The sequence below is a fragment of the Rhodobacter capsulatus SB 1003 genome (assembly GCF_000021865.1).
Lineage (GTDB): Bacteria > Pseudomonadota > Alphaproteobacteria > Rhodobacterales > Rhodobacteraceae > Rhodobacter > Rhodobacter capsulatus_B.
In genome coordinates, this window is the sequence record NC_014034.1 from 2,132,781 (window position 1) to 2,187,797 (window position 55,017).

Annotated in this window: 59 protein-coding genes, 1 tRNA gene and 1 pseudogene (1 of these 61 cut by a window edge); 42 read left to right on the plus strand and 19 right to left on the minus strand. The window is 66.7% G+C overall.

The window, feature by feature from the left end:
- The first annotated feature begins 40 nt into the window (after positions 1-40).
- Positions 41-124: transfer RNA gene (locus RCAP_RS09780), tRNA-Leu, on the plus strand.
- 77 nt (positions 125-201) lie between these two features.
- Here the strand turns inward: RCAP_RS09780 and RCAP_RS09785 are convergent.
- The 7 genes from RCAP_RS09785 to RCAP_RS09815 form a co-directional block, all read right to left on the minus strand.
- Positions 202-408 carry a helix-turn-helix domain-containing protein gene (locus RCAP_RS09785; RefSeq protein WP_013067692.1) on the minus strand — a complete coding sequence of 69 codons (207 nt, stop codon included), beginning with the start codon at positions 406-408 and terminating at the stop codon, positions 202-204.
- Positions 409-495: 87 nt separating this feature from the next.
- Positions 496-1,089: a hypothetical protein gene (locus tag RCAP_RS09790; RefSeq protein ID WP_013067693.1), complete on the minus strand. Its 594-nt coding sequence runs from the start codon at positions 1,087-1,089 to the stop codon at positions 496-498.
- Positions 1,090-1,155: 66 nt separating this feature from the next.
- Positions 1,156-1,353 (minus strand): hypothetical protein, encoded by a 198-nt coding sequence (locus RCAP_RS09795; RefSeq protein WP_013067694.1) that lies wholly within the window; start codon positions 1,351-1,353, stop codon positions 1,156-1,158.
- On the minus strand, positions 1,350-1,559 hold the full coding sequence (locus RCAP_RS09800; protein WP_013067695.1) for a hypothetical protein: 210 nt from the start codon (positions 1,557-1,559) through the stop codon (positions 1,350-1,352). The genes RCAP_RS09795 and RCAP_RS09800 overlap by 4 nt, the downstream gene beginning before the upstream one ends.
- Before the next feature lie 85 nt (positions 1,560-1,644).
- On the minus strand, positions 1,645-1,938 hold the full coding sequence (locus tag RCAP_RS09805; RefSeq protein WP_013067696.1) for a DUF2312 domain-containing protein: 294 nt from the start codon (positions 1,936-1,938) through the stop codon (positions 1,645-1,647).
- Positions 1,939-2,007: 69 nt separating this feature from the next.
- On the minus strand, positions 2,008-2,226 hold the full coding sequence (locus RCAP_RS09810; protein WP_013067697.1) for a hypothetical protein: 219 nt from the start codon (positions 2,224-2,226) through the stop codon (positions 2,008-2,010).
- A gap of 210 nt (positions 2,227-2,436) precedes the next feature.
- Complete coding sequence (locus tag RCAP_RS09815; protein WP_013067698.1) at positions 2,437-3,051, minus strand: BRCT domain-containing protein; 615 nt, start codon at positions 3,049-3,051, stop codon at positions 2,437-2,439.
- Between the two features lie 466 nt (positions 3,052-3,517).
- Between RCAP_RS09815 and RCAP_RS18495 the strand changes: the two genes are divergently transcribed.
- From RCAP_RS18495 to RCAP_RS09955, 28 genes and pseudogenes are all read left to right on the plus strand, one after another.
- Positions 3,518-4,000: a hypothetical protein gene (locus RCAP_RS18495; protein WP_148214849.1), complete on the plus strand. Its 483-nt coding sequence runs from the start codon at positions 3,518-3,520 to the stop codon at positions 3,998-4,000.
- Positions 3,997-4,443, plus strand: coding sequence for a hypothetical protein (locus RCAP_RS09825; RefSeq protein ID WP_013067700.1), 447 nt, complete (start codon positions 3,997-3,999; stop codon positions 4,441-4,443). Before RCAP_RS18495 ends, RCAP_RS09825 begins: the two co-directional genes overlap by 4 nt.
- Complete coding sequence (locus RCAP_RS09830) at positions 4,440-4,769, plus strand: hypothetical protein (protein WP_013067701.1); 330 nt, start codon at positions 4,440-4,442, stop codon at positions 4,767-4,769. Before RCAP_RS09825 ends, RCAP_RS09830 begins: the two co-directional genes overlap by 4 nt.
- Positions 4,770-4,879: 110 nt before the next feature.
- Complete coding sequence (locus RCAP_RS09835) at positions 4,880-5,545, plus strand: hypothetical protein (RefSeq protein ID WP_013067702.1); 666 nt, start codon at positions 4,880-4,882, stop codon at positions 5,543-5,545.
- Positions 5,546-5,718: 173 nt separating this feature from the next.
- Positions 5,719-6,300, plus strand: coding sequence for a hypothetical protein (locus RCAP_RS09840; protein WP_013067703.1), 582 nt, complete (start codon positions 5,719-5,721; stop codon positions 6,298-6,300).
- Entirely contained in the window at positions 6,297-7,208 is a 912-nt protein-coding gene (locus tag RCAP_RS09845; protein ID WP_013067704.1) for a hypothetical protein, read from the plus strand. The genes RCAP_RS09840 and RCAP_RS09845 overlap by 4 nt, the downstream gene beginning before the upstream one ends.
- A gap of 122 nt (positions 7,209-7,330) precedes the next feature.
- The gene (locus tag RCAP_RS09850; RefSeq protein ID WP_013067705.1) at positions 7,331-7,705 is read left to right on the plus strand and encodes an HNH endonuclease; all 375 of its coding nucleotides are present in this window, start codon (positions 7,331-7,333) and stop codon (positions 7,703-7,705) included.
- A 122-nt stretch (positions 7,706-7,827) separates the two neighbouring features.
- On the plus strand, positions 7,828-8,268 hold the full coding sequence (locus RCAP_RS09855; RefSeq protein ID WP_013067706.1) for a P27 family phage terminase small subunit: 441 nt from the start codon (positions 7,828-7,830) through the stop codon (positions 8,266-8,268).
- Entirely contained in the window at positions 8,252-9,925 is a 1,674-nt protein-coding gene (locus tag RCAP_RS09860) for a terminase large subunit (RefSeq protein ID WP_013067707.1), read from the plus strand. Before RCAP_RS09855 ends, RCAP_RS09860 begins: the two co-directional genes overlap by 17 nt.
- Positions 9,922-11,202, plus strand: coding sequence for a phage portal protein (locus tag RCAP_RS09865; RefSeq protein ID WP_013067708.1), 1,281 nt, complete (start codon positions 9,922-9,924; stop codon positions 11,200-11,202). Before RCAP_RS09860 ends, RCAP_RS09865 begins: the two co-directional genes overlap by 4 nt.
- 3 nt (positions 11,203-11,205) lie before the next feature.
- Positions 11,206-12,117, plus strand: coding sequence for a S49 family peptidase (locus RCAP_RS09870; RefSeq protein ID WP_013067709.1), 912 nt, complete (start codon positions 11,206-11,208; stop codon positions 12,115-12,117).
- A gap of 132 nt (positions 12,118-12,249) precedes the next feature.
- Entirely contained in the window at positions 12,250-13,596 is a 1,347-nt protein-coding gene (locus tag RCAP_RS09875; protein WP_023911500.1) for a phage major capsid protein, read from the plus strand.
- A 54-nt stretch (positions 13,597-13,650) separates the two neighbouring features.
- Complete coding sequence (locus RCAP_RS18500) at positions 13,651-14,211, plus strand: hypothetical protein (protein ID WP_013067711.1); 561 nt, start codon at positions 13,651-13,653, stop codon at positions 14,209-14,211.
- A complete protein-coding gene (locus RCAP_RS18505; protein ID WP_013067712.1) occupies positions 14,211-15,143 on the plus strand; it encodes a head-tail connector protein in 933 nt (310 codons plus the stop codon). Before RCAP_RS18500 ends, RCAP_RS18505 begins: the two co-directional genes overlap by 1 nt.
- Positions 15,140-15,643 (plus strand): HK97-gp10 family putative phage morphogenesis protein, encoded by a 504-nt coding sequence (locus tag RCAP_RS09895; RefSeq protein WP_013067713.1) that lies wholly within the window; start codon positions 15,140-15,142, stop codon positions 15,641-15,643. Before RCAP_RS18505 ends, RCAP_RS09895 begins: the two co-directional genes overlap by 4 nt.
- Positions 15,643-15,792, plus strand: a complete 150-nt coding sequence (locus tag RCAP_RS19610) for a hypothetical protein (RefSeq protein WP_013067714.1) — start codon at positions 15,643-15,645, stop codon at positions 15,790-15,792. Before RCAP_RS09895 ends, RCAP_RS19610 begins: the two co-directional genes overlap by 1 nt.
- A gap of 3 nt (positions 15,793-15,795) precedes the next feature.
- Positions 15,796-16,164, plus strand: coding sequence for a DUF3168 domain-containing protein (locus RCAP_RS09900; protein WP_013067715.1), 369 nt, complete (start codon positions 15,796-15,798; stop codon positions 16,162-16,164).
- A gap of 10 nt (positions 16,165-16,174) precedes the next feature.
- Positions 16,175-16,615: a phage tail protein gene (locus RCAP_RS09905; protein ID WP_013067716.1), complete on the plus strand. Its 441-nt coding sequence runs from the start codon at positions 16,175-16,177 to the stop codon at positions 16,613-16,615.
- A 5-nt stretch (positions 16,616-16,620) separates the two neighbouring features.
- Complete coding sequence (locus tag RCAP_RS09910) at positions 16,621-16,977, plus strand: hypothetical protein (RefSeq protein WP_013067717.1); 357 nt, start codon at positions 16,621-16,623, stop codon at positions 16,975-16,977.
- Positions 16,978-17,054: 77 nt separating this feature from the next.
- Positions 17,055-17,291 (plus strand): hypothetical protein, encoded by a 237-nt coding sequence (locus RCAP_RS09915; protein ID WP_013067718.1) that lies wholly within the window; start codon positions 17,055-17,057, stop codon positions 17,289-17,291.
- Between the two features lie 50 nt (positions 17,292-17,341).
- On the plus strand, positions 17,342-20,221 hold the full coding sequence (locus RCAP_RS09920; RefSeq protein ID WP_013067719.1) for a phage membrane protein: 2,880 nt from the start codon (positions 17,342-17,344) through the stop codon (positions 20,219-20,221).
- Positions 20,218-21,156: a hypothetical protein gene (locus RCAP_RS09925; protein WP_013067720.1), complete on the plus strand. Its 939-nt coding sequence runs from the start codon at positions 20,218-20,220 to the stop codon at positions 21,154-21,156. Before RCAP_RS09920 ends, RCAP_RS09925 begins: the two co-directional genes overlap by 4 nt.
- Positions 21,156-22,100: a pyocin knob domain-containing protein gene (locus RCAP_RS09930; protein WP_013067721.1), complete on the plus strand. Its 945-nt coding sequence runs from the start codon at positions 21,156-21,158 to the stop codon at positions 22,098-22,100. The genes RCAP_RS09925 and RCAP_RS09930 overlap by 1 nt, the downstream gene beginning before the upstream one ends.
- Complete coding sequence (locus RCAP_RS18510; protein ID WP_013067722.1) at positions 22,100-22,594, plus strand: DUF4376 domain-containing protein; 495 nt, start codon at positions 22,100-22,102, stop codon at positions 22,592-22,594. Before RCAP_RS09930 ends, RCAP_RS18510 begins: the two co-directional genes overlap by 1 nt.
- Positions 22,595-22,655: 61 nt before the next feature.
- Positions 22,656-22,976, plus strand: coding sequence for a phage holin family protein (locus tag RCAP_RS09940; RefSeq protein WP_013067723.1), 321 nt, complete (start codon positions 22,656-22,658; stop codon positions 22,974-22,976).
- 1 nt (position 22,977) lies between these two features.
- Positions 22,978-23,652: an NlpC/P60 family protein gene (locus RCAP_RS09945; protein ID WP_013067724.1), complete on the plus strand. Its 675-nt coding sequence runs from the start codon at positions 22,978-22,980 to the stop codon at positions 23,650-23,652.
- An 18-nt stretch (positions 23,653-23,670) separates the two neighbouring features.
- Entirely contained in the window at positions 23,671-24,018 is a 348-nt protein-coding gene (locus tag RCAP_RS09950; RefSeq protein ID WP_013067725.1) for a hypothetical protein, read from the plus strand.
- Positions 24,019-24,198: 180 nt separating this feature from the next.
- Positions 24,199-24,528, plus strand: a pseudogene (locus tag RCAP_RS09955) (DNA adenine methylase); the annotation flags it as partial.
- A 44-nt stretch (positions 24,529-24,572) separates the two neighbouring features.
- On the opposite strand, the gene RCAP_RS09960 reads toward RCAP_RS09955, so the two are convergent.
- Positions 24,573-24,848 carry a hypothetical protein gene (locus tag RCAP_RS09960; protein ID WP_013067727.1) on the minus strand — a complete coding sequence of 92 codons (276 nt, stop codon included), beginning with the start codon at positions 24,846-24,848 and terminating at the stop codon, positions 24,573-24,575.
- A 781-nt stretch (positions 24,849-25,629) separates the two neighbouring features.
- Here RCAP_RS09960 and cas13a point away from each other — a divergent pair.
- Complete coding sequence (gene cas13a / locus RCAP_RS09965) at positions 25,630-29,487, plus strand: type VI-A CRISPR-associated RNA-guided ribonuclease Cas13a (protein WP_013067728.1); 3,858 nt, start codon at positions 25,630-25,632, stop codon at positions 29,485-29,487.
- Positions 29,488-29,943: 456 nt separating this feature from the next.
- Positions 29,944-31,494 (plus strand): hypothetical protein, encoded by a 1,551-nt coding sequence (locus RCAP_RS09970; RefSeq protein ID WP_013067729.1) that lies wholly within the window; start codon positions 29,944-29,946, stop codon positions 31,492-31,494.
- 212 nt (positions 31,495-31,706) lie between these two features.
- Here RCAP_RS09970 and RCAP_RS09975 read toward each other — a convergent pair whose 3' ends face one another.
- Positions 31,707-32,915, minus strand: a complete 1,209-nt coding sequence (locus RCAP_RS09975; RefSeq protein WP_013067730.1) for a tyrosine-type recombinase/integrase — start codon at positions 32,913-32,915, stop codon at positions 31,707-31,709.
- 383 nt (positions 32,916-33,298) lie between these two features.
- Between RCAP_RS09975 and tig the strand changes: the two genes are divergently transcribed.
- The gene (tig, locus tag RCAP_RS09980) at positions 33,299-34,633 is read left to right on the plus strand and encodes a trigger factor (RefSeq protein WP_013067731.1); all 1,335 of its coding nucleotides are present in this window, start codon (positions 33,299-33,301) and stop codon (positions 34,631-34,633) included.
- Positions 34,634-35,168: 535 nt separating this feature from the next.
- On the opposite strand, the gene rplI is transcribed toward tig, so the two are convergent.
- The 10 genes from rplI to RCAP_RS10030 all read right to left on the minus strand — a co-directional run bounded on the left by rplI (position 35,169) and on the right by RCAP_RS10030 (position 44,479).
- Complete coding sequence (gene rplI / locus RCAP_RS09985) at positions 35,169-35,741, minus strand: 50S ribosomal protein L9 (RefSeq protein ID WP_013067732.1); 573 nt, start codon at positions 35,739-35,741, stop codon at positions 35,169-35,171.
- A gap of 12 nt (positions 35,742-35,753) precedes the next feature.
- Positions 35,754-35,981, minus strand: a complete 228-nt coding sequence (rpsR, locus tag RCAP_RS09990) for a 30S ribosomal protein S18 (RefSeq protein ID WP_013067733.1) — start codon at positions 35,979-35,981, stop codon at positions 35,754-35,756.
- 17 nt (positions 35,982-35,998) lie between these two features.
- On the minus strand, positions 35,999-36,433 hold the full coding sequence (rpsF, locus tag RCAP_RS09995) for a 30S ribosomal protein S6 (protein ID WP_013067734.1): 435 nt from the start codon (positions 36,431-36,433) through the stop codon (positions 35,999-36,001).
- Positions 36,434-36,812: 379 nt separating this feature from the next.
- Positions 36,813-37,703, minus strand: a complete 891-nt coding sequence (locus RCAP_RS10000) for a DMT family transporter (RefSeq protein ID WP_013067736.1) — start codon at positions 37,701-37,703, stop codon at positions 36,813-36,815.
- A gap of 73 nt (positions 37,704-37,776) precedes the next feature.
- Positions 37,777-39,162: a hypothetical protein gene (locus tag RCAP_RS19615; RefSeq protein ID WP_013067737.1), complete on the minus strand. Its 1,386-nt coding sequence runs from the start codon at positions 39,160-39,162 to the stop codon at positions 37,777-37,779.
- A 138-nt stretch (positions 39,163-39,300) separates the two neighbouring features.
- Entirely contained in the window at positions 39,301-40,698 is a 1,398-nt protein-coding gene (locus RCAP_RS10010) for an aldehyde dehydrogenase family protein (protein WP_013067738.1), read from the minus strand.
- Complete coding sequence (locus RCAP_RS10015; protein ID WP_013067739.1) at positions 40,695-41,537, minus strand: fumarylacetoacetate hydrolase family protein; 843 nt, start codon at positions 41,535-41,537, stop codon at positions 40,695-40,697. Before RCAP_RS10015 ends, RCAP_RS10010 begins: the two co-directional genes overlap by 4 nt.
- A gap of 134 nt (positions 41,538-41,671) precedes the next feature.
- Entirely contained in the window at positions 41,672-42,451 is a 780-nt protein-coding gene (locus tag RCAP_RS10020; protein WP_013067740.1) for an ATP-binding cassette domain-containing protein, read from the minus strand.
- Positions 42,448-43,521, minus strand: a complete 1,074-nt coding sequence (locus RCAP_RS10025; RefSeq protein WP_013067741.1) for an ABC transporter permease — start codon at positions 43,519-43,521, stop codon at positions 42,448-42,450. The genes RCAP_RS10020 and RCAP_RS10025 overlap by 4 nt, the downstream gene beginning before the upstream one ends.
- A gap of 85 nt (positions 43,522-43,606) precedes the next feature.
- The gene (locus RCAP_RS10030) at positions 43,607-44,479 is read right to left on the minus strand and encodes a substrate-binding domain-containing protein (RefSeq protein ID WP_394296314.1); all 873 of its coding nucleotides are present in this window, start codon (positions 44,477-44,479) and stop codon (positions 43,607-43,609) included.
- 297 nt (positions 44,480-44,776) lie between these two features.
- Between RCAP_RS10030 and RCAP_RS10035 the strand changes: the two genes are divergently transcribed.
- From RCAP_RS10035 to feoB, 10 genes are all read left to right on the plus strand, one after another.
- On the plus strand, positions 44,777-45,454 hold the full coding sequence (locus RCAP_RS10035; protein ID WP_013067743.1) for an HAD family hydrolase: 678 nt from the start codon (positions 44,777-44,779) through the stop codon (positions 45,452-45,454).
- A complete protein-coding gene (locus RCAP_RS10040) occupies positions 45,451-46,395 on the plus strand; it encodes a sugar-binding transcriptional regulator (RefSeq protein WP_013067744.1) in 945 nt (314 codons plus the stop codon). The genes RCAP_RS10035 and RCAP_RS10040 overlap by 4 nt, the downstream gene beginning before the upstream one ends.
- A gap of 136 nt (positions 46,396-46,531) precedes the next feature.
- Entirely contained in the window at positions 46,532-47,845 is a 1,314-nt protein-coding gene (locus RCAP_RS10045) for an ABC transporter substrate-binding protein (protein ID WP_013067745.1), read from the plus strand.
- A 159-nt stretch (positions 47,846-48,004) separates the two neighbouring features.
- Positions 48,005-48,877, plus strand: a complete 873-nt coding sequence (locus RCAP_RS10050; RefSeq protein WP_013067746.1) for a carbohydrate ABC transporter permease — start codon at positions 48,005-48,007, stop codon at positions 48,875-48,877.
- 3 nt (positions 48,878-48,880) lie between these two features.
- Positions 48,881-49,711: a carbohydrate ABC transporter permease gene (locus RCAP_RS10055; protein ID WP_013067747.1), complete on the plus strand. Its 831-nt coding sequence runs from the start codon at positions 48,881-48,883 to the stop codon at positions 49,709-49,711.
- 9 nt (positions 49,712-49,720) lie between these two features.
- A complete protein-coding gene (locus tag RCAP_RS10060) occupies positions 49,721-50,719 on the plus strand; it encodes an ABC transporter ATP-binding protein (RefSeq protein ID WP_013067748.1) in 999 nt (332 codons plus the stop codon).
- Positions 50,716-51,477: an L-iditol 2-dehydrogenase gene (locus RCAP_RS10065; RefSeq protein WP_013067749.1), complete on the plus strand. Its 762-nt coding sequence runs from the start codon at positions 50,716-50,718 to the stop codon at positions 51,475-51,477. Before RCAP_RS10060 ends, RCAP_RS10065 begins: the two co-directional genes overlap by 4 nt.
- 3 nt (positions 51,478-51,480) lie before the next feature.
- Complete coding sequence (locus RCAP_RS10070) at positions 51,481-52,947, plus strand: mannitol dehydrogenase family protein (RefSeq protein ID WP_023911517.1); 1,467 nt, start codon at positions 51,481-51,483, stop codon at positions 52,945-52,947.
- 381 nt (positions 52,948-53,328) lie between these two features.
- Positions 53,329-53,682: a FeoA family protein gene (locus RCAP_RS10075; protein WP_202944285.1), complete on the plus strand. Its 354-nt coding sequence runs from the start codon at positions 53,329-53,331 to the stop codon at positions 53,680-53,682.
- A gap of 5 nt (positions 53,683-53,687) precedes the next feature.
- A protein-coding gene (gene feoB / locus RCAP_RS10080) for a ferrous iron transporter B (protein WP_013067752.1) crosses the window boundary here: on the plus strand, positions 53,688-55,017 show its 5' portion. Its footprint extends 542 nt past the window's final position; the window shows 1,330 of its 1,872 coding nt (coding positions 1-1,330); it begins with the start codon at positions 53,688-53,690; its stop codon lies off the right edge, out of view.

Sequence of the window (55,017 nt, forward strand, 5' to 3'; positions counted from 1 at the left end):
CCGGCCTCGACCCGGCTCTACCTTGCAGGCGGCGCAATGTGCGGGTGTGGCGGAATGGTAGACGCGACAGACTCAAACTCTGTTTCCGCAAGGAGTGTCGGTTCGAGTCCGACCACCCGCACCACAAAACCAAGCCATCATATTGATTTCGACTAGGTTTTTGATTTCGCGAATTTCCCGGCCCCACATGCGGCCCCACAGTCAGGCGACGGTGGAGCCCCCCCCTCCCCGCAGCCATCTGTCCATTTCGTCGGCATGCACGCGGCTCCCGCGCTGCCGGTGGATGGTGATTTCACCACGCGCCGCGGCGCGATAGACGGTCGCGCGGGACACACCGAACCAGAGCGCGACATCGGACACGCGCACCCAGATCGGACGAACGGGAATCTTCGGGTCATGCTTGGTCATTTCGACACCTCGTCAAAGCAGCGTTTGGGCTGCGGTCGTGTTTGAAACAAAACGGCGAATCGCCGGGCAACCTGCGCCTCGATCGGCTCAGCCATTGCGGGCCTCCTGCTGCTGATCGACGAAGCCGCCCCATTGATCGGCGCAGGCCTCGGCGAGGCCCTGGAAGGTGCGGCTGCGGATCTTCCAGCGATCCGGCCCGGGGCTGGCGCGATGGATCGCGGACCATTCCGCGTGGCGCTCCGGCTCTTCGGCTTTGCGCGGCGGCACCAGCCGGTTTGTCGGCACAAGCGCGGGCAACCCGCGCAGATACCAGCCGGTCGCCTTGAAGGCCGGATCGCCGAACCACCACGGCTGGACGATCTGCGGGCGCGGCAGATCCGCGGGCAGGCGCGCGCGGGCGTGTTTGTGCATCACCGGATTCTCGATCGCCACCCGCGCGATCGGCGCCCGCCAGCAGGCCGAGAACAGCGCCGCGCCTTCGTCCAGCTCCGCCCACATCTCGGCCAGGCTGCGCCCCGGCGGCGGAACATGCAGCCAGCGCACGCCGCTGTTGCACAGCCGCGTGCAGGGCGGATGGCAGACGGCCAGAAAATCCCAGCCCTCGTCCAGATAGTCGCGCAGATCGCCGCGGATGTGCCGGTTGCTGCCGTCCTCGGCGGGCAGAAGATCCACCGACCACATGTCATGTCCGCGCGGCAAAGGCCCGGCGCATCACGCCCGATGTCTCGCAGCCGATCAGCCCGCGCATCACCGCAGCCCCTGCAGGATCAGCCCTGCCCCGGCCGACAGAAGCCCGGCCGAGCTGTGAAGCAGGATGCCAAGCCGGGCGCTGCGGCCGGGCTCTTCGGCGCGCTCCGCCTCGCGCGCGGTGGCGAGGGCCAGATGGAAGCCCGCGGCCGCGGCGCAAAGCGTGGCGATGCCAAGGGCAAGGAACAACGGATTCATCGGCGCGCTCCGGTCTTCGGATCGGGCTGCGGGCGGGCCAGCGGCGTGATTTTCAGCGCAAGGCCGCTCAGCAGGCGGGACATGATCTGCCCCTGCAGCCAGCCGCGACCGGCGGGGCTGTGATAGTCGATCTCGCACCGGCCGGTGTCGCGGATCACTTCGTCAAGCTCTGGGTCGATGACTTCGACACGGACAGGAAAGGTCATGGGGGGCTCGCGTGTTGGGGGCTGCGGCGCGTGGAGGGGGGATGACGCGCCGCAGCCATGCCCGTGCGGGTGGGCGCACGGGATCTCAGATCATGCCGAGGGCGGTTTTGTAGAGATCGAGGATCGCCTCTTCCTCGGCGACATCATTCTTGTCGCGCTTGCGCAGGGCGATGATCTTCCGGATCACCTTGGTGTCATAGCCGCGCCCCCTGGCCTCGGCCATGATGTCCTTCTGCTGCGCGGTGATGTCCTTCTTTTCGGCGTCAAGCTGCTCGTATTGTTCGATAAACTGGCGCAGCTCGTCGGCGGCGACGGCATAGGCGCGATCGCGCACCGCGCGATCGGCGGCAGTCTCTTTCATCGGGGTCTGGTCCAGCATCCTGTGTCCTGGAAAAAGGGCCCGGGCGCGGCGTCGCTTGAGCGCCCGGGCCAGGTGCCCGGCCGGGAGTCAACGGCACTCGGGATAGAGAGGCGCCGTCGCAAAGGCCGGGTGGCAGATGTGCGGTTCGAGCGCGAGGGTGAGGTTCAGCGCGGTGCGCAGGCCAAGATGGCCGAAGAGCAGCGTGGCCGCGAGGATCGCCGCATAGGCGGAAAGCGAAAGCGAGGGGTGATGCGACACGGCAAGCCCGTCGCGCAGTCGCAAAAATCTGGGTTCGTCGCGCCGCATCACTGCCTCCTGTGTGGTGGTTGGTGCGGCAATGTTGCGATAAGCGCAACTTATGGTCAAGCCATTAAATTGCGTTTATCGCAACTTTGCTTCCGCGTCGATTCGTGGAAGCTTCGACACGCGGGCTTTGAGGGCCAAAGTTCAAAGGCCCGCTTTCCAGCGGGGCCAAGGGGCGACGACGGTGAAGGCAAAGCAACTGTCGCTACTGATCTAGATATAATTCCGCCAATGTTGCTCGGACACGATGCAGATGGACGCGCCTTGGGCACGCCACTCGACCGCCCGCTCAATCTTGCGTCCGAAAGAGGACTGCTTCCATGCCGCGGAGGCGTAGTCACCAATCACGAGGTAATCGGTGTTCTTGACCATGCTGCCGCAGACAGCACCGTATCGCTGAACAGCAGCTTCACATTGCTGACGGCGCCCGAAGCTGAACGTTCCCGTGAAACAGAAGCGGCGTCCATCGAAGTCGATGTTCGGCGCAGGCTCCGTGAATGGCAGCGTGGTTGAGCGCAGAACCTCGCCAAGCTCGAAATCGTTCCCGGTCAAGGCCACGAGGGTATCCGTGAGTTCTGCGCGTTCGTCTTCATCGACGTAGCCATCAGCGAAGATGTCGCGCATCCGTTCCAGCAAGAGCCAGATCATCGGATTGGAGTGCGTCGACGCGCTGGCGGCAAGCCAACGGTGCAGGAACTCGATCTCATTATCCGTAAGCTCGTTATCCGCAACCAAACCGCGAGCCAAGCCAATCAGTTCGGCCACCTGTCTGTCCGCGATCTGCTGTCCGAGAAATTTCCCTTGGCGGGCCTCGTCGTCTATGCTCATAACGCGTTGATTCCTTTATAACTAATGCCGCCCCTTATCTCTTTTTGCGGTTTGGTGGGCACCTGACCGCAAGATCTGGCGGCTTGAACGCGGACAATGTTCCCGTAAAGTTCCGCCCCTTGGAGATAGGGGGTCAGGGTGGACGCAGTCACTTTTCAGAAGCATGCCGAGGCGCTTTCTGCGGATCAACAGGACCTTCTTCTGGACTATCTGCTTTCGCTTTTAGGTAGAGAAGAAACTCTTCCGCCTGCTCTTGCAGCTTTGGTGGAAGATGCTCGAAGATCGCGGCAAAGGTGTCCGTCCTCGTCCGCCCCCCTTGCGCCCTGAAGAACTCCAGAACCTTCGGGATTCTCCTCGGGTTGTACCCGACGACTGCCCGAGAGTGTCTTGGTGACCTTCTCCAGAGAAATGCCGAGAGCTTGAGCGAGTTCGGTTTTCTCGCCCCTCCGGCCTGTCAGGCGGTTGCTTGATCCAGTTTCCGTCAATCACTTCCATGGCAGCAGCATCGCAAAAGCTGCGAAAATCGAAAACTGCCGAAAATCGCAAGTCTTCACTTGACCGAACATTGCGATTATCGCAATGTCTCGGCATGTTGAACCCTGCCAAACGAGTGATCCAGATTTGCGGCGGATACGATGCCGTCGCCGAGATGACCTGCCGCAGCGCCGCGCGGGTGCGGCGTTGGGAGTACCCCCGCGCGCGCGGCGGCACCGATGGGCTGATCCCTGCGGACTGCCAGAAGGCGCTCCTCGCCACGGCGCGGGCGCGCGGAATCGACCTGCGGCCGGAGCATTTCTTCGACTGGCCCGATGCCCCCTCGGATGCCGAGGGCGCGAGCCTTGCGTCGGGTCTTCGCACCTTGCCTGCCGTTCAAATGGCACCTGCCCTTTCGCAAAATTCCTTGACCGATACGCGTCATCCTGACGGTGCGGAAGGACGTCTCCCATGAGAAACGGCACTTTGATTTCGCAAGAAGATGCGGCGCGGCGGATCGAGGATGCGCTGCGGCTTCGGGTCGGGCGGGGGCGGCGGTTTTCGTTTCCGGCGCTGTCGGATGCGACGGGCATCCCGACGCGGACGCTGGAGAGCTATGTGCAGGGGGCGACGCCGCAGCTGAACGCGCTGTTGTCGATCTGCTCGGTGCTGGGGCCGAGCTTTACCAGCGACATTCTGGCGGCCTGCGGGCAGATGGCGCATGAGGCGAGCCCGGGCGAGCCCGAGCATCTGCGGGTGGCGGCCTCGCTGGGCGAGCTGGTGATGCAGATTTCCGAAGCGGTGGCAGATGGTTACGTCGATCACCGCGAGGCGGCGCAGATGCGTCCGCTGGCGGCGCGGCTGATCGAGCTCTTGGAGCCGCTGGCTTATGACCCGGCGGCGCGGGGGCGGCCATGAGCGGCGCGGCGCGGATGGCGCTGCGGATCGAGACCGGGCGGATGGCGCGGTTTCTGGGGCTGATGCGCGACCGGCTGGCGCTTTTGGGCGATGGCGAGATCGACGCGGTGGAGCGGTTTTGCGACGCCGCGGGGCTGGTGCGGCTGGTGCAGGGACCGCCCGAGGGCGGCGCGCTGGTGCTGCTGGCGGTGCCGAGCCTGCGCATGCTGCATTTTCTGGACCGGATCGGCTGCGCGCCCTGGGCGGCGCTGGCGGTGGCCTTTGCCGGGGTCGATGTGCCGCCCGAGGCGGGCGAGGTCGATGACCTGCTCGCGCGGGCGTTCTGAGGACGGGAGGCGGCACGATGGGCATGAAGCTGATCAGCGGGCCGCGGGCACAGGGCGAGGTGATGCTGCCGCTGTCGGCGGGGCAGTTCTCAACGCGGGGAGGATCTGCGATGGTTGAGGCATTCCATGGGGCCGGGATACAGCGCGCCGCGCTCTTCAAGCCGGTGGGCGCCGAGGAGATCCGCGACTATCCGCTGTCGAACGAAGACCGGCTCGACAGCCATTACTTCGTTCCCTGGGAACGGCGGCGCTGGCTGAACTCCGACATGCGCTTGCGCGGCACGGCCGAATGCCGGGCGCTTTATCTGGATCTGATCTTCATCTCCTATGACCAGTCGCCGGTCGGCACGCTGCCGATCGACACCGACATTCTGGCGCGGCTGGTGATGGTCGATCCGGTGCATATGCGGGCGCTGTGCAGCCTGCCCTACGGGCCCCTGCACCGCTGGGAACGCTGCCGCTGCGATGGCGGCGAGATCCGGTTGATGCATCCGATGGTGCTGCGCACCCTGACCGAAGCGATCGCGCGCAAGGAAGACAACCGCGCGAAGAACGAGGCGGCCAATGCCGCCAAGCGCCGCCAGCGGCTGCGGATCACGATCTCCGGCTATGCGGCGGATCTGGCCAAAAATGATGCGGCGCTGCTGTTCATGGATGAATGGCTGGTGAGCCAGGGCTGCGAGTACCGGTCCTCGGCATGGGTCGAGCGGGCGCTGGCGGCCTGGTCGGATCACATGCTGGCGCTGACCATGCGGGCCAGATCGGACCGGCCATAACTGTCCAAGATTGTCCGAAAGACAGTGTCAAGACAGTCCCGGACACTCTCGGACTGTCCTGCACGACAGGGAAAAGGACAAGACATTGAAAGGGATAGAAGCCGATCCTCAGACAGGCCCGGGCGGGCGAACCTGTGGATATGTGGATAAGTGCTGAGAAAGGAGCAGGGAAGATGACAGGGCAGGAACAGGAACAGGACGGGGGCCGGAGCGAGGCGCGGGTGCGCGCCGAGTTGCTCGGGCCGATGGCCGGGCTGCGGCGCAGCCGCAAGGTGACGGCCGGGGACCATGCCCGCGATCAGGCGATGATCGCGCGCAGGCTGTCTTACATGAGCCGACAGAACCTGCGGGGCCTGTGCGAGATGGCGCTCAAACAGGCGCGCGGGGTCTGGCCGGAACCGGCGCTCTTGCTGAGCTGGGCCTATGGGCTGGAACAGCCGCCGCCGCAAAGAAGCGATTACGTCGCCTCGTTGCTGCGCTCGGCGGCGGGGCGCGAGGCGCGCGACGGCGGCTATCTGGTCGAGCTGATGCGGATGGCCCGGCGGCTCGGCCCGCCGCCCGGGCGTTACATGATCTCGAAGCTGCGCGAAGAGGCCGCCGACAATGCCCGCCGCCGCGCCGGGCTGCGCCAGATGCTGGAACGCGGCAGCAGCCTGCGCCGCGAGGATCACGCCTGGCTGGAAGCCTATCACGCCGATCTGGCGCTGGCGGAAGCGATGATGAAGAGTTCGGACGCAGAGGATCGCGCGGCATGAGCCTGATGACATTTCCCGGCGGGCGGGTCGTTCCCGCGACAGTTCTGGCGGATCTGGCGGTGCGCCATCTGACGGGCACGGCCGATCCCGCGGCGATCCGGGCGCTCGGCGCGCGCGATCGGGCGCAGTTCCGTTTCTGGGTCGAGGTGCTTGATTGGGCGCTGACGACGAAAGCGGTGGCGCGGAGCGAGCTTTGGGCGCGGCGGGGCGGCGCGGGCGGCCCGCTTGACGTGGTGCTCTCGGTGACGCGGATGCAGGCGCTGGCGCAGGCCTGCGTGATGGCGCGGGCGGCAGCGCCGCAAAGCTGCGGGCCGGAGATCGCGGCCGCGCCCGCGCGGGGCGCCGCGCTGCGGTTTCAGCCGGTCGCGATGGTGCCGAAGGGCGCGGAGGGCTTCGCGGCGGAACCGGCGGGCTATCGCGGCCGCGATGCGGTGCGGCGGGCCGATCTCTTCGACAAGATGGACCGGGCGGCGCAGCGGCGCGGTCAGGCGGCGCCGTTCGCGCCCGGGCAGGTTCTGGCGGGGCGCAGCTATGCGGCGCTGGCCGAATTCGTCTCGGCGGGCGGGGTCAAATGCTCCAGCCTCGAAGGGCGGCTCGGCGGCGGCGGTGCGGGCGGGCTCGACTGGATCGAACGGCACGCCCAGGCGGCGGCGCGGCTGGCGCGGATGCAGGCGCGGATCGGCCCCGGCGCGGCGCTTTCGGTGCGCCGGGTGCGGCCCTCGAAACGCGCCGAAGAGGGCGGTGCGCGCACGATCGCGGACCGGGCGCTGGTCGATGGTTTCTGCCTGCAGGGCCAGAGCCTGGGCGATGTGCTGCTGGCGCATGGTTGGGCGAAGAGCGGGCAGAACATCGAAGTCCTGCGCAAGGCGCTGGCGGCGGCGCTGGAGCGGATGCGACTTTGCACTTGACCAAAACGAATGCGACTTTGCGCTTGACCGTTAAATCGCGACTGCGTATGGGTTTTGCATGATCTCGAATTGCGCCCGAAGGCTGACCGGCCTTGCGGGCGTTTTTATTTTCCGGGGACGACATGGCCATCAGGAAGCTGTGTTCGGCGCCGGGCTGCGAGGCGCTGGCCCTGCCCGGCGGCTCGCGTTGCCCCGAACATCTGGCCCGTGACAGGGAACGCAAGGCCAAAGCCGCGCGCTCGGCCGAGGCCACACGCTGGCACGCGCTTTATCACGATCCGCGCTGGCGGCGGGCGGCGGCGGCCTTTCTGGCGGCGCATCCGCTTTGTGCCGATTGCGCCGAACTGGGCGTGATCGAAGCCGCGCGCGAGGTCGATCACATCACCCGCCACAGGGGCGATGCGCGGGCATTCTGGGACCGGACGAACTGGCAGCCGCTGTGCAAGCGCTGCCATTCGCGCAAGACCGCGCGCGAGATCTGGCACGGCGCGGACTGAGCCCCCCGGGGGGTATCCGGAAACTGGCCCCCTTCCCCCCGCACCGGCGGGAGGAGATTTGTTTTCGCGGGCGGGAAATTGGGATCAAAAACCCACTTGGAAGAGAGGAACACGAGGGCGGCATGCGCGGCGCGAAAGGCACTCTGAGGATCGTCACCCCGATGAAGGGCGAAGACGAGGCCATTCCGGCGCCGCCCGACTTCATGAGCGCGGATGCGCGCGAAGTCTGGCTGCGGCTTGCCCCGCAGCTGGTCCGGCTCAAGCGGCTCGAGCCGCATTATCACGAGCTCTTCGCGGGCTATTGCGAGGAGGTCGCAGTCTATATCGCGATGACGCGCGATATCGGCGCGAACGGCGTGACCTATGAGACCGGCGCGGGGCGCAACGGCAACCAGAAGCGCACCCGCCCCGAGGTGCATCTGCGCAAATTCGCGCTGGAGGGAATGATCCGGCTCGGCGCGCTTTTCGGGCTCTCGCCGATCGACGAGAAGCGGCTCGGCGCGGCAAGCCAGGGCGATCTCTTCGAGGATCTGATGCGGGCGGTGAATGCGCCATCCGCTTGATCACCCGGTCTCGCGCTATGCGACCGATGTGATGGAGGGGCGGATCGTGGCGGGCGAGCTGGTGCGGCTGGCCTGCGCGCGCCATCTGCGCGATCTCGACACCGGCGCCGAACGCGGGCTTTACTTCGACTGCGCCGCCGCCGACCGGATCATCAATTTCGCGCGGATGCTGCAACATACGGTCGGCCCGATGGCGGGCAAGCCGCTGGAGCTGCAGCCCTGGCAGGTGTTCCGGCATGGCTCGGTCTTTGGCTGGAAGCGCGAAGGCTCGGGCGTGCGCCGGTTCCGCTCGACCTATCACCAGGTCGGCAAGAAGAACGGCAAGACCACCGATACCGCGGTGCCAATGCTGTTCACCCAGCTTCTGGACGGCGAGGCGGCGCCGCAGGGCTTTTGCGCGGCGACGACGCGCGATCAGGCGGGGCTTCTGTTCAAGGAGGTGGGGCGGATCGTCAAGCGCTCGCCGGTCCTTTGCAGGATGATGCAGACGATGCGCCACGAGATCGTCACGCCGCGGGTGGACGGGGTGATCAAATGCCTCTCGCGCGACGGCGATTCCAGCGACGGGATCAACCCGAGCTTTCTGGCGCGCGACGAGATGCACCGCTGGACAGACCGCGAACTGGCCGAGACCATCGTCGAGTCGATGATCGCGCGGGCGCAGCCGATCGACTGGGTGATCACCACCGCGGGCCATGACCGCCATTCGCTCTGCGGCGAGCTGCGCGGCTATGCCGAGGGCGTGCTGCGCGGCGCGATCACGGACGACGCCTTTTTCGGCTTCGTCGCCGAGCCGCCCGCCGATTGCGACCCGCTCGATCCGGCCTTCTGGCCGATGGGCAATCCGAACCTCGGCGTGTCGAAGCCGATCGGGAAGATGCACGAGGCGGCCTCGAAAGCGGCGGCGATCGCCGCCTCGATGCCGAACTTCAAGCGCTTCCACTGCAACCTCTGGACCGAGGGCGAACAGATGTGGATCGCGCGCGAGAGCTGGGATCAGGGCGCGGCCGATGCGCCTTTCGATCCCCGCATGCTTTACGGCCGCGACGCCTGGGTGGGGGTGGACCTGTCGAACAAGATCGACACCACGGCGATTGTCGTCGCGGTGCCGCTCGACGGGCTGATCTACCTGATCGCCTACACCTTCCTGCCTGCCGGGCCGAAGGGCTTCATCGTGCGGGCGCAAAAGGAGAAACGGGAATATGTCGCCTGGCGCGACCAGGGCTGGCTGGAGGTGCATACCGGCGGCGCGATCGACGAGGCGCAGATCGAGGCGCGGATCGGCTGGATCGCAAAGACCTTCGCGGTGCAGGAGATCGCCTATGATCCCTGGGGCATGAAGTACATGGCCGACCGGCTGGCGAAGCGGCGCCTGCCGATGGTCGAGCACCGGCAGGGCTTTGCCAGCATGTCAAACCCGATGAAGCGGGTCGAGGAGCTGGTGGCGCAAAACCGCCTCCGCCACGGCGGCAATCCGGTGCTCGCCTGGCAGGTGGGCAATGTGCACCGCGACGAGGACGCGGCCGAGAACATCAAGCCGAACAAGAAACGCTCGACCGGGCGGATCGATGCCGCGGTGGCGATGATCATGGCGGTGGGACGCGCCGCCGCGGGCGAGCGCAGGCGCAAGCAAGCAAGAGGGGTGGAGACATTATGAACCTGCGCGGTCTTCTGGGCCTTGGCGCCCGTGCCACGCTGCCCGCCGCGGCGCGGATCGAACCGGCGCTGTCGGGAATGGCGGCAGCGGGCGCGGCCGCCCTGCCCGTCTCGCAGGATGCGGGCTGGCGGGAGTTCGGGATCGCGGGGGCAAGCCGGGTGCGCAGCCTGCCGCGGGTGACGCCCGATCTGGCGCAAAAGCATGCGACCGTGGTGGCCGCCTGCACGGTGATCGCGGGCGATCTGGCAAAGCTGCCGCTCGGCGTGTTTCAGCGCGCGGGCAGCGGGCGCGAGATCCGGCTGCGCGACCATCCGCTCGATCACCTGCTCAATGCCGAGGCCGCGCCCGGCGTGCCCGCCCATGTGATGCGCTTCGCCATCGGCTATGCCTTCACCCTGCGCGGCCGCGGCTTTGCCTTTGCGCCGCGCGACGGCGCGGGCGAGGTCACGCTGATCGAGGCGATCCGGCCCGATCACTGCACCGTGCTGCGCGCCGGGCGCGAACGCTATTACGAGTTCGAGGACGGCGCGCAGGTGCTCCGCCGCGTTTCGGGCCGGGTGATGGCGCATCTGCGCTACATGGCCGAGGACGGCTGGACCGGGCGCAGCCCGATCGAGGTGGCGGCCGAGACGCTGGGCATTGCGCTCGCCCGTCAGGAGGCGGCGGCGCGGCTGGCGGGTGGCAAGGGTTTCAAGGCGGTGGCGAAGCTTGAGGATTTCGGCGCCGATGACGAGACCTGGCAGCGCGCGCGGGCACGGCTCAAGGCGGCGATGGCCGAGGATGCCGACGAGGGCGTGCTGATCATCGGACAAAGCGACGACATCAAATCGCTTGGCCTCTCGGCGGCGGATCTGGAGCTGCTGGCCTCGCAGAAGTTCGACCGCGAACAGATCGCGGCGCTTTACCGGGTGCCGCCCGCCAAGCTGCAGATGCTCGAATACGGGGTGAAGGCGAACGGCGAGCAACAGGCGCTGGATTACAAGGCCGAATGCCTGACGCATTGGGGCCGGTTCCTTGAATCGGGTCTGGGCCAGGGGCTGCTCAGCGCGGCCGAGCGCCGCGCCGGGCTGTTCCTGCGCCACCAGTATGACGCGCTGCTGATGGCAACGACAAAGGAACGCTACGAGGCGATCACCAAGGCGGTGGGCGGGCCGATCCTGACGCCGAACGAGGGGCGCGCGATCGAGGGCAAGGACCCGATCGCGGGCGGCGACGTGCTTTATCCGCCGCCGAACATGACCCGCAAGGACGGCGGCGCAACGGACAAGGAAGGCTGAGCGATGGGCAGAACGGTTCGGGAGGTGCTGGCCGCGGGCGGCGGGCTGATGGCGCTGGACACGGCGCGGGCCGCCGAGCTTCTGGCGACGGCCTGGCCCGCGGCGGCGGCAGCGGCAGAGCCGCAGGCCTCGGCGGGCGATCTGACGCGCTACACGCGCGAGCCGGGCCTTGCGGTGATGCCGGTGCGCGGCCTGCTGACGCCGAATTCGGCGCTTCTGGAACGCTATCTGGGCTGGGCGACCTATCGCGGCATCGCCGAGGCCTGCGCCGATCTGGCCGCCGATGATGCGGTGTCGGCGGTGGTGGTCGAGTTCGACACGCCGGGCGGCTACACGCTTGGCATCGAGGATGCGGTGACGGCGCTGCGCGATCTGGCGGCGGTCAAGCCCGTCCATGCGCTGGCCGCGCCGCTCGCCGCCTCGGCGGGCTATTGGCTGGCCAGCCAGGCGCGCGAGCTGGTGATGACGCCCCGCGCGGCGGTGGGATCGATCGGGGTGGCGGTGACGGCGGCGGCCAATGTCGCGCCGGGGGCCGCCTCGGGGGTGCAGCTCTTCGATTTCACCTCGCGCCATGCCCGGGCAAAATGGCCCGATCCGGCGACCGAGGACGGCAAGGCCGAGATCCGCCGCGGCCTTGACCGCACCGAGGCGCGGTTTCACGCGGCGGTGGCGGAAGGGCGCGGCATCGCGCCCGAAGATCTGGCCGCGCGGCTTTCGGTCAGCGACGATCCCGAAGATGGCGGCGCGGTCTTCGAGGCCGCCGAGGCGCTGGCCCGCGGGCTCGCCGACCGGATCGAGACCCGCGCTGCCTTTTATGCCCGGCTGCGGGCCGCCCATGCCCCCGCCCCCCGCAAGGGTCTGGCGCGGGGGGCGCGGGCGCTGGCCGCCGCGGCCCGGGCGAAGGCCCGTCTCTAAGACATCCCGGCGCAAGCCCGTCTTCAAGACATCCCGGCCCCGGCCGGTGTGAGCCCGCGCGCGGTGGCGGCGGAGAATGTGGCCGCGCGCCCGGCGCCGCGGCCTTGGATCCCGGACTCTCGGAAAGGAAGAATGATGACGATCGATGATCTGCGCCGCGCGCGAAAGGCGGCGGCGGACAGCATGTCCGAAAGGGCCGAGGCGCTGGCCGCGCTGGAAGCGGCCGAGACGCCCGATGCGGCGGCGATCAGCGCGGCGGAAACCGCCTTTGAGACGGCGCAAGGCGCCTTCGAGGCCGCCGACAAGCAGGTGAAGCGCGCCGAGGCGGTGGAAGCCGCAAAGGCCGCCGCCGCGGGGCCGGGCGACACCGATCCGGGCGCGACCCCGGGGGCGAACCTTGGGGCGGGCGCGGCGGCGGGGGCGGGGGCGGCTGCTGTGCCGAAAGACCCCGCCCACAAGGGCATCGAGGTCGGGCTGATCGTCGGCGCGCTCGCGGCGCAAAAGGGCGATCTGGGCCGCGCCGTCGCCCAGCTGGACCGGGCGGGCTTTGGCCAGGTCGCGGCCGCGCTCAACGCCACCGATGCGACCGCGGGCGGCGTGACGGTGCCGCGCCCGCTGGCCGCGGATCTGATCGAGATGCTGCGCCCGCGGGTGGTGATGCGCCGCGCCGGGGCGCGGGTGGTGCCGATGCCCGCGGGGCAGCTGCGCAAGGCGCGTCAGGCGGGCAGCGCCAGCGCGGGCTATGGCGGCGAGACCGTGGCGCCGCGCGCCAGCGCCCCGGGCTTCGATGCCGTCGACCAGAGCTTCAAGAAGCTGCGCGCGCTGGTGCCGATCTCGAATTCGCTGCTCTCTTATTCCTCGCTGCAGATGGGCGCGCTCGTGCGCGATGATCTGCTCAAGGTGATGGGCGCGCGCGAGGATCTGGCCTTCCTGCGCGGCGACGGCACCAACGAGGCGCCCAAGGGCGCGCGCAACTGGATCCCGGCGGGGCATTGGCTGGGCGCGGTGGCGGGCACCGACGCGCTGGCGATCGACAAGGCGCTGCGCAAGCTCGTCTCGCTGGTCGAGGATGCCAATATCCTGATGGTCACGCCGGGCTGGATCATGCGCCCGGGGGCGAAGAACTTCCTGGCCGCGCTGAAGGATCTGCATGGCAATGCGCTTTACCCCTCGATCGACGCGCGCGGCGAGCTGATGGGATTTCCGATCCACACCACCACCCAGCTGCCCAACAACCTTGGCGCCGGGGCGAACGAGACCGAGGTGATGTTCGCCGATTTCTCCTATCTGGTGATCGGCGAAAGCGGCCTGTTGCGGATCGCGCAATCGACCGAGGCCGCCTATCTCGACGCCAATGGCGAGATGCAATCGGCCTTTGCCAATGACCAGACGCTGATGCGCGCCATCGCCGAGCATGATTTTGCCCCCGAACATGAGGTGGCGATCGCCGGGCTGCAGGGCATCGGCTGGGCGCTGTGATCCCCCCGGGCCGCGCCCGGTCGCGGCCCGGTCCCTGATCGGAAAGGAACAAACATGGCCAGGCTGGTCACGGTAAGATTTCTGCGGGGCTCCGCGCCCTACAACACCGGCGAGATCGCCGGGTTCGAGGCCCAAGTCGCGCGCGCGCTGATCGCCAGCGGCGCGGCCGAGGCGGTGAAGGCCGCGCCGCTGGCGCCCGATCCCGCCGCCGGGGCCGGGACCCGTCAGCGCGTGGTGCTGACCTTCCTCGCCGCCGCGCCGCCCTATCATGCGGGCGATGTGGCGGGCTTCGATCCGCTTGAGGCCGCGGCGCTGGTGGCCCGGGGCAAGGCGGTGCCGCTGACCACCAGGACCGGCGCCGGGGAAGAGCCGGGGGAGGATGAGGCCTGCGACACGGAAGAACCGGGCGACAATCCCGCCGCCGATCCCGGCGACGATCCCGGTGCGGACTGCCCCGATGACGGGATCGACGACGACGCGGCCGAGCCGGATTTCCTGCTCGTCGACCATGACGACGACGGCAACGACCATGACCATGACGACGACGGCGCAGCCGAAGACCTTGACGACGACGGCGAAGACGGCGCTCCGCCGGTGCAGGGGCGCGCGGGCTGATGCGCGTTCTGGGACCGGTCCCGGGCGCGGTCAGCGTGGCGGAGTTCAAGCGCGCCACCCATATGGACGAGGGGACCGAGGACGATGCCGCCCTCGCCGCCTGTCTGGCGGCGGCGCAAAGCCTGGTCGAACAGGCGACGAACCGCCCGCTCGGCCCGCGCGAGGTGGAGATCACGCTGGAGGCGGTGCCCGGCCTGCGGCGCTGGTGGTTTCCCTGCGCGCCGGTGCTGTCGGTGGCGCAGGTGGTGGTCGAGACCGAAACGGGGGCGCAGGCGTTTGACCCGGCGCGCTGGCGGCTGCGCCTCGCCCATGACGAGCCGCAGATCGACTTTGCCGCGGGCGCGCTGCCCTCCAGCGCCGCCCCCTGCCCCGTCAGCATCACCGCCACGGTCGGCGCCGATCCCGAAAGCCCGGCGCTCCTGCCGCTGCGCCAGGCGATCGTGCTGATCGCGCGGGACTGGCACGCGGCCGGAATCACCATCGCAGGCGAGGCGGCCAGCCCCGGTGCGCTCTCCTTCGGCGCGCGCGCGATGCTCCGGGCACGCCCGCTATCTGCGCCCGCGCGTGATGGCGTGCGGGCTTTCGGGGGGCTGAGAATGGGCGAGCGCCTTGACACAAGGGTGACGATCCTGCGCCCGCGGATCGGCGATGACGGGCTGAGCCGCTGCTTCACCGGCTGGGAAGAGCTGGCGACCCTCTGGGCCAGCCTGCGCGAGACCGCGGGTGACGAAGCCGCCGCCGCCGGGCAGATCGAAACGCGCGGCGGTGCCAGGCTGCGCCTGCGCGCCTCTCGCCGCGCCCGCCAGATCACCGCCGCGGACCGGGTGCGGGCGCGCGGCCAGCTGTGGGAGATCCGCGGGATCTGCGCCCCCGCTGCCGGGCTGATCGAGCTCTCCCTTGCGGCGATCATGATCGGAAAGGCGGCGGGATGACCGGCACGGTGAAGCTGGAAGGGCTGCGCGACCTCGAACAGGCGCTGGCGCAGATCGAGAAGACCGCCACGGCGAAAGCGGTGATGCGCCGCGCGCTGAAGACCGCCGCCCGGCCGGTGGCGGATCTGGCCGCGGCGCTCGCCCCCGAGGGGCCGACCGGCAAACTGAAGCGCTCGATCAGCATCAGCACCAAGCTCAGCAAGCGCCAGCAGCAGGCGAACCGCAAGCTGCAGGCCGAGGGCAAGGCCGCGGTCGAGATGTTCCTCGGCCCCGATTACAAACAGGCGGGCAATCACGCCCATCTGGTGGAATTCGGCACCAAGCCGCACCGCAACCGCGGTCAATTCGCCGGAACGCAGCACCCCGGCACCGCACCCCGCCCCTTCCTGCGCCCCGCCTGGGAGGCCGAGGGCAGACCCACCCTCGATCGGCTGGGCAAGACGCTCTGGGGCGAGATCGAAAAGGCGGCGCGACGCGCGGCCGCAAAGGAGAAGGGCTGATGGAACAGGAAAAGGCGCATCCCGATGATGTGGTGAAGCTGCTCGCCGATCTCGCCGCGCAGCATGGCTACCGGCTGGTCGGGGTCGAACTGGTGGCGCGCAAGCCGCTCGGCGCCGCGCTGCCGCGTCACAGCTACAGGATCTTCTGATCCATGGAAGAGAGCTTTCGCGCCGCGCTGCTGGCCTCGGGCGCGGTCACGGCGCTGACTGGCGACCGGATCGATTTCGGCGCCAACCCGCAGGACACGGCCTGCCCGCGCCTCGTGCTCTGGACGATCTCCGACACCGGCGGGCTGCTCCTCTCCGGCCCCGATGGCATTTCCCGCGGCCGGGTCCAGGTCGATTGCTACGGCGAGAGCTATGGCGCGGCCAAACGCCTTTCCCGCGCCGTGCGCGCCGTCCTGGATGGCTACAGCGGCGGCGGGTTTCAGGGCGTCTTTCACGCGGGCACGCGCGATTCACAAGACAGCGAGGCCCCGTTCCGGGTCTCGCTCGATTTCATCACGGTTTTCACCAGCTGAGGAGGGCCGCATGGCCAACAGTCAAATCATCGCTTACGGCGCCACCGTCGAGCGCTCCACCGATGGCGTCGCCTGGACGGCAATCCCCGGATGCAAGGGCATCGCCATCCCCGCGCCGAGCACCGATTACATCGATGCCACCTCGCTCGACAGCCCGAACGGCTTCAAGGAATACATCCGCGGCATGCGCGACGCGGGCGAGATCTCGGTGCCCTGCGGCTATACCGCCGCGGGCTACGAACAGCAGATCGCCGATTCCCTCCGCGACGAGCCGGTTTACTACCGCACCACCCTCAAGCCCGCCCCCGGCCAGAAGACCGGCGATGTCTTCCAGTTCCGCGGCTTCCCGACCCCGCAGGTCGAGGGCAACGACGTCACCGGCCTGATCGCCATGACGATCAGCATTCGCGCCACCGGCAACGTGACCTGGACCAAGGGGACGAAGGCATGACCGGCATGACCAGCTTGCGCGGCGCGGTGCCCTTCGCCGGGGAGCGGTATTTCCGGCTCTCCACCAATGCCCTTGTGCGCTATCAGGACGCCGCGGGCGAGACCCTGCTCGAGGCGATGGCCGCGCTGGAACAAAGCCCCGGCGACACGCGGCGCATCCGCCGCATGGTCTGGGCGGCGCTCTCCCATGAGGGCCTCACCGAGGAAGCGGCGGGCGATCTGATGGACGAGATCGGCCAGACCGAAGCGGCCCGGCTTCTGGGCGAGGCGATCCGCGCCGCCTTTCCGCAGGCGGGCGCTCCGGGGGCGGAGGCCGCAGACGCCGGGGGAAACGGGGCGAGCCGGAAGAAACGGATCCCCTGAACGCGCTGCTGCGCGCCTGGCTTGAGGCCGGGCAGGATTATCCGGGCTTTTGGGATCTGACCCCGCGCGAGGCGGTGATGATCCTGCGCGGTGCCGCCGCGCAGCGCCGCGCCGAGATCGAGACCGCCCGCGCCCTCAATCACCAGCTCGCCGGGCTCGTGGCCTTTGCTGTCCACGATCCGCAACACCTGCCGGAGTTCCGGCCGGACGACACCGCCGCCGCCACCGCCGCCACCGCGCAGGGCGCGCGCGAGGTCGATCATGAACGGGTCCGGGGCGCGCTGATCGCCATGGCGCTGCGCCCCGGGCCCTGATCTGCAAACCCGGCCGCCTGCGGGCGGCCCTGTCTTTTCGGGGAATGCCCATGTCTGCCTCTGCAGTGATCGGCGCGCTGCGCGTCAATCTCGGTCTCGACAGCGCCAGTTTCCAAAAGGGCGTCGCCAGATCGACGGCCTCGCTCGGCACGCTCAAGGGCGCGGCCATGGCCGCCTCGGCCGCGGTCTCCGCCATCGGCGCGGCGATCGGCGGCCCGGCCCTGGCCGCGATCGTCACCGCGGCCGCGCGTTCCGCCCGCGAGATCACCCGCCTGTCGCAGGTCGCGGGCGCCTCGGCGCAGGAGCTGCAGCACTGGTCCTTCGGGGCGCGGACGGTGGGCATCGAACAGGAAAAGCTCGCCGATATCCTCAAGGACGTGAACGACAAGGTGGGCGATTATCTCTCCACCGGCGGCGGCGCGATGGCGGATTTCTTCGAAAAGATCGCGCCCCGCGTCGGCGTGACCGCGCAGGCGTTTCGCGATCTTTCGGGGCCGCAGGCCTTGCAGCTTTACGTGTCGAGCCTGGAGAAAGCGGGCCTCTCGCAGGCGGAGATGACCTTCTACATGGAGGCCATCGCCAGCGATTCCACGCTGCTGCTGCCGCTTTTGCGCGCCAATGGCGCAGAAATGGCCCGCTTGGGCGAGAGCGCCTCAAGCTTTGGCGCCGTCCTCGGGACCGATGCGATCACCGCGCTGCGCGCGGCCGAGCGGGCGCTCGACGACATTTCGGTCGTCCTTGAGGCCACACGCAACCGCATCGCCGCCGATCTCGCCCCGGCGGTCGAGGCGATGGCGCGCGCCTTCGTCAATGCCATGCGCGAGGGCGGGTTCCTGCGCGGGGTGATCGACGGGCTGATGGCGGCGCTGCCGCATCTGACCGCCTATGCCGCCGCCTTCACCGCCGGGCTGATCGCCTGGCAGGCGGCCGCGATCGCCGCGCGTCTGGCCACGATGGCGCTCTCGGTCTCCATGGCCGGGCTGCGCGCCGCGATCGCCGCCACCGGCGTCGGCGTGCTCGTCGTCGCCATGGGCGAGCTCGGCCTCGCCATCCTCGATGCCGTGCGCAAGGCTGGGGGCTTTGCCGCCGCCTGGTACAAGCTCAAGGCGAAGTTCTTCGAGGTTCTGCGCGACATGGCCGGGGGATGGGTGGAGTTCACCTGGGCGCTTGCCGACGGCATGAATGATCTGTTCGGCACCCGGCTGATGGGCGCAGATGCGGGGATCACGCAAACCCTGCGCGACCTGCAGATCGGGGCGGAAGACGCCGCCGCGGCCGCGCAGGAGGTGGCCACGGCCGCCACCGAGGCCGAGGTCACGCTGACAGGTCTCGGAAGCGCGGGCTCCGGCGCCGGAAAGAAGCTCAAAAAGGGCCTGACCGAGGCGCAAAAGGCGGCGCAGGAGTTCGCCGATGCGCTGCGGGACGGGTTTCGGTCCTCGGTCGAGGGCGCGGTGGACTGGATGCTTGACGGGTTTCAGGGCGGCTTCAAGGGTCTGGTCAGCCTTGCCCGGGACGCGCTCAAGCAGGTCGTGGCGCTCTTTCTCAAAAACCGGATCACGCTCTCGCTCGGCCTTGGCGTCAGCGGCGGCGCCGCCACGGGGGCAGCGGCGGGCGCGGCCGTCTCCGGGGCGGCGGCGGGCGGCTTTGCGGGCCCGCTCGGCCTGCTGGGCACCGCGGGCAGCTTTCTCGGCGCGATCGGCTCGGGCGCGGCGGGGCTCGGCACCGCGCTTTTCGGGGCGGGCGGCGGCCTTGGCGCCGCGGGCACCTATCTCTCCTCGGTCGTCGGCAGCGCGACGAGCAGCCTCGGGCCGTTCGGCGCCGCCATCGGCGCGGCGCTGCCGATCCTCGCCGGGGTGGGCGTGGTCTTCTCCTTCTTCAAGAAGAAGGTCACCCAGCTTGACGCCGGGCTGCGGCTGACCGTCACCGACATGGACACGCTGGTCGAGACCTTCAGCAAGACGAAGACCTCGCGGTTCTGGGGGCTGTCGAAGAAGACCCGCGAGACCTTCACCGAAGCCGGTGCGGCGATTGCCGACCCGATCGAGGCCGCGGTGGCCGGGATCGTGGGCGGCGTCGCGGACATGGCCGACACCCTCGGCATCGCCGGGCGCGACGCGCTGAAAGGGTTCTCGACGCAGATCAAAATCTCCACCCACGGGCTCTCCGACAGCGAGGCGCAAGAGGCGATCCGGGCGGGGTTCACGCAGCTGTCCGACGAGCTGGCGCGGATGATCCTGGCCGCGGGCGAAGGTGTCAGCGGCAATCTCTCCGCCTTCACCTCGGCCTTCGCGCGCCGGGGCGAGAGCGCCAGCGAGACCCTGACCCGGCTTTCCTCGGCGCTGGCCACGGCCAATGCCTGGCTCGACCGGCTCGGCAAGACCGCCTATGACACCTCGCTGGCGGGCGCCGATGCGGCCTCAAAATGGGCCGGGGCCTTCGGCGGCCTTGAGGCCATGTCCGAGGCCGTCGGCAGCTATTACGCCGGGTTCTACAGCCCCGCCGAACGCCTCGCCCAGGCGCGCGAGGAGCTCTCGCAGGCGCTGGCGGGGCTCGGCATCGACGCCCTGCCCGGCTCGCGCCAAGCCTTCCGGCAGCTGATCGACGCCGCCTTTGCCAGCGGCGACAGCGATCTGGCCGCAAAGCTGATCCAGCTGGCCCCGGCCATGGCCGAGATCACCGATCAGGCCCAGGCGCTGACCGCGGCGCTGAAGGATCTCGACACCCAGTCGCTTTATCGCAGCGGCGCCGAGGCGCTTTATGCCGCGACCTCGGAAGGCCATCGCCGCCGCCTGACCGGCGCCGATGCCACCGTGCAGGGGCTGCTCGCCGAGGTGGTGCGCGCGATCCGCGAAGGCGACATCAACAATGCCCGCCTCACCGCCCGGCTTCTGGCCGTGCAGGAGCGCATGAGCCTGGACCCCGCGCGATGAAGATCCTGACTCCGATTGCCGTCACCGATGCAACGCTCATCTCCTGCTCGATCCCCGAGACGGATTTTCCGCGCTGGAACGCGCAGACCACCTATCCCCGCGGCGCCTTCGTGATCAGCCCCGCCACCCATACCGTCTATCGCGCGCTCCAGGGCGACAACACCGGCCATGATCCCGATCTCGAACAGGCAGCGCTCGCCGATCCGCTGATCGACGACCCCGATCCGGTCTTCTGGCAGGTGATCGGCGCCACCAACCGCTGGCGGCTTTTCGACGGCAAGCCCTCGGTTCTGGCGCGTGCCGCCGAGATCATCCGCGTCACCCTCGCCCCGGGCGTGGCCGTGGGCGGCGTCGCGGGCTTTGGCATCAGCGCCGCCGAGATCCGCGTGACGATGACCGATGCCGGGGCCGTGGTCTACCGCCGCGCGATCGCCATGCAGGACGAAACCGTCGTCAGCGACGGGCTGGGCTATTATGTCGAGCCGATCACCGAGCTCTCCGAATTCGTCCTCACCGATCTGCCGCCCTATGCCGCCGCGCAGATCACCATCGAGGCCATCCGCCGCGGCGGGCAGGTCAGCGTCGGGCAGATCGTCCTCGGCCCGGTCTGGGCGCTCGGGCGCCCGGTGATCGGCGGCACCGGGTTTCAGGGCGTCGATTTCTCCTATGTCAAACAGGACGATTACGGCGATCTGACCACCGTGCGCCGCGCCGCCACCCGGCTCAGCACCTTCGAGACCTGCCTGCCGAACGCCCGGCTGCTCGGCTTTGACACCCGCATGCGCAGCCTGCGCGGCGGCACCGCCGCGGTCTGGATCGGCTCGGACGATCCCCGCAAGGCGGCGATCAACTACGGATTCTATCGCAGCTACCGCGCGGCCTATCAGACCGACGCCTGGTCGCTGATCTCCATCGAAGTACAAGGAATCGTCTGATGGCAAAACCCGCCAAACCGACCGTCCCGCCGCCGCCGCTGCGCTCCAACCCGGAGACCTTCAGCGCGCGCATGGAGGCCTCGCTCCTGTTCTGGAAGACCTTCGCCGAGTATCTCGACGCGCTTGGCGACCATGCCGAGACCCAGGCCGATGCGGCGCTGGCCGCGGCCCTTGCGGCGGGCGCCGGGACCGGACTTGCGCTGCGGGGCAATGGCGGCAAGCTGATGGCCGTCAATGCCGGGGCAACCGCGCTGGAATTCCTGACCGCCTCCGGCGCCGGAAAGGCGATCCTCGCCAATGCCAGCGCCGCCGGTCTGGCGCTGGCGAGCGACGCGGATGCGGCCGCGCAGCGCGCCACGCTCGGCCTTGGCACGGTCACCGCCCTGGCCGAGGCGGTGACGGATCTGAGCGCGATCACCCGCTCGGGCTGGAACCGCTTCGCCGCCGCCCAGACCGCCAACACCCCCTTTGCGACCGGCGCGGGGATGGTGCTGACGATCTTTTACGACGGCTCGGCCGCGGTCCAGCTGGTCTGGGGCCACAACAAGGGCGAGAGCGACACCGGGCAATGGATCCGCTGGCGTGCCGCCAGCACCTGGGGGGGCTGGGTGCGGCTGCATGGCTCGCAGACCGAGATCAACGGGCTGATCGGGGCGCTGGCGCTGGGGGTCGCGCAGTCCTGGCAGGATGTCACCGCCGCCCGCCTCGCCGGAACCAATTACCAGAACACCACCGGGCGCCCGATCGCGGTCAGCATCACCACAGGCGGCACGACGGCGAACACCGCGCTTTATCTGGGCGTCGCGACCCCCGCCAACATCCTGATTGCCGCAACCGGGACCGGCTCGACCCTGCGGATCATGTCGCATCAGGCCATCGTCCCCGCGGGGCATTATTACCGGTTCGAGGGCGCCGCGCCCGCAACCTGGGCGGAGCTGCGCTGATGGAACACGGCTTTTTCCACCCCGCCCACGGCTACTGGCAGACCACCGGCACGCCCACCCCCGAGATCCGCGCCGCCTATCCCGAGGGCACGGTCGAGGTGCCGCTGCGCCCCGGGGCCGATCATCTCTGGACCGGCGAGGGCTGGGAACCGGCCCCGGCGCGGCTCTCGGTCGATCAGGCGCTCGCCAATCTCAAGGCCGCGCGCGACGCGGCCATCGCCCGCGGCATCGAGGTCGACGGGCTGCGCCTGCAGACCGACGATCTGAGCCAGAGCCGCCTCACCGCCGCCGCCCTTGCCGCCCAGCTCGATCCGACCCTGACCCTGCGCTGGAAGCTTGCGACCGGGGAGTTCGTCGCGCTGAGCGCGCCGCAGATCATCGCCCTCGCGCTGGCCGTGCGCGCCCATGTGCAGGCCTGTTTCGACCGCGAAGCCGATCTGGCCGCGCAGATCCGCGCCGCCGCCGACCCGGCCGCGGTCGCCCTCACCTTCTGATGCCCTCGGGCGCCGTCACCGTCACCGCCCGCCGGGCGGCAAGCCGCGAAAGGGCAGGATCATGAGCGATGCAAGGGGCCTCGTAGAGCTCGTCGATGCCATCTGGGGCGGGGCCGTCACCACGATGGCGGCGGCGCTCGCCGGGCGGCTGATGTGGCATTCGACCGAGGTGCGGGCGCGCAAGCGCCGCTTCCTGAGCCGCGAGCTGCTCTGGGAGCTGCCCGTCGCGGTCGGCATGGCGATCATCGGCGAGGCGGTGGCGGCTTATTTCGAGCTCGGCCGGACCGTGACCACCGGCGTCGTCGCAACGCTCGCCTATCTCGGCCCGCGCGGCGCCCAGGTGGCGCTGACCCGGGTCTTCTTTCACAACAAGGAGTCGTGAGATGACGACAGACTGGCGGGCCGCGCAGCTGCGGCTCCGGGCGCTCGGCTTTGAGCCGGGGCCGATCGACGGGCTTTGCGGGCCGAAGACGAAAGCCGCGATCACGGCCTTCGGGCGCAGCCGCGGGCTGTCGGCCGAGCCCGGTTTCGGGCCGGTCATCGCGGCGCTGATGGGCGCAGATGCGCCCTGCCCCGACCTTCCCTGGATGGCCGAGGCGCTGCGCCTGAAAGGCCTGCACGAGCGGCGCGACACCACGCGGCTGCGCGCCTGGCTCGATCCGGCGGCCGGGGCGATCGACCCGCGCGCCATGCCCTGGTGCGGCGCCTTCGTGGCAAGCTGCCTGCGCGCGGCGCTGCCCGGGGTGATCCTGCCCGACACCCCGCTTGCCGCCCGCGCCTGGAGCCGCTTTGGCGATCCCGTCGCGCCGGTCTTCGGCGCGGTGCTGGTCTTCTGGCGCGGCGCCCCCTCCGGCTGGCAGGGCCATGTCGGCTTTTGCCGCGGCGAGGATGCGGGGGCCTATCACGTCCTCGGCGGCAATCAATCCGATGCCGTCACCGTCACCCGGATCGCCAAGACGCGCCTGCTCGCGGCGCGCTGGCCCGCGGGCGTACCCGTCACCGGGCGGCCGGTCCGCCTCACCACCAAAGGCCTCGCCCTCTCCAGCAACGAAGCCTGAGCCAACACGGAGACCCCGATGACCGACACCCTCCTCGCCACGATCCTCGCGCAGATCGTGCTGCCGATCCTCGCCACGATCACCACCGCGCTGATCGGCTGGGCGGCGGCAAAACTGCGCGCCCGCTGGGGCATCGAGATCGAAGCCGCGCAGCGCGAGGCCCTGCATCAGGCGCTGATGACCGGCGCGCAGCTCGCCCTGACCCGCCGCGGGCGCCGCGACGACGGCCGCGATCTCGACCTCCTCGCCCGGGATGCTGTCGCCTATGCCCAGACCTCGGTCCCCGATGCCATCCAGGCCCTCGCGCCACGCGACGGCGTGCTGAAAAATCTCGCCGCGGCCAAGATCGCGGCCCTGAGCCGGTGAGATCGCCCGCCGGGACACTTCTGTAAAGAGTGACGTTTTGGCCTCTTGGGAGGCCAGAGGGGGCGCCAACCCCCTCCGACACGGGGACACCGCTAAGCACCCCCGTCGACCAGCCAAAGCTCATGGCCGCTCCCCCCTCGCGAGGGAGGGCCCTTGGAACATATTCAGATGATGGAGTCCATGATTCCCGTCGCGCCGGTGGCCCCTGCGGCACCCTGGCTCGGCGGCAAACGCAACCTGGCGAAACGGATCTGCACGATCCTCGACGAAACCCCCTGCCGGACCTATTGCGAGCCCTTCGTGGGCATGGGCGGGATCTTCCTGCGCCGCCGCGCCCGCCCGCGGGCCGAGGTGATCAATGATGCGGGCCGCGACATCGCGAACCTGTTCCGGATCCTGCAGCGGCATTATCCGCAGTTCCTCGAAATCCTGCGCTTCCAGCTGACGGTCCGCAGCGAGTTCGAGCGCCTGCTGGCGACCCGGCCGGACACCCTCACCGATCTCGAACGTCGCATCCAGGATCGGCTCCAGCGTTTCGGCGATTGCCCCATGAATTATGCGGTCCCATGAATTATGCGGTCGGCGATCGGCGGGATCATCAACCGCCTAGTGCCGCCCTTGCGCTTGGGAATGTCGACGCGGCGGCAGGGGCCTTGCTGCCAGCCGCCCGCGCGCAATGCCAGCGCAAGATCGCGCAGAGATGCGGTGGCCCCTTGGGCAAAGGTGGCGATGGTGACGCCGTCACCCCCCGCCGCGCCGCCGTTTTGCTGGACCTTGAGCCATGAGGCCTGCAGGGTCTCATATTCCGTGGCCTTGAAAAACAGGTCCATCTTGCCCCCGCCACATCTTCCGTGTCCTGCGCCCCGTTGCGCCAGACTGCCGCCGAAGTCCAGCCGGTGCAACCTTGCTGTTGCCGCACCTCCGTTTGCATTGGGTTCCCGCCGTCATCTTGGCGGTGATGTGAGGCTTACCCCATACCCAAGAAAGGAACATCATGGGTTCAGTCCGCCGTCGTCTTGGCGGTGATGTGAGGCTCTCCCAGCATACCAAACCGCTGGCGACCATCAGGTTCAGTCCGCCGTCGTCTTGGCGGTGATGTGATGCACAGGAGAGACCGATGAAAATCACGGCCTTCGGTTCAGTCCGCCGTCGTCTTGGCGGTGACGTGAGGCACCTAAACAAGAGGTTCTACGATGCCGAAAGGGGTTCAGTCCGCCGTCGTCTTGGCGGTGATGTGAGGCTCAGGTCCCGCAAGCCATTGAGACGCCAAGATCTTCAAGCAGGGTTTCGGAACCCTGGACGATCAAGGCCGTATTTTGAGACCTTTTTTGCATTTCCGCGCCGCTCCAGTGGCAATTACTCTTTCCGTGTCAGTGTATTGCGCGTTTTCTGAACCCTCCTTGCCGAATTTCCGACCCGATGCCGCTGCAGGCGGCGGGTTTCGGCAAGCCTAGGCGAAGTCCGATGCGATGGCTACAGGCTTTGTCGCGCCCCGAACGTCGAAAACCGGGCAGATGGTGCGGCAAATCGGCCCGGCCCAACGGAACTGTTGCGAATGGGCTTGACGGCTTGCATCCTTGCCTTGGTGGGTTTTGTGCTGGGGGCGCGACAATGCAGATTGGCAAGGTTCAAGGGCGGACGATCAGCGAATTCGGCGATCCGGCGGGGGGGCTCAAACGCAAGATCAGCACCGATGGCAAGAACCGCAAGGAGCTGCCCGCTCATCTGTCAAGCGATCCTAAGGCGCTGATCGGGCAGTGGATTTCCGGGATCGACAAGATCTATCGCAAGCCCGACAGCCGGAAGTCGGATGGTAAAGCGATCCATAGCCCGACCCCATCCAAGATGCAGTTCGACGCGCGTGACGACCTTGGCGAGGCGTTCTGGAAGCTGGTGTCAGAGGCGGGGCTGGCGCAAGACAGCGACTACGATCAGTTCAAACGCCGACTGCACCCCTATGGTGACAAGTTCCAACCTGCCGACTCCGGCGCGAAGTTGAAATTCGAAGCGGATCCGCCCGAGCCACAGGCGTTCCACGGGCGCTGGTATGGCGCGATGTCGAAACGCGGGAATGATGCCAAAGAGCTTGCTGCGGCGCTTTACGAGCATCTGCATGTCGATGAAAAGCGCATTGACGGGCAACCAAAGCGGAACCCCAAGACCGACAAATTTGCGCCCGGCCTGGTGGTGGCGCGGGCATTGGGGATAGAGAGTTCGGTTCTGCCGCGCGGCATGGCGCGGCTGGCGCGGAATTGGGGCGAGGAGGAAATTCAAACCTATTTCGTGGTCGATGTAGCGGCTTCGGTGAAGGAGGTGGCGAAAGCCGCAGTGAGTGCTGCGCAAGCGTTCGACCCGCCGCGACAGGTGAGCGGACGATCCCTGTCGCCAAAGGTCGGCTTTGCCCTTGCCGAGCATCTGGAGCGCGTGACCGGATCGAAGCGCTGCTCTTTCGACCCCGCTGCGGGGCCCAGCGTGCTGGCGCTGCATGACGAGGTGAAGAAAACCTACAAGCGCCTTTGTGCGCGCGGCAAGAATGCCGCGAGAGCGTTTCCCGCCGACAAGACGGAGCTGCTCGCCCTGATGCGGCATACGCATGAAAACCGGGTGCGCAACCAGATGGTCCGGATGGGGCGTGTGTCCGAATATCGGGGACAGCAAGCGGGCGATCTTGCGCAGAGCCATTACTGGACCTCGGCCGGACAGACCGAAATCAAGGAATCCGAGATCTTTGTTCGGCTGTGGGTGGGGGCCTTTGCGCTGGCCGGGCGGTCGATGAAGGCCTGGATCGACCCGATGGGCAAGATCGTCAATACCGAGAAAAATGACCGTGATCTGACCGCCGCGGTCAATATTCGGCAGGTGATCTCGAACAAGGAGATGGTCGCCGAGGCGATGGCGCGGCGTGGCATCTATTTCGGGGAAACGCCCGAACTGGACCGACTGGGTGCCGAAGGGAACGAGGGCTTTGTCTTCGCGCTGTTGCGCTATCTGCGCGGTTGCCGGAACCAGACCTTTCACCTTGGTGCCCGGGCTGGTTTTCTCAAGGAAATCCGAAAAGAACTGGAAAAGACCCGGTGGGGAAAGGCGAAGGAGGCAGAGCATGTCGTCCTGACGGACAAGACAGTCGCCGCGATCCGCGCCATCATCGACAATGATGCAAAGGCGTTGGGGGCGCGCCTGCTTGCCGATCTGTCCGGTGCTTTCGTGGCGCATTATGCATCGAAAGAGCATTTCTCGACACTTTATTCCGAGATCGTCAAAGCGGTGAAGGATGCGCCCGAAGTCTCCTCCGGGCTGCCGCGGCTCAAGCTATTGCTGAAGCGGGCAGATGGTGTGCGCGGTTATGTGCATGGCCTGAGAGACACACGCAAACATGCATTTGCCACCAAGCTGCCCCCGCCCCCCGCCCCTCGAGAACTTGACGATCCCGCGACGAAGGCGCGTTACATCGCCCTGTTGCGGCTTTACGACGGGCCATTCCGCGCCTACGCTTCTGGCATTACCGGAACGGCGCTTGCCGGACCTGCCGCGCGCGCCAAGGAAGCGGCAACCGCGCTGGCGCAAAGCGTGAACGTCACGAAGGCGTATTCCGACGTAATGGAAGGGCGCACGAGCCGGTTGCGCCCCCCGAACGATGGCGAAACGCTGCGCGAATATCTCAGCGCCTTGACCGGCGAAACCGCGACCGAGTTCCGGGTGCAGATCGGGTACGAGTCCGACTCGGAAAACGCCCGCAAACAGGCGGAATTCATCGAGAACTATCGCCGCGACATGCTTGCCTTCATGTTCGAGGATTACATCAGGGCCAAGGGCTTTGACTGGATATTGAAGATCGAGCCGGGCGCGACGGCGATGACCCGCGCGCCCGTCCTGCCCGAGCCGATCGATACGCGGGGCCAATACGAGCATTGGCAAGCGGCGCTCTATCTGGTGATGCATTTCGTTCCGGCCAGCGATGTCTCGAACCTGCTGCACCAGTTGCGCAAATGGGAGGCGCTTCAGGGCAAATATGAACTGGTCCAGGACGGTGACGCCACGGATCAGGCGGACGCGAGGCGCGAGGCGCTTGATCTCGTCAAGCGCTTCCGCGATGTGCTGGTGTTGTTCCTCAAGACCGGCGAGGCCCGGTTCGAGGGCCGCGCAGCGCCTTTCGATCTGAAGCCGTTTCGGGCGCTCTTTGCCAACCCGGCCACCTTTGACCGGCTCTTCATGGCCACACCCACAACCGCGCGCCCTGCCGAAGATGACCCCGAGGGGGACGGTGCGTCCGAGCCGGAACTGCGTGTCGCGCGCACCTTGCGCGGTTTGCGCCAGATCGCGCGCTACAACCATATGGCGGTTCTGAGCGATCTTTTCGCAAAGCACAAAGTGCGGGACGAAGAGGTGGCCCGCTTGGCCGAGATCGAAGACGAGACGCAGGAAAAGTCACAGATCGTGGCAGCCCAGGAACTGCGCACCGACCTGCACGACAAGGTGATGAAGTGTCACCCAAAAACGATTTCCCCCGAGGAGCGGCAAAGTTACGCTGCGGCGATCAAGACCATCGAGGAACACCGGTTTCTGGTCGGACGGGTCTATCTGGGTGATCATCTGCGCCTGCACCGGTTGATGATGGACGTGATCGGACGCCTGATCGACTATGCCGGGGCTTATGAACGTGACACCGGAACTTTCCTCATAAACGCGAGCAAGCAGTTGGGAGCAGGCGCCGATTGGGCTGTCACCATCGCAGGGGCAGCCAATACCGACGCGCGCACCCAAACCCGCAAAGACCTTGCGCATTTCAATGTGCTTGACCGCGCGGATGGCACGCCAGACCTGACCGCTCTGGTCAACCGGGCGCGCGAGATGATGGCCTATGACCGCAAGCGCAAGAATGCGGTGCCGCGCTCGATCCTCGATATGCTGGCACGACTTGGGCTGACGCTGAAATGGCAGATGAAAGATCACCTTCTGCAAGACGCGACGATCACTCAGGCCGCCATCAAGCACCTCGACAAGGTCAGGCTGACAGTTGGCGGGCCGGCGGCGGTGACAGAGGCCCGTTTCAGCCAAGACTACCTCCAGATGGTGGCGGCCGTCTTCAATGGCAGCGTCCAGAATCCAAAGCCACGCCGCCGGGATGACGGGGACGCATGGCACAAGCCCCCCAAACCCGCGACCGCGCAAAGCCAGCCAGATCAAAAACCGCCCAACAAGGCACCCTCTGCGGGCTCCCGTCTTCCGCCCCCGCAGGTGGGGGAAGTCTACGAGGGCGTGGTGGTTAAGGTGATCGACACCGGATCTTTGGGGTTTCTTGCTGTCGAGGGCGTTGCGGGGAACATTGGCCTGCACATTTCCAGGCTGAGAAGGATCCGCGAAGATGCCATCATCGTCGGGCGGCGCTATCGGTTCCGGGTGGAAATCTATGTCCCGCCGAAAAGTAACACGTCGAAGCTGAATGCCGCCGATCTGGTGCGGATCGACTGAAAATGAGGGTTCAGGTTCAGAACATGTCCAGCGCCATGAAATATATGGATATAATTCGAATTTTGCGTCCGGATACCGTGCGGATGGGCGAGAAAATTCAGGCATTTGTCGTCACCCTCCGAAACCTCGCCGCGGATCTCGATTGATTTCAGGGCGCTCCAGTGGTAAAGGAGCACATCACCGCCAAAATGACGGCGGACTGAACCTAAGACGGGGACAGTCGACCAGAAACCCCAAGGAGCACATCACCGCCAAAATGACGGCGGACTGAACCTGCCGGGTCTCATTGAGGATAAGGGCAATCGTGGAGCACATCACCGCCAACATGACGGCTGGGGATGGCGACTTGCGGCAATCAAGACCTCCGCTCCGATGCCATCGGTCGCAGCCCCTGCCTTTGCTTGTCAGCCCGCAAGCCCCGCCTTAGGCTGAGGCCGAGCATTTCAAGGAGGCCGCATGCTGTCGCCGCAGATTGCATCCCACCCGGTAGCCGAGCACAGCCTGTGCGTTTTTTACGAACTCGACGGAATTGATCCTGCTGGCTGGACCGGCCCCCGCTTCGGCAATCTGACCCGAAACCCTGGACAAGGTATCCCCGCCGATCAGAAAGCCGCGCTGCAGGGGCGTTATGCCGAAGATGCGCTTTGGGAAGCCGACGAAACCCTTTCGGCGGGTGACGATTTTCATGCGCATCTGCAGGAATTGCTGTCGGGCGCGCGCCCCGACTTGGTGAGGTTCCATCGCCTGACCGAGAGGGGCCACCGCTTTCTCTCGACGGCCTGCCTTTATGAGAAGACAACACCGCCCGCAGACCGGATCGCCAAGCGGCTGCGACTGAGCCTGACGTCAGCCGCCAAAGAACGCATTGCTGCGGCGGGTGTCGTGCCGGGCGAACTGGGCCTTGAGGTCGAAAGCCTGTCGCTTGCCCTTTTCATGACCGCGCAGGGGCTGGCTTTGTGCCGCTTCGTCGTCGACCGCGAGGATGGCGCCCCACTTTCCGCGGTCGAACTGCTCGAGGCCACGGTTGCGCTTTCCCGCCTGAACGAGGTGCGATGGATCGACAAGAAGGCCAAAACCCCGATCGAAGCCCCAGCGTTTTCAATGGCGGCCTTGATCGGGCAGATGGTGTTTGGCAGCCGGTCACAAGCCGAGGTGTCGCGTCGGCTGTCGTCGCATGCGATGGTGCGCTTCGACGCCATCTTGCCGATAACGGACCGCGACCGGTACGCGCTGATGCTGGCGCGGCATTACACGACGGATTACCAGCTTTCGCCCGATATCGGGCGCGTCGAATGGGTCAGGGATTTCGAGACAGTTCGACACGCCATTGCGCTGGAGGGGGCCGCAACGGTGATCGGCCCGACCGAAGGGGCGCCGACCCTGACGGAATTTCTGAGAAATTTCCGGACATCGACCTTCGATCGCCATTATCTGCCGATCGCGATCCTGGCGCTGCACGAGCGTGCCTTCCTCGTTGCCCGAACCGCGGCCTCAATCATGTCCGCGGCGGAGATGCTGGATGCGCAGAAATCCCTGCGTCGGTTGGCCGAGTTGCGCGAAGCGGCGCTGGTGCTCCGTCTGTGCTACCGGTTCTCGGAACAGAGCCATATTTCGATGCACAATGCGGTCAACCTTGCCTGGCGCAAGGTGTTGCGCCTCGACGAGATGCTGGCCGAACTCGACGACAGCATCCGCGATATCGCCGATCATCTGGAGCGGATCCACCGGCGTGCGCAGGAGCGGAAATTTGCCGGCGTGGCGATCATGGGCGGCGCCATCATCGCCGGCTTCTCGACCTTCTCGATCGTGAAGGATCTGTATGATCTGTTCAAGGCATCGCAGACTTACGGGTGGATCGGGGTGTGCGTCGGGGGCATCGCGCTGATCGGGGTGGCGGCCTTTGCCCATCGGAAAAGCGCCGTGTTTGGCGCCCTCGATCAGGACTGCTCCAAGAATTACACCGTCCATGCGATGTTGGAAAAGATGACGCGCCGCAGCAAGGACTGAGCGAAGACCCGCGGTTCGGCCGGATAAACTCCTTTCTCTGCGGACGTGTTTAAGCCTTACGCAGCCTTCCCCCAACGAGGGGCCGGAATGGGTTGCGCGTGGCTCTCGCTGCGGTGCGCTCGAGTGACCGCTTCGGCAGCCTGCGCCGGGAGGCGCGACCGGCGGTTAAGGGCCGTTCGCGTCGCCAGGCGGCGACGCCAGACCCTACCAGATCACCCCGCGCTTGGCCTCAGCTGCACCACCTGCACCGACTCGCCGGTCACATAGTCCGCCCATCGCTGCATGAGCGCGGCGCGCTGGTCGAGGTAGTCGGATCTGGCGTAGGCGCGGCGCACCTTGTTGCCGATGACGTGGCCAAGCGCCGCCTCTGCCGCCAGATCGTGCGAGCCGTCCAGCGTATCCTGCACCCAGGTTCGGAATGTCGTGCGGAAACCGTGCGGCCTGCCCGCCTCGCCGATCTTGTTCACCGCCTTCAGCAGCGCATTCGGGCTGATCGGTTCCCCGCGATCGCCCGGGAACAGAAGGCCGGTCTCGGGATCGTTCGAGAGCCGTCGCGCCTCGGCCACGATGGCAAGCGCCTGGGACGAAAGCGGGACGCGGAAATCCGTGGCCGCTTTCAGCCGCCCCTTCACGCGCTCTTTCGGCACGATCCACAGGCTGCCGTCGATTTCGTTGAAACGCGCGCCCCGGGCCGCATCCCCCCGGACCGCGGTCAGCAGCAACAGGCGAAGGCACATCAGCCCGGAGGTGTCCCCGGCCAGCCGCGTGAACAGCACCGGGGCATCCTGCCAGCGCGTCGCGGCGATATGCTCGGGCTCGATGTGCAGATCCCCCAGCAGCTCGCGCGCCGCCGCCAGCGTGTCGGGGTCGACGGCATAACCGATGCGCTTGCCCTTCTTGAAGCAGAGGTTGAGCCGCGAATAGGCCTTTTCGGCGACCGTCGGCTTCATGCGCCAGATCGGCTGCAGCACGCGCACGAAATCGGCCGTCCGGAGCGATGACGCCGGGCGCGCGCCGATCTTCGGCAGCACATGGACGCGCAGCGGTGACATCCAGCGCCCCGCCTCCCCCTCGCCCTTGAGCGTGTGCTTGATCGCGCCGAAGACGGTGTCCACAAGATCCGACAGCGACGGGTCCTCACGCGTTGCCGCGGCCTCCCTCTCGCGCGCCCGCTCGGAGATCGGGTCCCGGCCGGAGGCGAGCACCGCGGCCCAGCGATCCCGCTCGCGGCGCGCCTGGGCGAGGGTCACGGCATCGAGAGAGCCCAGCCCCATGTCGCGGCGCCGCCCCGCGATCGTGTAACGGTAAAGCCATTTTCCGCCATCCTCGGTGCGGTCGAGGTATAACCCGGCGCCGTCGCCATATCGCCCCGGTGCCGCGGCCCGGATCTTGACCGCCGTCAGCTTGTCCCTTGCCCCCATATCAGCCCCACACTTGGCCCCACATTGTCGATGCGGTGCTGGGGTATCACCCGCAACACCTTGAGACAATTACATCTTTGCGGCGTTGAGATTTCCCGGGGCGCAGAGTCAACCTGAGACGGCATGCAACACGGCACTGGTGCAGACCACCCGCACCATCTGACCTTTCTCTGCCTGCCCGCGCTGCCGTCTCGGGGCGTCTGTCTGGGCGAATCTTTTCGATCTTTCTGCCGCGCCGGGACCGAAAACGGCCCGGAAAAGCCGGTCGGCCCCCCATCGGGCCGCGGCTTTTCACCTTGCCAGCAAGGTCGCCAGCCCCTAGAAGGACGGCTGAAATTTGCCTGAGCGCGTCTTTTCGGCGCGCCCGAACCAGAGGAAACCCCATGCAGGTCACCCAGACCCTCAACGAAGGCCTCAAGCGCGGCTACACGATCACGCTGACCGGCGCCGAACTGGATGCGAAAGTCACCGAAAAGCTGATCGAGGTGCAGCCCGAAGTCGAGATCAAGGGCTTCCGCAAGGGCAAGGTGCCGATGGCGATGCTGCGCAAGAACTTCGGCGACCGCGTTCTGGGCGATGTCCTGAACGAATCCGTCGATGGCGCGATCAAGGACTTGCTCGATCAATCGGGCGACCGTCCGGCGCTGCAGCCGAAGGTCGAGATGGAAAACGGCAAGGACTGGAAGCCGGGCACCGACGCGATCTTCACCGTCTCCTATGAAGCCCTGCCGCCGATCCCGGCCTTTGACCGCGCCACCGTCACGCTGGAGCGTCTGGTGGTGAAGGCCGACGAAGCTTCGGTGACCGAGGCGCTGGAAAACCTGGCGAAATCGGCGCAGGCCTTCGAGGACCGCAAGAAAGGCACCAAGGCCAAGGACGGCGATCAGGTCGTGATCGACTTCGAAGGCTTCCTCGGCGACGAACCCTTCGAGGGCGGCAAGGGCGAGGAATATCCGCTCGTCCTCGGCTCGAACTCGTTCATCCCGGGCTTTGAAGATCAGCTCGTCGGCGCGAAAGCGGGCGAAGATGTCGAAGTGAAAGTGACCTTCCCGGCCGAATACGGCGCCGCGCATCTGGCGGGCAAGGAAGCCACCTTCAAATGCCACGTCCATGCGGTGAAGGCCCCGAAACCGGCCGAGATCGACGACGAGCTGGCGAAGAAATTCGGCGCCGCCGATCTGGAAGCGCTGAAGGGCCAGGTCGCCTCGCGTCTGGAAGCGGAATACAAGGGCGCCTCGCGGGCGATCCTGAAGCGTGCCCTGCTCGACATTCTGGATGCGCAAGTGAAATTCGACCTGCCGCCGTCGCTGGTCGAGGCCGAAGCCGGTCAGATCGCGCACCAGCTCTGGCACGAGGAAAACCCGGATCATCACGGCCACGACCATGGCGCGGTGGAGCCGACCGAAGAGCACAAGACCCTGGCCGAGCGCCGCGTGCGTCTGGGCCTGCTGCTCGCCGAGCTGGGCCGCAACGAGAAGATCGAAGTGACCGACGCCGAGATGACGCAAGCCGTTCTCGCCGCGGCGCGTCAATACCCGGGCCACGAGCGCGAGTTCTTCGAATTCGTCAAGGGCAACGCGCAGATGCAACAGCAGATCCGCGCGCCGCTCTACGAAGAAAAGGTGATCGATTTCATCGTCGCGGGCGCTGCCGTGACCGAGAAAGAGGTCAGCAAGGAAGAGCTGCAGAAAGCCATCGAAGCGCTGGACGAGCTCTGATCCCCCCCGGACAGTGACAGCAAAGGCCGCCCCTTGGGGCGGCCTTTTCCGTGCGGGGCCTCAATTCGCGCGGACGAATCGGGGCGCCGTCACCGGGCGCGGTACCGGCGGCTCGGGCAAAGCCACCGGGTCGAACGACGACCGCACGCTTTGGGCGTTTTCGGAAATCTGCACCAGCGCGCGCCGACCGAAATCGGGCCAGAACCGATCCAGCGCCCCCAGCTGACGCCTTCGGCATGCAGAATGCCCAAAGTCATCCCGAAAAGCACCATCGCCGCAATCCTGAATTCCATCGCATTCTCCTTGCAGGTGCCGCCGCGCCCGATCCGGAAACCGGGCGCGGGAACCTGTCACTCGTGACCACGTGAACAGACCCCCGACGGGGAGGTCTTGCAACCATAAGATGAAATTTCGGCGGAAATAGGAAACAGTTTCGTCAAATTTTGTGCATTTTCCGTGCCGCGCAAAACCCTTGCGGCCAAAACAAAACCGCGCCCCGGGGGGCGCGGTTGCAACACTTCCCGGGGGAAGGGTCTTATTCGTCGTCCGAGGCCGCGGCGCCGACTTCGTCGAAGAGCTCGGCGATCTCGAATTCCGCCGCCGCATCGGCTTCCGCCGCCAGCTGCTGGATCGATTTGCCGGCCGCCTGGATGGCGGCTTCTTCGGCCGAACGGGCGACGTTGATGGTGATCGTCGCCTGGACTTCCGGGTGCAGGATCACGTGCACGTCGTGCAGACCGAGTTCCTTGATCGGGGCTTTCAGCGCCACCTGACGCTTGTCGACCGAGAAGCCACCGGCAGTGGCCGCTTCGGCGGCGTCGCGGGGCGTGACCGAGCCGTAAAGCGCCCCGGCGTCCGAAGCGGAGCGGATGACCACGAACTTCTGACCTTCAAGCTTGGCGGCGGCCGCCTCGGCTTCTTTCTTGGTCTCGAGGTTGCGGGCTTCCAGCTGCGCCTTGCGGGCTTCGAAGCTCTTGATGTTGGCGTCGTTGGCGCGCAGCGCCTTGCCTTGCGGCAAGAGGAAGTTGCGGGCGTAGCCGTCGCGCACTTTCACCACGTCGCCCATTTGGCCCAGCTTGGCCACACGTTCCAGAAGGATGACTTGCATGTTCAGGTCTCCTTACTTCACGGCGTAGGGCAGCAGGGCGAGGAAGCGGGCGCGTTTGATCGCCTGCGCCAGTTCGCGCTGTTTCTTGGCCGAGACGGCGGTGATGCGGGCGGGAACGATCTTGCCGCGCTCGCTGATGTAGCGTTGCAGCAGACGGACGTCCTTGTAGTCGATCTTCGGTGCGTTATCGCCCGAGAACGGGCAAACCTTGCGGCGACGGAAGAAGGGTTTGGTAGCCATGGGTCACTCTCCTCGGATCAACGACGCTCGGGACGCGGGCCGCGATCTTCGCGGGGGCCACGGTCGCCGCGCGGGCCACGGTCGCCACGATCGCCACGATCGCCGCGCTCTTCGCGGTCGCCACGGTCGTCACGCTTCTGCATCTGCACCGAGGGGCCTTCGTCATGGCCGTCGACCTTGATGGTCAGCACGCGCATCACGTCGTCGTGCAGACGGGCAAGACGCTCCATCTCCTGCACGGCGGCCGAGGGCGCGTCGGTGCGCAGGAAGCCGTAATGGCCCTTGCGGTTCTTGTTGATCTTGTAGGCCATGGTCTTCACGCCCCAGTATTCGGTGCCGAGGACCTTGCCCCCGTTGTCGCCGATCACGGTCGAGAAGTGTTCGATCAGGCCTTCGGCCTGCGCGTTGGAAAGGTCCTGACGCGCAATGAGGACATGCTCGTAAAGCGGCATGTAGGCTCCTGTTTCACAAGGCGGCTTCATAGGGGGCCAGAACTTCCGCAGCCCACCACGAGAGGCGTCGCCGGTTCATGTCATCGCGGAAGTGAGGGGCTGATAGCCGCTCCCCCCCCGCGATGCAAGCGAAATCCCCGCCGCTGGCCCCGGTTGCCATGACCGAGGCCATCGCCGAGGTCACGCGACACATCTGCCCCGTTCCGGTCGGCGGCCCGGAGGCCGCCGGCCAGCGCCCGCCCCGCCCCCGGCGGGCGCTTTCGCGCCGCCCGGGGCAGGCGCCGGCCTCTGTCTCGTGTGGGGACACGGTCTTGCAACTGCGTTTCGCAGCGGGCGGGGAAAGGCAATGCCTTTCCCTCTCCGCCCGAAGCAAAGGTCGTTATCTCCGCCCCGCCAGCACGATGCCGCCAAGGATCAGCCCGAAACCGGCGGCATGGTAAAGATGAAGCGGTTCATGCAGGAAGGCCGCCGAGAGGATCGCGCCATAGACCGGCAGCAGGTGGATGAACTGCCCCGCCCGCGCCGGGCCCGCCATCTCCACCGCCTTGGTATAGAATAGATAGGCCAGAACCGAGGGCACGATGCCGATATAGACCAGCGCCCCGATCGAGGCGGGCGTCCAGACCGGCACCCGGCCCGAGCTGATTTCCCAGACCAGAAACGGCGCCAGGATCGGCAGCGCCAGCGCGATCTGCACCGCCAGAAGGCCGATCCGGTTCACCTCGGCCGGGAAGGTCTTCAGCCCCATCGTGTAAAGCGCCCAGGCCACCATCGCGGCGAAGATGATCAGATCGCCGCGCGCGAAATCGAGCGCCGCCGCCCGTTCCCATGAGCCCTGCAAGATCACGACCGCCACCCCAAGCGTCGAGACGATCAGCCCGAGGATCGCCCAAAGCCCGAGCCTTTGCCCCCAGAAGAGCGCCCCCAGAGCCATGATCAGCAGCGGAATGGTGGAATTCAAAAGCATCCCGTTCGTCGCGGTCGAGGTCTGCAGCCCCCAATAGACGAGCGAGTTGAAGGCCGCGACGCCGGGCAGCGTCAGAAGCAGGATGCGCCCGAAATAGCGGCGGTAAAGCGGCCAGTCCCGGCGCAGCCAGGGCCAGGCAAAGGGCAAAAGCGCGATCAGCGCGATCGACCAGCGGCCAAAGGACAGCGCCACGGGCGGCCACTCGCCGCGCGAGGCCCGCGCGACGATGAAGTTTCCAGCCCAGAACAGGGGCGGCAGCGCCAGCACCGCCCAAAGTTTCCAGCCACCCTTCGTCTCGCCCATGCCCGCCTCCTCTTTGCCCTTGGTTTGGGCCGAAATGAGGGCGGGGGCAAGAGGGCGGAAGCAAGGGGGCGGGCTATTCGGCCGGGGCCAGCCCGCCCGAAAACGCCTCGCGTCCAAGGCCCCGGGCATTTTCAAAGACGTCCATGCTTTCAAAGACATAGTCAAAGAAGCTGCGCTGCGTCTCGACCTCGATCTCATAGATCTCGATCGGGGCAAAGCGCGGATCGCGCAGGATCCCCGCCGCAATCCAGCGGTTGACCATCAGCATCCGGTCGCGCTCGGCGGCATAGATGCCGTTGAACGAGACCTCGGTCTTCATGTCCTCCAGCGCGAGCTTGCTGTCGGGCAGCGGCCCCAGCCATTTGCGGTTGACCGGCCGCACCACATGGATGGTGCGCGCGCAGGAGAGTTCCGACAAAAGCACCGGCCGGTAATAGGCGCCATCGAGCGCGCCGAAACCGCCCTCCGGACTGCCCTCGAAGCCGTATTCGTAAAGCCAGAGCCCGTCGGCGCACCGCCTGCGGCGTGATTTCGGTGTAGATCGTGCGGCTGCGCAGCTTTTGCGCCCGCCGGGGGCGATTCCCAGCTGTGCCAGCGCCGAGGGGTTGGCATGGACATATTCGACCCCCTCGCGCGGGTCGTAGGCGTTGAACAGAATGCCGATCCCGGTGGCGTTGAAGGCTTGCGCGATCTCGGCAAAGAAGCTGTCGGGGAAAAGCGACACCAGCGTGCGCGCCGGGGTCAGGCTCATCATCTCCTTGAGCCAGAACACATTTCCCCCCGCGCGCGAAACCGCATCAAGGCTGCGCGCAAGGTTTTGCATGACGTCGAAGGGCCATTCGAAAAGCGAGGGCCGGAACACCCCGCTTTTGCCGAACAGCGCCATGTGCATCAGATCGGCGTCGCGCTGGCCAAAGGGCTGCAGCGTCTCGATCTGCTCGGCCAGATGGGTTTCCAGGCTTTCGCCGCCCGCAAGCGCCTGCAGATAGCGCCAGACCCAATAGATCTGCCCCGAGGTGCAGGAAATCATCCGCGGATGCACGCCGCCTTCGAGCGCCGCCTGCAGAAAGCCCGCCCCATGCGCGTTGTTGCCCGCAAGCCCGCCAAGCGCAAAGGCCACCTCGGTTTCCGAGGTCCGCGTGACCTTTTCCACCACCGGCTCGGCGGCGGGTTTCGGATCGGATGCGGGTTTCGCGGCCGCTGCGGGTTTCGCGGCCGCTGCGGGCTTCGGCTTTGCCGCGGCGTCCTTGGCGGCAGCCCTGGCCGCTTCCGCCTTCGCGGCCGCGTCCTTGGCTGCGGCCTCTTCCCGCGCCTTGGCCTCCTTCGCAGCCGCGTCCTTGGCCGCGGCCTCCTTTTCGACGACCTCTTTCGCGGCCAGATCGGCGCCGGTTTCGGTCGGCGCGGCCGGGCTGGCGGCCGCCTCCGTCTGCGTCTGATCCTTCGGTGTCGGCTCTTCCATCGCATCCCCCTGCAAGCATGCACACCCGGTTTCCCCCGCCGGGCGCCGATTCCGGCCCGGCGGTGATCTCGCATAGGTTGAGTGTATCGCTGCTTTGCAGAAAAGTCACCTTCGCAGTTGCAGCATCTGCAGGCGCTTTCAGCCGACCAGCGCCTGCACCAGCCGCGCCAGCCGGGCCGAAAGCTTGCCATAGGGCGGCATCAACGGGTCAAGCACCGCAAAACGGTTCTCAAGCACCGGTTTTTCATGGGAAAAGGCTTGAAAGCCCCAGCGCCCGTGCGCCGCGCCCAGCCCCGATTGGCCGATCCCGCCAAAGGGCAGATTGAGATGCAGGAAATGCGCAAGCGTCACATTCACCCCCACCGCGCCCGAGGTCGTGGCGGCGCAGATCCGCGCAATCAGCTTCCGGTCGCGGGCAAAGACATAAAGCGCCAGCGGCTTTTCCCCCGCCTCGATCCCGGCCAGAACGGCGCCCAGATCATCATAGGCGATCACCGGCAGGACGGGGCCGAAGATCTCCTCGCGCATGAGCGCGGCATCGGCGGGCACATGCGTCAGCACCGTGGGCGCAAGGTAACGGCTGGCGGCCTCCGCCTCGCCGCCCGTGATCAGGGTGGCGCCATGGCCGACGGCCTCGGTGACCATGCCGCGCACGCGTTCGAAATGTTTCGCGCCAATCAGCCGGGCAAAACTGCGCGAGGCCTGCGGGCGGGCGCCATACATCCGCGCGATTTCCGCCCGCAGCGCCTTGGTGAACCCCGCCTCCTGCGCGCGGGGGACGAAGACGTGATCGGGCGCGATGCAGGTCTGCCCGGCGTTCTGAAACTTGCCCCAGGCCACCATCCGCGCCGCCTTTTTCAGATCGGCATCGGGGCCCAGGATGACGGGCGACTTGCCGCCCAGCTCCAGCGTGACCGAGGCGAGCGTTTTCGCCGCCGCCGCCATCACCACCTTGCCCACCGCGGGCGAGCCGGTGAAGAAGATATGATCGAAGGGCTGCGCCAGAAGCGCGGTCGCGGTCTCGACGCCGCCTTCAACCACCGCCACCAGATCTTCGGGCAGGCAGGCGGCAACGATCTTTGCCACCAGCGCCGAGGTGGCGGGCGCCAGTTCCGAGGGCTTCACCACCGCCGCATTGCCCGCCGCGATCGCGCTGACCAAAGGCCCCAAAGCCAGACACAGGGGATAGTTCCAGGGCGCGAGGATCAGCACCGTGCCTTTGGGTTCCGGCCGGATCGTCGCGCGCGTGCCGATCATCGAGAGCGTCGGACGCACCCGCCGCACCCCCGCCCAAGCCTTCAGATGCCGCGAGGTATGGCGGATTTCCGACAGGATCGGGATGATTTCCGAAATCCGCACCTCGACCGCGGGCTTGCCCAGATCGGCAGCCAAGGCCGCCATGATCTCGGCCTCGCGGGCGCGGATTTCGGACGCCAGCCGCTTCAGCACCGCACGGCGCTTTTGCACGGTGAACTCGGTCCGCCGCCGGGCATCGCCCGCCCTCAGACGCGCAAAGGCCTCGGCGGCGGGGCTCATGCCTGCACCACGACTTGCCGCTGCGACCCGAGCCCGGTGATGCCCAGCTCGATCACATCGCCCGCATGCAGGAATTTCGGAGGCCTCGATCCCATGCCGACGCCGGGCGGCGTGCCGGTGGTGATGATGTCACCGGGCTCCAAAGTCATGAACTGGCTGAGGTAATGCACCAGAAACGCCACGCCATAGACCATCGTCGCCGTCGTCCCGGTCTGCCGCCGCACGCCGTTCACATTCAGCCACAGATCCAGCGCCTGCGGGTCCTTGATCTCGTCCTTGGTCACGAGCCAGGGCCCCAGCGGCGCGAAAGTGTCATGGCTCTTGCCCTTGACCCATTGCCCGGAGCGCTCGATCTGGAAGCTGCGTTCGGACACGTCATTGCAGATCATGTAGCCCGCAACGTGATCCATCGCGTCCTCGAGCGTCACATATTTCGCCCGCGTGCCGATCACGAAGGCCAGCTCCACCTCCCAGTCGAGCTTCTCCGAACCGCGCGGCGCTTCCACGTCGTCATCGGGCCCGCAGATCGCCGAGGTCGCCTTCATGAAGACCACGGGCTCGGGCGGCACGGTCAGCCCGGCCTCTTCGGCGTGATCGGCATAGTTCAGCCCGATCGCGATCAGCTTGCCCACGCCCGCCACCGGCGCCCCCAGACGCACCCCTTCGGGAATGATCGGCAGCTTGCCCGCATCGGTCCAGAACAGTTTCGACAGGCCCTCGTCGCTCAGCGCCTTGCCGTCGATATCACGCACCACGCGCGACAGATCACGGATCGTGCCGTCGACGTGCAGGAGACCGGGCTTTTCGGCGCCCCTCTCTCCATAGCGAACCAGTTTCATTCCAACTCCCGATATTCCAATCTGCCGTCTCGTCGCTTCGGCCAGACGCACAATCTGCGATAGAGGGCCGGGACAGGGCAAGAGAAAGCCCGGGGTCCGCCCCGGGCAAGGTCCGATGCTTTTTGTCGCAGGGCTCAGGCGGCCTCGGCCCCCTCGGGCGCCTTGGCCCCGGTCATCAGCGCCACCGCATCCGACATCGAGTGGCTTTTCGGGTCGATGACGCAAAGCCTGCGCCCCAGACGGTGGATATGGATGCGGTCGGCGACCTCGAAGACATGCGGCATGTTGTGGGAAATCAGGATGATGGGGATGCCGCGGGCCTTGACGTCCAGGATCAGCTCCAGCACGCGACGGCTTTCCTTCACCCCCAGCGCGGCGGTGGGTTCATCAAGGATGATCACCTTCGAACCGAAGGCCGCCGCCCGTGCCACCGCGACGCCCTGTCGCTGCCCGCCCGAGAGCGTTTCGACCGTCTGATCGATGTTCTGGATCGTCATCAGGCCAAGTTCCGAGAGTTTTTCCCGCGCGAAGGCCCGCATCCGGCCGTGATCGAGCGCCCGGAACAGGCTGCCCGCGATCCCGGGCTTGCGCAGCTCGCGGCCCATGAACATGTTGTCGACGATCGAGAGCGCGGGCGAAAGCGCCAGCGACTGATAGACGGTGGCGATCCCGGCCTCTTGCGCCTGCATCGGCGCGGCAAAGCGGACGGGGGCGCCATCAAGCCGGATCTCTCCGGCATCTGGTTGAACTGCGCCGCACAAGGCCTTGATCAACGTCGATTTTCCCGCGCCATTGTCGCCGATGACGGCAAGGATCTCCCCCGGCATCAGATCGAAATCGGCATGATCCAACGCGGTGACCTTGCCATAGCGCTTGACCAGCCCGCGCGCGCTCAGAATGGGTTCGGGGCTCATTGCGACACCTTCCTTATCCATTGGTCGATCGCGACCGCGACGATGATCAGCCAGCCGATGGCGAAGACCTGCCAAAGCACATCGACATTGGCGAGCCGCAGCCCGGATTGAAACACCCCCACGATCAGGGCGCCGAAAAGCGCCCCAAGGATCGAGCCGCGCCCGCCGAACAGAGAAATCCCGCCCACGACGACCGCGGTGATCGATTGCAGATTGCCCTCGTAGAACGACTGCGGGCTGATCGAGCCGACCCGCCCGATCGAGGCCCAGGCAGCAATGGCGCAGATGAAGCCCGCAAGCCCGTAGACCGACAACAGCACCCGGTCGGCCTGGATGCCCGCCAGTTCGGCCGCCTCCTTGTCGTCACCCACCGCATGGACATGGCGGCCCCAGGCGGTCTTGTTCAGCAGGTACCAAAGACCCAGAAAGACCGCGATCATCAGCAGCGAGCCATAGGTGATCTTCGCGCCCGCAAAGGCGAAGCCCTCGCCCCAGAACTTGAGCAGCGGCGCCGCCTTGTCGATGTCCTGGCTGCGGATCGACTGCGCCCCCGAAAGCCACAGATTGAGCGAGAAAAAGATCGACCAGGTGCCCAAGGTGGTGATGAAGGGCGGCAGCTTCACCTTGGTGATCAGAAAGCCGTTCGCCAGCCCCGCCGCCGCCCCGCCCGCAAAGGCGACCGCCAGCGCCAGCACCGGGGGCACGCCCATGTAAACCGCCAGATTGCCCGCGATCACCGACATCAGCACCATGATCGCCGCCACCGACAGGTCGATCCCCGCCGTCAGCACGATCAGCGCCTGCGCCGCCGCCAGAATCCCGATGATCGAGACCTGCTGCAGGATCAGCGACAGGTTCAGCGCCGAAAAGAACCGCCCCCCCGCGACGATGCCGAAAACCGCGATCGCCGCGACCAGCACGATCACCGGCACCAGCGTCGGATTGCCGTGCAACAGATGCTGCAACCGCTCGACCGGGCCGCGCGTCGCGGTCTCGAACTGCGCCACGCGCCGGTCGCTCGCCTCCAGCCCCTGTTCGAACGCCTGCCCCTTGCGGGCCGTTTCGGTCATGCTTCTCTCCCTCCCCCGAATACGAGAGAGGCGGTGCCCCGCCTCCCTCTCGTCTCAGCCGGCCTGTTTCAGCCCCAGCATTGTTTCAGCGCCTCTTCCGAGGTGATCGAGGGGATGCCCCGATCGGGCTGTCGGTGACCAGCGTCACCCCGGTGTTGACGAAATCGAGCGCGTCGGAATTCACCGGCTTCGTGCCGTCCTTGGCATAGGCGGCGATCGCCTCGATGCCCTTGGAGGCCATCAGAAGCGGGAATTGCATCGAGGTGGCGCCGATCACGCCCTCCTTGACGTTCTGCACGCCCGGGCAGCCGCCATCGACCGAGACGATCAGCGCCTGTTTTTCCAGCCCCACCGCCTTGAGCGCCTCATAGGCGCCCGCCGCAGCCGGTTCGTTGATCGTGTAGACGACATTGATGCCGCTGTCCTTTTGCAAGAGGTTCTCCATCGCGGTGCGGCCGCCCTCTTCGTTGCCGTTCGTCACGTCATTGCCGACGATGCGGGCGTCGTCCTCGTCACCGATGTCTTTCGGGTCCTTGATGTCGACGCCGAAACCCTTCAGGAAGCCGTTGTCGCGCAGGTAATCGACCGAAATTTCCGAGGCGTTCAGATCCAGAAGCGCGATCTTCGCCGCCGAAGTGTCGCCCATCTTCGCCGCCGCCCATTTGCCGATCAGCTCGCCCGCCAGGAAATTGTCGGTGGCAAAGGTCGCATCGGCCGCATCGGCGGGCTCGAAGGGCGTATCCAACGCGATCACCAGCACCCCCGCCTCGCGCGCCTTGCCCACCACCGGCGCCAGGGCGCGGCTGTCCGACGGCGTGATCAAAATCCCCTTTGCCCCGCCCGCGATGCAGCTTTCGACCGCCGCGATCTGCGTTTCCACATCGCCATCGATCTTGCCCGCATAGGTCGAGGGCACCAGCCCCATCTCGGTCGCCTTTGCCGAAGCACCTTCCTTCATCTTGACGAAAAGGGTTGGTCGGTCTTGTGTACAGACAGGCCCCGGTTTCGGCCGAGCCGCCCCGGCCAGCGCGGAAAACGCCAGGCAGAGGCCCCAACAGGGCCAGTTGCGCATCATCACGGTCTCTCCTCCCGTTTCACTGTCGGCCCCTCCTCCGGGGCTCGGACAAAGTCTGACCCGAGTCGGCGCCCCGGTCAATATTTAACTCATGTTGATTTATTATTGAATCCACCCGCTCTGCCGCCCCCTTTTCGGCGGGCGGCGAAGCCGTTAGGGTTGCGCAGGAAAGGAGCCCCGATGTTCGATCTGATCATCTTCGACTGCGACGGCGTGCTGATCGACAGCGAGATCATCTCGGCGCAGATGCTGATTGCGGAACTCGCGCTGAACGGCGTGACGATCGATCTCGATTATGTGGCGACGCATTTTCTGGGCCGCTCCTATCCAACGGTGCTGCAGCAGGTGCGCCGCGATTTCGCGCTGGATCTGCCCACCGATTTCGAAACCCGCTACCGCGAACGGCTGCTGGCGGCCTTTGAACGTGATATGCAGGTGATGCCGGGGGTGGCGGCGCTGCTGGACCGGCTCACCCTGCCCTGGTGCGTGGCGACCTCCTCCTCGCGCCCGCGGGCCGAGCGTTCGTTGGAAATTGCCGATCTTTCCCAAAGGGTTGGAAGCCGTCTTTACACTGCCTCCCAGGTCGAACGCGGCAAGCCCGCGCCCGATCTTTTCCTGCTTGCGGCGCGGCAGATGGGCGCCGATCCGGCCCGCTGCCTGGTGATCGAGGACAGCCTGAACGGCATCCGCGCCGGGCTGGCCGCGGGGATGACGGTCTGGCGCTTCACCGGCGGCAGCCATCTGCGCGGCCGCGATCTGACCGCGCCCGAGGACGCCCGCCCGGCGCTTGATTTCGACGATTTCGGGCAGCTCGGCGCCTTGCTGCCCGGCGCCTTTGACGGAAAGACCCCCCGATGACCGAGCCCGAGATCTCGCCCCAGGACGAGGCCGCCCGCGCGGGCTGGCTTTATTATGTCGGCGGCCTGACCCAGGATCAGGTGGCGGCCGAACTGGGTGTGTCGCGCCAGCGCGCGCAGCGTCTGGTGGCGAAGGCGATGGCCGACGGGCTGGTGCATGTGCGGCTGGAACACAAGATTTCCGCCTGTCTCGATCTGGAAGTCGCGCTGAGCCGCCGCTTTGCGCTCAAGCTCGCCCGGGTCGTACCCGCCCTGCCCGCCGGCGTCGATACCGCCCGCGGCACCGCCCCCGCCGCGGCGCAGCTGCTGGAACGCTACCTTGCCCAGCCCGAGCCGCTGATCATCGCCTTCGGCACCGGCCGCTCGCTCTCGGCGATGGCGGCCGAGGTGATCCGCACCCCGCTTGCCGCCCATCGCATCGTCTCGCTGATCTCGAACATCGCGCCCGACGGCTCGGCCAGTTTCTATGACGTGATCCTGCGCATGGCCGACAAGCTGCAGCTGCCGCATTACCCGATGCTGGTGCCGGTCATCACCGACACGATCGCCGAACGCGCGCTTTTCAACGCCTTGCGCCCGGTGCAGGCGGTGATGGAACTGGCGGCAAGGGCCGATGTCACCTTTGTCGGCATCGGCCAGCTGAACGACGAGGCGCCGCTTTTCAAGGACGGCTTCATCACCCGCGCCCAGCATGCCGAATTGCAGGCCGCGGGCGCCGTGGGCGAGATCGTCGGCGGCATCTTCGACGCCGAGGGCCGCTACATCGACACCGAGACGACACGGCTGATCGGCTCGTTCCGAATTCCCGCGGAACGCGAGCAGCCGGTGATCGGCATCGCCGCCGGCCTGTCGAAACAGGCCGCGATCCGGGCCGCGCTGCGGGGGCGGCTGATCAACGGCCTTGTCACCGACGAATCGACCGCCCGCGCGCTTCTGGCCTGAGCGCGTCGCAAACCGCCCCCAAAACGTCGCAATCCCCCCGTTTGACGCCCGAAAATTTCGTCGTTGACAGAAGCGTGACCTTCTGTGAACATTTTCTCATTGGTTGGGCATTTGCTCACACTCTGGGAGGAGAACCATGAAGATCACGATCCGGGCGCTGATGGGCGCCTGCGCGTTTGGCGCGCTTGCAACTGCTGCGTTTGCGGAAACCACCATCACCGTCGCGACCGTGAACAACGGCGACATGGTGCGCATGCAGGGGCTGATGGACGACTTCTACAAGGCGAACCCCGACATCAAGGTCGAATGGGTGACGCTGGAAGAAAACGTGCTGCGCCAGAAGGTGACGACCGACATCGCGACCAAGGGCGGTCAGTATGACGTGATGACGATCGGCACCTACGAGGCGCCGATCTGGGGCAAGCAGGGCTGGCTTTTGCCGCTCGACTTCCCGGCCAGCTACGATGTCGACGACCTTCTGCCCGCGATCCGGAACGGTCTGACCGTGGATGGCAAGCTTTACGCCGCGCCCTTCTATGGCGAAAGCTCGATGATCATGTATCGCACCGACCTGATGGAAAAGGCCGGGCTCACGATGCCCGCCGAGCCCACCTGGGACGACGTCAAGGCCGCCGCGAAAGCGATGACCGACAAGGAGAAAGAGATCTACGGCATCTGCCTGCGCGGCAAGGCGGGCTGGGGCGAGAACATGGCCTTCCTGTCGGCGATGGCGAACAGCTATGGCGCGAAATGGTTCGACATGGACTGGAAGCCGCAGTTCGACGGCGAAGCCTGGAAGGCGACGCTGACCGACTACATCGACATGATGACGAACAATGGCCCCCCCGGCGCGTCGAACAACGGCTTCAACGAGAACCTGGCGCTCTTCCAGCAGGGCCATTGCGGCATGTGGATCGATGCGACCGTGGCCGCCTCTTTCGTGACCAACCCCAAGGACTCGGCCGTGGCCGATCATGTCGGCTTCGGCTGGCCCGAACAAGGCGGTGTCCGCAAGCATGGCAACTGGCTCTGGGCCTGGAACCCTCGCCAATTCCGGCGGGCACGCAAAAAGGCCGAGGCGGCGCTGAAATTCGTCGAATGGGCGACCTCCAAGGACTACACCGCCCTTGTCGCCAGCAAGGAAGGCTGGGCGAACGTGCCCCCGGGCACCCGGACCTCGCTTTATGAAAACCCGGAATATCAAAAGGTTTCCTTCGCGGCGATGACGCTGAATTCGATCAACGCGGCCGATCCGACGCATCCGACCGTGGACCCGGTTCCCTATGTCGGCGTGCAATTCGTGGCGATCCCGGAATTCCAGGGCATCGGCACGGCGGTCGGGCAGCAATTCTCGGCGGCGCTTGCGGGCACCACCTCGGCCGAGGATGCGCTGGCCGCGGCGCAGGCGCTGACCACCCGCGAGATGACCAAGGCCGGTTACATCAAGTAAGATCCGCCCGGGGGGCTGCCGTCCGGCGGCACCCCGGAACGGCGGGGGCGGCCTTGGCCGCCCCGCACCCGGTCGGGCCGGGCCAATCGCCCGACCGGGCCCCTGGCGGCGCGGCCTTCCATGCCGCCCGCCTTTCCCCTTCTTTTGCCGGAGCAGTCGATGTCGACCCAAGCCTCGCGCACCGCCGCCCGCCTGATGATCTCGCCCGCCGTTCTGTTGCTTTTGGGCTGGATGATCATCCCCCTTGCCATGACGCTGTGGTTTTCGATGCAGCGCTACAACCTGCTCATGCCCGGCATGGGCGGCTTCACCGGCCTTGACAATTACCGCTATTTCCTGACCGATCCGGCCTTCTTCGACGCGATCCGCAATACGCTGGTGCTGGTGCTGGGCGTTCTGGCCATCACCACGCTGGGCGGGCTTTTGCTGGCGCTGCTGCTCGATCAGCCCTTCTGGGGTCAGGGCATCCTGCGCGTCCTTGTCATTGCGCCTTTCTTCGTCATGCCCACTGTCTCGGCGCTGGTCTGGAAGAACATGTTCCTCAATCCGGTGAACGGGCTTTTCGCCCATCTGGCAAAAAGCTTCGGGCTGCAACCCTATGACTTTCTTGCGCAATCGCCGCTTGCCTCGGTCGTGCTGATCGTCGCCTGGCAATGGCTGCCCTTTGCCACGCTGATCTTGCTGACCGCGTTGCAATCGCTGGACAGCGAGCAGCTGGAAGCGGCCGAGATGGACGGCGCCGGTCCCTTTGCGCGCTTCTTTCACGTCATGCTGCCGCATCTGGCGCGCGCCATCACCGTCGTCATCCTGATCCAGACGATCTTTCTTCTGTCCACCTTCGCCGAAATCCTGGTGACCACGAACGGCGGCCCCGGCACGGCTTCGACCACGCTGACCTATCTCGTCTATGTCCAGTCGCTTCTGCAATTCGACGTGGGGTCCGGCGCGGCGGGCGGCATCGTCGCGGTCGTTCTGGCCAATATCGTTGCGATCTTCCTGATGCGGATGATCGGCAAGAACCTGGAGAATTGAGCCATGGCCCGTGCCGTCACGACCCGCCGCAAGGCGCTTGTCACCCTCCTCGCCTGGAGCATCGGGCTGGCGCTTTTCTTCCCGATCCTCTGGACGGTGATCCTCTCCTTCAAGACCGAGGGCGACGCCATCGCCGCGCCGCTGAAGGTGCTGACCTCGCCCTTCACGCTCGAAAGCTACGGCGTCGTGCAGGAACGCTCGAACTACTTCCTGCACTTCTGGAACTCGGTCGTGATCTCGCTCGGCTCCACCCTGCTGGCGCTTCTCGTCGCGATCCCGGCCGCCTGGGCCATGGCCTTCGTGCCGGGGCCGAAGACGAAAGACCTTCTGATGTGGATGCTCTCGACCAAGATGATGCCCGCCGTGGGCGTTCTGGTGCCGATCTATCTGATCTTCCGCGATCTGGGGCTTCTCGATAGCCGCATCGGCCTTGTGGTCGTGCTGATGCTGATGAACCTGCCGATCGTGATCTGGATGCTGTACACCTATTTCCGCGAAATCCCGGGCGAGATCCTGGAAGCCGCGCGGATGGACGGGGCAACGCTGAAGGACGAGCTGATCCATGTGCTGACGCCGATGGCCGTGCCCGGCATCGCCTCGACGCTGCTTTTGAACGTCATCCTTGCCTGGAACGAGGCCTTCTGGACGCTGCAGCTGACCACGTCGAAGGCCGCCCCCCTCACCACCTTCATCGCCGGCTATTCCAGCCCCGAAGGTCTTTTCTACGCAAAACTCTCGGCCGCCTCGACACTGGCAATCGCACCGATCCTGATCCTGGGCTGGTTCAGCCAGAAACAGCTGGTGCGCGGTCTGACCTTCGGCGCGGTGAAGTAAGGAGCCATCATGGGTGAAATCCTCCTCAAGGGCGTGACGAAACGCTTCGGCGATGTCGAGGTGATCCCGCCGATCGACCTTGCCATCAACGACGGGGAATTCGTCGTCTTCGTCGGGCCTTCGGGCTGCGGGAAATCGACGCTGCTGCGGCTGATCGCGGGGCTCGAAGATGTCTCGGGCGGGGTGGTCGAGATCGACGGCAAGGATGCCACCGCAACCGCCCCCGCCGACCGCGGTCTGGCGATGGTGTTTCAATCTTATGCGCTTTATCCGCATATGTCGGTGAAAAAGAACATCGCCTTTCCGCTGAAGATGGCGAAACTGCCCGCGGCCGAGATCGAGGCCAAGGTGCAGGCGGCGGCCAAGGTGCTGAACCTGACCGCTTACCTGGACCGCAAGCCGGGGCAGCTTTCGGGCGGGCAACGCCAGCGCGTCGCCATCGGCCGCGCCATCGTGCGCAACCCGCAGGCCTTCCTCTTCGACGAGCCGCTCTCGAACCTCGATGCCGCGCTGCGGGTGAACATGCGGTTGGAAATCTCCGAACTGCACCACAGCCTGAAGACGACGATGATCTATGTGACCCATGATCAGGTGGAAGCCATGACCATGGCCGACAAGATCGTGGTGCTGCAGGCGGGGCGGATCGAACAGGTGGGCAGCCCGCTGGAACTTTACCGCACGCCCAGAAACCGCTTCGTCGCGGGTTTCATCGGCAGCCCGAAGATGAACTTCCTCGAAGGGCCCGAGGCCGCGAAACAGGGCGCCCATGCGATCGGCATCCGCCCGGAACATCTCCGCATCTCGACAACCGAGGGGATGTGGCCGGGCACCGTGGGCGTCTCCGAACATCTGGGCTCGGACACTTTCCTGCATGTGACGACAGACCACGGGCTGATCAATGTCCGCGCCGGCGGCGAGGTCGGGCTGCACCATGGCGACCGCGTTTTTCTGAGCCCGGACATGGGCCAGCTGCACCGCTTCGATGCGCAAGGAGGCGCGCTGAAATGAGACTGACAGGCAAAAGGGCGCTCATCACCGGCGCCGCGCGCGGCATCGGGCGGGCCTTCGCCGAGGCCTATCTGCGCGAGGGCGCCGATGTCACCATCGGCGACATCAACCTTGAAGGCGCGCGAAAGACCGCCGCGGAAATCGGCTGCGCGGCGGTGCATCTGGACGTGACCGATCAAGCCAGCATCGACGCCGCGATGGCGGTGATGCGGGCGGGCGGCGGCATCGACATTCTGATCAACAACGCCGCGATCTTCACCGCCGCGCCGATCGACGAAATCACCCGGGCCGATTACGACCGCGTCTTTGCGATCAACGTCGCGGGCACGCTGTTCACCCTGCAGGCGGCGGCCAGGGAAATGATCGCGCAGGGCCGTGGCGGCAAGATCATCAACATGGCCTCCCAAGCGGGACGGCGCGGCGAAAGCCTTGTCGCGGTCTATTGCGCCTCGAAAGCCGCCGTCATCAGCCTGACGCAATCGGCCGGGCTGAACCTGATCGCGCATGGCATCAACGTCAACGCCATCGCGCCGGGCGTGGTCGATGGCGAGCATTGGGACGGCGTCGACGCCTTCTTTGCGAAATACGAAAAGAAACCCCTGGGCCAGAAGAAGAAAGAGGTCGGCGCGTCCGTCCCCTTTGGCCGCATGGGAACTGCCGCGGACCTCACCGGCATGGCGATCTTCCTTGCCACTCCCGAGGCCGATTACATCGTCGCCCAGACGTATAACGTCGACGGCGGCAACTGGATGAGCTGAAAAATGACCCTCTCGAACGCGACCCTTTCCGCCCTGCCCGTCCCCGTCGCCGCGCCGCGCTATGACCGCGCGCAGCTGACCCCCGGCATCGTCCATATCGGGCTTGGCAACTTTCACCGCGCGCATCAGGCGGTTTATCTGGATGACCTTTTCGGCTTGGGCGAGGGGCACGACTGGGCGCTGATCGGCGCCGGTGTCCGCGCCCCCGATGCCGCGATGCGTGAGGTGCTTCTGGCGCAGGACGGCCTGTCCTCGGTGATCGAACTCGCCCCCGGCGCCCATTCCGCCCGCGTGATCGGCGCGATGATCGACTTTGTCGCGGTGCAACCGGGCAATGCCGCGCTGATCGCCACGATGGCGCGGCCGGAGATCCGCATCGTCAGCCTGACCGTGACCGAGGGCGGCTATTACATCGACCCGAACACCGGCACCTTCAGCCCCGATCACCCGGACATTCAGGCCGATGCCGCCCGTCCCGATGCGCCTGACACCGCCTTTGGCGCGATCATCGCCGCGCTGAAGATGCGCCGCGCCGCGGGCGTCGCCCCCTTCACCGTGATGTGCTGCGACAACGTCCCCCATAACGGCCATGTCACCCGCGATGCGGTGGTGGGGCTGGCGCGGCTCTTCGATGCGGAACTGGCGGACTGGATCCATGCCTCGGTCGCCTTCCCGAATTCCATGGTCGACCGCATCACCCCGGCCACCGGCGATCGCGAACGGGCGATGGCCGCTGATCTGGGCCTTGACGATGCCGCGCCGGTGACCTGCGAAACCTTCCGGCAATGGGTGATCGAGGACAAATTCCCCGCAGGCCGTCCGGCGCTCGAAAAGGTCGGTGTCACCTTCACCCCGCATGTCGACAAGTTCGAGACGATGAAGATCCGCATCCTGAACGGCGGGCATGCGATCATCGCCTATCCGGGCGGGCTGGCCGACATCGCCTTCGTGCATGAGGCGATGGCCGATCCGCAGATCCGCGCTTTTCTGAACCGGGTGCTGACGGCCGAGGTGCTGCCGATCGTGCCGCCGGTCCCCGGGCAGGATCTGAACGATTACAAGGCGCTGATCATCGAGCGGTTCTCGAACCCCGAAGTGGCCGATACGGTGCGCAGGCTTTGCCTCGACGGCTCGAACCGGCAGCCGAAGTTCATCATCCCCTCGATCCGCGACCGCATCGCGACGGGCGGCAGCTTTGACGGGCTCGTGCTGCTTTCGGCGCTCTGGTGCCGCTACTGCTTCGGGACGACGGAAAGCGGCGCGGAAATCGCGCCGAATGACCCGAACTGGGAGCGTCTGGTGGCCGTCGCGCAAGCCGCGAAGGACCGGCCCGCGGCCTGGCTTGAAATGGAAGACATCTATGCCGAGGTCGGGCGCAACCCGGCGGTGATCGAAAGCTTCACCACGGCGCTGAAGGCGATCTGGGCGCGCGGGTCGCGCGCGGTGATCGCGGATTATCTGGGGCAGTAACTCTCCTCACCCTCCGCCCCGGAACAGGCGGCCCCGCTCCCTCCCGGGCGGGGCCGCCTGATGTGCAAAGCGGTTTCGCCTCGGCGGTGCCGAGGCGACCCTGCGGGGGCTCCGCCCCGCACCCCCCGGCGTATTTATCCCAAGAAAAAGCAGCGGCTTGCCCCGAAGGCCTTGTTTTTGATGGCACAAGAAACGCCGAACCGCCCCTTTCACCTTGGCTCAAATATCCCGGGGGTCCGGGGGCGGAGCCCGCCGGGTCTCCTCCGGGAGCAAGGCCGAGGCGAGACACCCCAGCGCCACCGACCGACTTGCGACGGCCTGTCGCGCAAAAGCCCGGCCAGGCAGGACGGCTATGCCTTGACCCTTCGGACCGGGTTGGGAATGATCGCCCGACGCCAGGCGGGATCTTCCCGACTCAGCCGCAAGGACCGCAGCGATGTTGAACCCGTCCGAACTTCCGCAGCTCCCGGCGGGCCGCTGGCCGAGCATCGGCCGCTTGGGCAGATGCACAAGGGCTATTCGGGCCATGTCTTCCACATCGCCGCCGCCGCGCATTCCGCCAGCCTGCCCGCCGCGGAAATGGAACGCCGCCTGATCGAGCTTGGCTTCATCGAAGGCGCCAAAGTCACGATCCTGCACGAAGGCCTCTTCGGGCGCGACCCGATCGCGGTCCGGGTGAACGGCACCACCGTCGCGCTGCGTCGCCGCGAGGCGATGGCCATTCTCGTGTCCTGACCCCGATGACCCTCTCCGATCCGTTCCGCCTCGCCCTTGTCGGGCCGCCCAATTGCGGCAAGACGTCCCTCTTCAACGCGCTGACCGGCGCGCGGCAAAAGGTCGGCAACTATGCCGGCGTCACCGTCGAGCGCAAGGTCGGCCTTTTCTCCAGCCCCGGGGGCAAGCGCATCGAGCTGACCGACCTGCCCGGCACGCACAGCCTGCGCGCGCGCTCGCCCGACGAGGCGGTGACGCGCGATGTCGTCCTGGGCCGCCATCCGGCCGAACCCGCGCCGCAACTCATGCTCGTTGTCGTCGATGCCGTCGCGCCGCGCTCGGGGCTGCGGCTGGCGATGGAGCTCGTCGCCACCGGCCTGCCGATGATCGTCGTTCTGAACATGATCGACATTGCCCGGCACCGGAAGATCGAGATCGACCGCGCCGCGCTGCAGGCGGAACTGGGCGTGCCCGTCGTCAGCTCGACCGCGGTGCGCCGGGGCGGGCTGGACGCGCTTCTGGCGACGCTGGACGCGACCCTGGCCGGGGGCGTGCCCGAGGCCGGGCCGAACCTCTGGGCGCCGCCCGACGCGGCCGATCTGCGGCTCAGCCACCGGGCCGCCGACCGGCTGATCGCCCGTGCCGTGACCCTGCCGCCCGAACATGACACGCTGACCCATCGCATCGATCGGCTGCTGCTGCATCCGGTCTTCGGGCTGGTCTTCCTGCTCGGCCTGCTCTTCGTGATGTTTCAGGCGGTGTTCAGCTGGGCCGGGCCGGTGATGGATCTGATCGACACCGGCTTTGGCGCGCTTTCAGAGCTGATCCGCGCCCATGTCCCCGCGGGGCTGCTGCAAAGCTTCCTTGTCGATGCGGTGATCGGCGGCGTCGGCGGGGTGGTGATCTTCCTGCCGCAGATCGTGATCCTGTTCCTGTTCATCCTGCTTTTGGAGGATCTGGGCTACATGGCAAGGGCGGCCTTCCTGATGGACCGGATCATGGGCGGCGCCGGGCTGCATGGCCGCGCCTTCATCCCGCTTCTGTCGTCCTTTGCCTGCGCCATTCCGGGCATCATGGCGACGCGCGTCATCGACAATCCGCGCGACCGGCTGACCACCATCCTTGTGGCACCGCTGATGACCTGTTCGGCGCGGATCCCGGTCTATACGCTGATCGTGGCGGCCTTCATCCCGGCCCGCCCGATCCTTGGCATCTTCAGCCTGCAAGGGCTTGTGATGTTTGGCCTTTACGGCGCGGGCATCGTCTCGGCGCTGGCCGTTTCCGCCGCGGCCAAGTTCCTGTTCGCGCGCGGCGAGCCCTCGCCGCCCTTCATGCTCGATCTGCCCGATTACAAGA

Coding starts and splice junctions, on each gene's coding strand:
- RCAP_RS09920 (WP_013067719.1), top strand. CDS start 17,342: ATGTCTGCCTCTGCAGTGATCGGCGCGCTGCGCGTCAATCTCGGTCTC.
- RCAP_RS09815 (WP_013067698.1), bottom strand. CDS start 3,051: ATGAGCATAGACGACGAGGCCCGCCAAGGGAAATTTCTCGGACAGCAG.
- RCAP_RS09975 (WP_013067730.1), bottom strand. CDS start 32,915: ATGGGGGCAAGGGACAAGCTGACGGCGGTCAAGATCCGGGCCGCGGCA.
- RCAP_RS09910 (WP_013067717.1), top strand. CDS start 16,621: ATGACCAGCTTGCGCGGCGCGGTGCCCTTCGCCGGGGAGCGGTATTTC.
- RCAP_RS09895 (WP_013067713.1), top strand. CDS start 15,140: ATGACCGGCACGGTGAAGCTGGAAGGGCTGCGCGACCTCGAACAGGCG.
- RCAP_RS09930 (WP_013067721.1), top strand. CDS start 21,156: ATGGCAAAACCCGCCAAACCGACCGTCCCGCCGCCGCCGCTGCGCTCC.
- RCAP_RS10050 (WP_013067746.1), top strand. CDS start 48,005: ATGTCGACCCAAGCCTCGCGCACCGCCGCCCGCCTGATGATCTCGCCC.
- RCAP_RS09785 (WP_013067692.1), bottom strand. CDS start 408: ATGACCAAGCATGACCCGAAGATTCCCGTTCGTCCGATCTGGGTGCGC.
- tig (WP_013067731.1), top strand. CDS start 33,299: ATGCAGGTCACCCAGACCCTCAACGAAGGCCTCAAGCGCGGCTACACG.
- RCAP_RS09905 (WP_013067716.1), top strand. CDS start 16,175: ATGGCCAACAGTCAAATCATCGCTTACGGCGCCACCGTCGAGCGCTCC.
- RCAP_RS09805 (WP_013067696.1), bottom strand. CDS start 1,938: ATGCTGGACCAGACCCCGATGAAAGAGACTGCCGCCGATCGCGCGGTG.
- RCAP_RS09900 (WP_013067715.1), top strand. CDS start 15,796: ATGGAAGAGAGCTTTCGCGCCGCGCTGCTGGCCTCGGGCGCGGTCACG.
- RCAP_RS10030 (WP_394296314.1), bottom strand. CDS start 44,479: ATGAAGGAAGGTGCTTCGGCAAAGGCGACCGAGATGGGGCTGGTGCCC.
- rpsR (WP_013067733.1), bottom strand. CDS start 35,981: ATGGCTACCAAACCCTTCTTCCGTCGCCGCAAGGTTTGCCCGTTCTCG.
- RCAP_RS09830 (WP_013067701.1), top strand. CDS start 4,440: ATGAGCGGCGCGGCGCGGATGGCGCTGCGGATCGAGACCGGGCGGATG.
- RCAP_RS09850 (WP_013067705.1), top strand. CDS start 7,331: ATGGCCATCAGGAAGCTGTGTTCGGCGCCGGGCTGCGAGGCGCTGGCC.
- RCAP_RS09870 (WP_013067709.1), top strand. CDS start 11,206: ATGGGCAGAACGGTTCGGGAGGTGCTGGCCGCGGGCGGCGGGCTGATG.
- RCAP_RS09795 (WP_013067694.1), bottom strand. CDS start 1,353: ATGAATCCGTTGTTCCTTGCCCTTGGCATCGCCACGCTTTGCGCCGCG.
- RCAP_RS10010 (WP_013067738.1), bottom strand. CDS start 40,698: ATGAGCCCCGCCGCCGAGGCCTTTGCGCGTCTGAGGGCGGGCGATGCC.
- RCAP_RS09810 (WP_013067697.1), bottom strand. CDS start 2,226: ATGCGGCGCGACGAACCCAGATTTTTGCGACTGCGCGACGGGCTTGCC.
- RCAP_RS10000 (WP_013067736.1), bottom strand. CDS start 37,703: ATGGGCGAGACGAAGGGTGGCTGGAAACTTTGGGCGGTGCTGGCGCTG.
- RCAP_RS10075 (WP_202944285.1), top strand. CDS start 53,329: ATGATCGCCCGACGCCAGGCGGGATCTTCCCGACTCAGCCGCAAGGAC.
- RCAP_RS10025 (WP_013067741.1), bottom strand. CDS start 43,521: ATGACCGAAACGGCCCGCAAGGGGCAGGCGTTCGAACAGGGGCTGGAG.
- cas13a (WP_013067728.1), top strand. CDS start 25,630: ATGCAGATTGGCAAGGTTCAAGGGCGGACGATCAGCGAATTCGGCGAT.
- RCAP_RS18500 (WP_013067711.1), top strand. CDS start 13,651: ATGGCCAGGCTGGTCACGGTAAGATTTCTGCGGGGCTCCGCGCCCTAC.
- RCAP_RS09950 (WP_013067725.1), top strand. CDS start 23,671: ATGACCGACACCCTCCTCGCCACGATCCTCGCGCAGATCGTGCTGCCG.
- RCAP_RS10070 (WP_023911517.1), top strand. CDS start 51,481: ATGACCCTCTCGAACGCGACCCTTTCCGCCCTGCCCGTCCCCGTCGCC.
- RCAP_RS10015 (WP_013067739.1), bottom strand. CDS start 41,537: ATGAAACTGGTTCGCTATGGAGAGAGGGGCGCCGAAAAGCCCGGTCTC.
- RCAP_RS09800 (WP_013067695.1), bottom strand. CDS start 1,559: ATGACCTTTCCTGTCCGTGTCGAAGTCATCGACCCAGAGCTTGACGAA.
- RCAP_RS09865 (WP_013067708.1), top strand. CDS start 9,922: ATGAACCTGCGCGGTCTTCTGGGCCTTGGCGCCCGTGCCACGCTGCCC.
- rpsF (WP_013067734.1), bottom strand. CDS start 36,433: ATGCCGCTTTACGAGCATGTCCTCATTGCGCGTCAGGACCTTTCCAAC.
- RCAP_RS09945 (WP_013067724.1), top strand. CDS start 22,978: ATGACGACAGACTGGCGGGCCGCGCAGCTGCGGCTCCGGGCGCTCGGC.
- RCAP_RS09840 (WP_013067703.1), top strand. CDS start 5,719: ATGACAGGGCAGGAACAGGAACAGGACGGGGGCCGGAGCGAGGCGCGG.
- RCAP_RS19610 (WP_013067714.1), top strand. CDS start 15,643: ATGGAACAGGAAAAGGCGCATCCCGATGATGTGGTGAAGCTGCTCGCC.
- RCAP_RS09875 (WP_023911500.1), top strand. CDS start 12,250: ATGATGACGATCGATGATCTGCGCCGCGCGCGAAAGGCGGCGGCGGAC.
- RCAP_RS09825 (WP_013067700.1), top strand. CDS start 3,997: ATGAGAAACGGCACTTTGATTTCGCAAGAAGATGCGGCGCGGCGGATC.
- RCAP_RS10055 (WP_013067747.1), top strand. CDS start 48,881: ATGGCCCGTGCCGTCACGACCCGCCGCAAGGCGCTTGTCACCCTCCTC.
- RCAP_RS18505 (WP_013067712.1), top strand. CDS start 14,211: ATGCGCGTTCTGGGACCGGTCCCGGGCGCGGTCAGCGTGGCGGAGTTC.
- RCAP_RS19615 (WP_013067737.1), bottom strand. CDS start 39,162: ATGGAAGAGCCGACACCGAAGGATCAGACGCAGACGGAGGCGGCCGCC.
- RCAP_RS10040 (WP_013067744.1), top strand. CDS start 45,451: ATGACCGAGCCCGAGATCTCGCCCCAGGACGAGGCCGCCCGCGCGGGC.
- RCAP_RS10060 (WP_013067748.1), top strand. CDS start 49,721: ATGGGTGAAATCCTCCTCAAGGGCGTGACGAAACGCTTCGGCGATGTC.
- RCAP_RS10045 (WP_013067745.1), top strand. CDS start 46,532: ATGAAGATCACGATCCGGGCGCTGATGGGCGCCTGCGCGTTTGGCGCG.
- RCAP_RS18510 (WP_013067722.1), top strand. CDS start 22,100: ATGGAACACGGCTTTTTCCACCCCGCCCACGGCTACTGGCAGACCACC.
- RCAP_RS09790 (WP_013067693.1), bottom strand. CDS start 1,089: ATGTGGTCGGTGGATCTTCTGCCCGCCGAGGACGGCAGCAACCGGCAC.
- RCAP_RS09940 (WP_013067723.1), top strand. CDS start 22,656: ATGAGCGATGCAAGGGGCCTCGTAGAGCTCGTCGATGCCATCTGGGGC.
- RCAP_RS09925 (WP_013067720.1), top strand. CDS start 20,218: ATGAAGATCCTGACTCCGATTGCCGTCACCGATGCAACGCTCATCTCC.
- rplI (WP_013067732.1), bottom strand. CDS start 35,741: ATGCAAGTCATCCTTCTGGAACGTGTGGCCAAGCTGGGCCAAATGGGC.
- RCAP_RS09970 (WP_013067729.1), top strand. CDS start 29,944: ATGCTGTCGCCGCAGATTGCATCCCACCCGGTAGCCGAGCACAGCCTG.
- RCAP_RS09860 (WP_013067707.1), top strand. CDS start 8,252: ATGCGCCATCCGCTTGATCACCCGGTCTCGCGCTATGCGACCGATGTG.
- RCAP_RS09845 (WP_013067704.1), top strand. CDS start 6,297: ATGAGCCTGATGACATTTCCCGGCGGGCGGGTCGTTCCCGCGACAGTT.
- RCAP_RS09835 (WP_013067702.1), top strand. CDS start 4,880: ATGGTTGAGGCATTCCATGGGGCCGGGATACAGCGCGCCGCGCTCTTC.
- RCAP_RS09855 (WP_013067706.1), top strand. CDS start 7,828: ATGCGCGGCGCGAAAGGCACTCTGAGGATCGTCACCCCGATGAAGGGC.
- RCAP_RS09960 (WP_013067727.1), bottom strand. CDS start 24,848: ATGGACCTGTTTTTCAAGGCCACGGAATATGAGACCCTGCAGGCCTCA.
- RCAP_RS10035 (WP_013067743.1), top strand. CDS start 44,777: ATGTTCGATCTGATCATCTTCGACTGCGACGGCGTGCTGATCGACAGC.
- RCAP_RS09915 (WP_013067718.1), top strand. CDS start 17,055: ATGATCCTGCGCGGTGCCGCCGCGCAGCGCCGCGCCGAGATCGAGACC.
- RCAP_RS10065 (WP_013067749.1), top strand. CDS start 50,716: ATGAGACTGACAGGCAAAAGGGCGCTCATCACCGGCGCCGCGCGCGGC.
- RCAP_RS10020 (WP_013067740.1), bottom strand. CDS start 42,451: ATGAGCCCCGAACCCATTCTGAGCGCGCGCGGGCTGGTCAAGCGCTAT.